This window comes from Pseudoduganella danionis (genome assembly GCF_009720775.1).
Taxonomy (GTDB): Bacteria; Pseudomonadota; Gammaproteobacteria; order Burkholderiales; family Burkholderiaceae_D; genus Rugamonas; species Rugamonas danionis.
The window spans coordinates 113547-171217 of sequence record NZ_WNKW01000001.1 but is presented as its reverse complement, the minus strand read 5'-3'; the positions used below and the strand labels follow the sequence as shown (position 1 = coordinate 171217).

Sequence of the window (57671 nt, the reverse complement as noted above, 5' to 3'; positions counted from 1 at the left end):
CCCTGTGCCTGCGCAAGCCGCCCGTGCGCTACCGGCGCGAGCGCTGGGACTGCCCTGACGGCGACTTCATCGATGTGGATTTTGTCGATGGCCAGCCGGGCCAACCCATGGTGGTGCTGTTCCATGGCCTCGAAGGCAGCTCCGACAGCCATTACGCGCGCGCGCTGATGGCCGCCGTGGCCGAACGGGGCTGGTCCGGCGCCGTGCCGCATTTCCGCGGCTGCTCGGGCGAGCCCAACCGCGCGCCGCGCTTCTACCACTCGGGCGACGCCACGGAAATCAACTGGATCATGCGCCGCCTGCACGCGCGCCATGCCGCCCTGCCGCAGGCCACCGACGCTGCAGCAGCCGGGCCAAGCGCTACAGCGCCCGCGGCAGCGTTCTATGCAGCCGGCGTTTCGCTGGGCGGCAACGCGCTGCTGCGCTGGCTGGGCGAATCGGGCCAGCAGGCCGGCTTCGTTGATGCCGCCTGCGCCGTATCCGCCCCGCTCGATCTGGCGCAGGGCGGCGCGGCCCTGTCCAGCGGTTTCAATATGCTGTACACGCGCATGTTCCTGCAAACCCTGAAGCCCAAGTGCGTAGCCAAACTACAGCAATACCCTGATCTATTCGACCTGCAAGCCCTGCATGCTGCGCGCGATCTGTATGATTTCGACAACGTCGTCACAGCCCCGCTGCATGGCTACCGCAACACGGAAGACTATTGGCACCGCGCCAGCGCCAAGCATGTGCTGGGCGACATACGCGTGCCGACGCTGGTGCTGAACGCCCGCAACGATCCCTTCCTGCCCGGCCGGCACTTGCCGCAGCAGGCGGCTGCCTGCGTGCAGCTCGATTATCCGGCCCATGGCGGCCATGTCGGCTTTGCCACGGGCGGCCTGCCCGGCAGCCTGCACTGGCTGCCGCAACGCCTGCTGCACTTTATGACGCAGGGCGCCGCACCTTTTAATGGAATTTCCTATCATGGATGACATCGTCAAACAGGCACTGGCCAAATGGCCCAATGTGCCGCATTGCTACGGCTGGCTGTTACTCGATGCGCGCGGCCACTGGCGCATGCGCGACGAACGCGCCCAGCACCTGAACCTGCCCGGCGACCGGCTGCAGCACGCGGCCCTGTGCAGCTTCATCGCCCGGAATTACGCCGCCGATGCACGTGGCTGCTGGTATTTCCAGAACGGTCCGCAGCGCGTGTATGTGCAATTGGAGGCCACACCCTACATCGTGCGCACCGATCCCGTGCAGGGCTGGCTGCTGCACACGGGCGTAGCGCTCGGTGCCATCGATGAAGTGCTGCTGACCGAGCAAGGCGCGCTATTGCTGCGCAGTGCCGATGTGCTGGCCCAGCTCGATGACCGCGATGTGGCCAGCGTGCTGGCCGAACTGCAAAGTGGCGGCAACCTCGTCTCCGACGACACTTTAATCGCATGGCTGGAAGGCGCCAACAAGGCCAGCCTGACGCTACAGGGCCATGCCGTGCAGCGAGTCGAGGCGGCGACACTGCCCGCCCGCTTTGGCTATGTCAGCGTACCAGCGCCGGCGCCGACTCAGGACTGAGCAGATCCTTCTTGAACTTGTCGCCCATTTCTTCACGCCGGCGCGCCTGCAGTTCGCGCTCGCGCGCATCGATCACGGCCTGATCGTAAAACGTGGCATCGGGCGCCTTGCGCGCATACGTTAGCTGGTCCAGCGCCGACAGCACGCCGCCCTGCAGCACATACGATTCGGCCAGCGCAATATGCTGCAAAGCCTGCTTGCCCTGCTTGGCATAGGCTTGCGCGAGCAGGTCGTAGGCATTCGGATCATCGCGGTAGAGCTGCACCTGATCGCGCAAATAAGCTGCCGCCCGCTCTAGCTGGCCGGCTGCGATCATCGCTTCGCCGTACTGGTGGGCGATGCCGCGCGACAGCGGGTAAGTCAGATGCGCCGCCTCGGCATCGGCCAGCGCGTGCTGCTGCAAGGCCGCGTTGTCCGGCTGGGCCAGTTTGATTTCGAGCGCTGTGCTTACATAAATGATTTCGCCTTCCGGTGCCGGTGCCACGCCCAGCGTGCCCGGAGGTGGCAGCTTGCGCATGGTGGCGTGCGACTTATCCAGCCATTGCTGGGCCAGCGCATAGTTCTCGCGTTTGAGCGCCACCATCGCCAGCCCGTACTGGGCCGCCGCCACTTGCTGGCGCCCCGGCTGCTGCAACTGCAGCTCGAAGAAGGTCTGGGTTTCGGCCAGCCCTTGCGAGCTCAGGTCCTGCAGCACGCGCGCTCTGGCTCTGACCAGATGAAAGTCCAGGCTGTCGAGCCGCTGTCTATAAGGCTGCTCGCGGATACGCGCCTGAATATCGGCGATCCGCTCCGTGGTCAGCGGGTGGCTTTGCAGATAGGCCGGCACGCGGTCGCTGTAATTGCGCGTCGCAATCTGCATGCGCTGGAAGAAGGCCACCATGCCCGAGGTATCGTAGCCGGCCGCGCCCATGATCTGGAAACCGATGCGGTCCGCCTCGCGCTCGGCATCGCGGCCGAAATTGAGCTGACGCTGGATGGCCAGCCCCTGTCCGGCCGAAAACACGCCTATCGCCGCATCACCGCCCGCCCTGGATGCCAGCACGGCCAGTATCATGGCGGCCAGCGGGATCAGCGCGTCCTGCTTCTGCTGGCCGATCGACCGGGCGATGTGGCGCTGGGCCACGTGGCCGATTTCGTGGCCCAGCACGGAAGCCAGTTCCGACTCCGTCTGCGCCGCCAGCAGCAGCGCCGAATGCACGGCGATAAAACCACCCGGCAGCGCAAACGCGTTGAGCTGGGGATCGCGCACGGCGAAGAAGTAATAGTCAAAGTTGGCTTCGCCACGCGCGCCGGGACGGGCCGCTACCAGCGCATTGCCGAAGTTGTTCAGGTATTCGAGGATGGGCGCATCATCGAGAAAATCGTTGTTACGGCGGATATCGCGCATGATTTCCTCGCCCAGCCGCCGCTCCATCAGCGGCGACAAATCCTGCCGCTCGGTATCGCCGAGCGCGGGCAGGTTGGGGATTTTGGCAGGCGCCAGCACATCCTGCGCCATCGCCAGAGGCATGGTCAGCAACAGCAGGGCAGCGGTCAGGCGCATGCGCATAGAACGGGGTTTTGCATTCACGATGATATGATACTCGCAACCGGGGCGGGCCCGCTGCCCCACCCATGACGAAATCTGCCGAGTACTTGAATGAGCAACAACGTGAGCAACAACGTGAACCCTACCGAGACCGTCGCCACCGGCGAGCACCTGACCCACTTCGACGCCAGCGGCCAGGCCCATATGGTGGACGTCGGCGCCAAGACCACCACCCACCGCATCGCTGTCGCGCGCGGCAGCATCCGCATGAAGCCGGAAACGCTGGCCATCATCACCAGCGGCACGGCCAAGAAAGGCGATGTGCTGGGCATCGCCCGCATCGCCGCCATCATGGCGTCCAAGCGTACCAGCGACCTGATCCCCTTATGCCACCCGCTAGCGCTGACCCGGGTTGCCGTCGATTTCGTCACCGACGAAGCCAACGCCAGCGTGCATTGCACGGCCCAGGTCGAAACCCACGGCCAGACGGGCGTGGAAATGGAAGCGCTGACGGCCGTGCAGATCGGCCTGCTAACGATCTACGATATGTGCAAAGCCGTTGACCGCGGCATGGTGATGAGCGAAATCCGCGTGATGGAAAAACACGGCGGTAAATCAGGCGACTGGAGCGCTACCAGCTAGCTGCAAGACCTACAGCTTGCAAATTGATATATTGTCTGATTGTTACCTTTCGAACACACGTATATAATTCATTCCACAGAGGTAATTTTTCCGCAGGCTGACCGCTGCCGTCAGGCGCATACGTGAAAGAATTTGCATGAGCAGCAACCCTCCATCGAACGAAAGCAAAACCCAGGAGTATGAGTTCGAGCAGATGAACTTGCAGGTGGGCAGCCGTATCCAGTTCATTACGCATCGTACGATCAAACCCGTCCAGCACTTTTCCACCCTGATCGGCTGGGTCAAAGACGAATATATGATCGTCAAGATCCCGTTCGAGAGCGGTGCACCGATTGCCGTCAACGATGGCGACAAGTTGACGATACGCGTGTTTTCCGGCGTGAATGTGTGCTCATTTTCGTGCGTCGTGCAGCGCGTGTTCCCGCGCCCGATGTTTTATGTGCACCTGTCCTTCCCTGTATCGATACAAGGCACCAGTCTGCGCACGGCCATGCGCGTCAAGGTCGACATTCCGGCCCAGGTGACCTCCTCGGCCGGTACCACCTCCGTATTCCTCGTCAACCTCAGCGTTTCCGGCGCGCTGATCGAGTCGCCCAAACCGTTGGCCGACGACGGCGGCGAAGTCGGCCTATCGTTCTACCTGATCGCCCAGCCCGGCAACCGGCAGGTGCGTATCAATCCCAACGCCACCATCCGTAATATCAATGTGGTCAAGCCATCCACTGCCGAGCAGGAAGAGGTCTTCACCTATGGCGTGCAATTCATTGATCTGGATCCTATGCACCACACCATGCTGCAGAACCTGACCTACGAAGCACTGATCGCCGACCGCCAGAAAATCGTTTAAACCCTGTGCGACAAACGAAAAAAAACCGGCCGTAGCCGGTTTTTTTATGCCATCGTGCGCTTAAGGCGTCACGTTGTTTTTGGTCAGTGCAGCTTTCGCAGTTTCGTTGGTGACGGTGGTGGTCACATTCCACGTTACGTTGGCAGCACCGGCAGCGATGGTTGGGGCGAAGGTGGCGGTCAGGCCGTCGATGTCTTTACCCACGCCGGTCGAGAAGGTTTCTTCGATCACGCCATCTTTCACAGTAACCGATTTCACTTCTTTGGTTTCGGTGAAGGTCGGTACGCCTTTTACGCCCGCGTCGCAACCGTTCAGGTCACCGCCTGCTTCCTGTGCGCACAGCGCCACGGCCGATTTGATCGAGTCGATTGCGCCTTGTGCGTTTGCCATCTTGGCTTTGATGGTGTAGTCGCTGTAAGCAGGAATTGCGACTGCTGCCAGGATACCGATAATGGCAACCACGATCATCAGTTCGATCAGGGTGAAGCCGGCTTGTGCTTGTTTTTTCATCATGTGCATGGTTTTCATTTTTGACTCCTGGGTGTGTGTTGAACAAAATTCGTTGTCTACACTTTCCATTGAGCAAGCACCGTGCCAGCCTGTTTTGCCATGTATTTTCGCCATATTCTGACGAATTCTGTCACTTTTTGGCTGCGAGACTGCCCATTTTTGTCAGTCCAGCATAAAAGTGAACGCCATTTTTTGGCACTGACAAATTTTGTCATCCGGAAATAAAAAAAGGGAAGGAGCTTACGCTCCCTCCCCTTCATTCCATTAACGGAAGGCTGTGATTACAGCATGGCTTTCAACAGACGAGCCATTTCCGATGGGTTCTTGGTCACTTTGATACCGCAAGCTTCCATGATTTCCAGTTTAGCTTGTGCGGTGTCAGCGCCACCCGAGATCAGCGCGCCAGCGTGGCCCATGCGCTTGCCCGGAGGAGCGGTAACGCCAGCGATGAAGCCGACCACTGGTTTTTTCATGTTGTCTTTGATCCAGTGAGCCGCGTTGGCTTCGTCTGGACCACCGATTTCACCGATCATGATCACGGCGTCGGTATCTGGATCGTCGTTGAACATCTTCATCACGTCGATGTGCTTCAGGCCGTTGATCGGGTCACCACCGATACCAACTGCCGACGACTGGCCCAGACCCAGTGCGGTCAACTGACCCACTGCTTCATAAGTCAGGGTACCCGAGCGCGATACCACGCCGATACGACCTTTCTTGTGGATGTGGCCAGGCATAATGCCGATCTTGATTTCGTCTGGAGTGATCAGACCTGGGCAGTTAGGGCCCAGCAGCAGGGTTTTCGAACCGGCTTTGACCATGCGGTCTTTCAGAGCCATCATGTCACGGACTGGAATGCCTTCGGTAATGCAGATGGCCAGATCCATTTCAGCTTCGACGGCTTCCCAGATGGCGGCAGCAGCGCCTGCTGGTGGTACGTAGATCACCGACACGTTGGCGCCGGTTTCTTTTTTCGCTTCGGTAACGTTAGCGAAAATAGGAATGCCTTCGAAATCTTCGCCGGCTTTCTTAGGGTTCACGCCTGCGACGAAGCAGTTTTTGCCGTTCGCGTAGTCGCGGCAGCCGCGGGTGTGGAATTGGCCGGTTTTACCGGTGATCCCTTGGGTAACAACTTTGGTGTCTTTATTGATCAGAATGGACATGTTGATTCCTTAATTAAGCTTGACCGGCAGCAGCGGCAACGACGCTCTTAGCTGCATCTTCCATGGTGTCGGCTGCGATGATAGGCAGACCGGAATCGGCCAGCATCTTCTTGCCCAGATCTTCGTTGGTGCCCTTCATGCGCACCACCAGCGGTACTTGCAGCGAAACTGCTTTGGAAGCGGTGATCACGCCTTCGGCGATCACGTCGCAACGCATAATGCCGCCGAAGATATTCACCAGAATAGCTTTCAGGCCTGGATTTTTCAGCATGATCTTGAAGGCTTCGGTTACTTTCTCAGCCGTAGCGCCACCGCCTACGTCCAGGAAGTTGGCTGGTTCGCCGCCGAACAGCTTGATGGTGTCCATGGTTGCCATGGCCAGACCGGCGCCGTTCACCAGGCAGCCGATGTTACCGTCGAGCGAGATGTAAGCCAGATCGAATTTCGAAGCTTCTACTTCCGCTGGATCTTCTTCGTCCAGATCGCGGTAAGCCAGAATTTCTGGCTGACGGAACAGCGAGTTAGCGTCGAAGTTGAACTTGGCGTCCAGAGCGATAACTTTGCCCGAACCGGTCAGGATCAGTGGGTTGATTTCGGCCAGCGATGCGTCGGTTTCCCAGTAGGCTTTGTACAGGCCTTGCAGGTTGGTCACGGCATCCGCGATCGAGCCTTCTGGCACGCCGATTTTAGCGGCGATGCTGGCGGCTTCTGCGTCGGTCAGGCCTACCGATGGATCGATAGCGATCGAGTGGATCAGTTCTGGGTGGCTCTCAGCCACTTCTTCGATGTCCATACCGCCTTCGGACGAAGCCATCAGCACAACGCGCTGCGAAACGCGGTCGGTCACCATCGAAACGTACAGTTCTTTCTTGATGTCGGCGCCTTCTTCGATCAGCAGACGACGTACTTTCTGGCCTTCTGGACCGGTCTGGTGAGTTACCAGCTGCATGCCCATGATCTGGTCAGCGTATTCTTTGACTTGTTCGAGCGACTTGGCAACTTTAACGCCGCCGCCTTTACCACGGCCACCGGCGTGGATCTGTGCCTTTACAACCCAGACTGGGCCGCCCAAGGTTTCAGCAGCTTTGACTGCCTCTTCAACGGTCATGCACGGGATACCACGTGGAACCGTCACTCCGAATTTTCGGAGGATTTCTTTGCCTTGATACTCATGGATTTTCATGCTGGCTTCCCTTCTGATGCTGATGTGTAAAAATCGGTTGATATTACGAAAATACTGCGAAGATACTGCGATATAAGGTGTTTCTATAAGCAGAGATTGCTACGCGCTGCTCGGTGCTGCTTTGGCCACCCAGCGCGGGTAAAACTGCGCCACCGCCGCACCGTCGGTGCGCAGCGCGTGGCATTTATCTAGTTGAAACGGTTGCTGACGGGGCGTGCCATGGTCTTCCGTGGCCGCATCATTGGTCGCCCACACGTCGTTGGCAAAGGCCTGCACGGCCGCGGTCGGCAATATCTGCGCCAGTTCCGTCAGGTGGGTGCAGCCGGAGACGCCGGCCAGACGCTGTTTGAGTTCGTGCCGGAAGCCCTGCATCAGATTCAGCCCCACCAGTTGCTCCTTGTAGGCGGGCGCGATGGTATCGCAATGACCGGGATATGGCACAGCATCGGACGCGGCTTCGGCATCGACGATGTTGAGCTGGCGGTCTACGGTCAGGCGTAAATGGAGGTCATGCAGCGGAGTACCGGCAGCGCGTGGGCCCGAGGCCAGCACGGTGTCGATCTGTTTGATATCGGAGATGTGCGCGTCAAGATCCCATAGACCATCCTCGCGTGCATACGCTTGGACGACAATTGCGCGCGTGTGCCGTAGCGCACGTCGGTTAACTGGGGTTGACAGGGACATAGACCGATGCCGCTTTCGCGACAGAAATTTAGTAAGCAGCCATGTGCTGTTAAGCACGTATCCGCAGCTTCTACGGACACTTACCGCACCTGCGGCGCTGCAAAAACCCTAAAAGTGTAGCACATCGAGGCGGTTTGTTGCGCGCAAACATAAGTTTTTCCGCGCAAAATCTGCTATCTGAGGCTATTTTGACAAGAGATTCACAAAATGTATTTCTGCCATAGAAACATTGCATGACGCAATGCGGCAAAGCTTCACTCGTCGAACTGTTCGCTGCCCTTGAGTGCCGTCTGCACGGCACGCTGGGAAAAGCCCCGCTGCAGCAGAAAGCGCATCTGTTTGTTGCGCTGCTGGGCATCTTCGGCCACGCTGCCGAACTTGCGCTGCCACACTTCCATGCAGCGCGCCGTTTCATCGCTGGCCAGTCCCTGCTTGAGCCGGTCCAGTTCTTCGCCACGGATGCCGTGGCTTTGCAATTCTGCAACAATCCGCCCATTGCCGTAACGGGCCGAGCGGCGGTGGATCAGCGCTTCGGAAAAGCGCTCCTGCGACAGCCAGCGATTATGCTCGAGCAAGTCGAGCAGCGCTTCCACATCGTCGCCTTCCTGTGCATAGCGGGCCAGCTTGCGCCCCAGCTCGAGCCGGCTGTGCTCGCGCTGCGACAACAGCCGCAGCGCGCGGGCTTTGAGACTGAGTTCGACGGTTGCCATGGCTGGCTCGCTATCCGGCGCTACTGATTAGGCAGCGTCAGCGCCTTTATCGACGGATTTCAGCTTGACCACGGTGTCGCCCTTGTCGCTGGCCAGTGGTGGCAGTACCCGCACGCCCAGCGATTCGCGCACCTTGTTCTCGATTTCCCATGCCAGTTCCGGACGTTCCTGCAGGAAGATACGGGCATTGTCCTTGCCCTGACCGACGCGCTCGCCGTTGTAGCTATACCAGGAACCCGACTTTTCGACGATCTTGGCTTCCACACCCAGATCAAGAATCTCGCCTTCGCGCGAAGTACCGGCGCCATACAGAATGTCGAAGTGAGCTTCCTTGAACGGTGGCGCAATCTTGTTCTTGACCACTTTCACCTTGGTTTCGTTACCGATCACTTCGTCGCCCGATTTGATCGAGCCGGTACGGCGGATATCCAGACGCACGGACGCGTAGAACTTCAGCGCATTACCGCCCGTGGTGGTTTCAGGGCTGCCGAACATCACACCGATCTTCATACGGATCTGGTTGATGAAGATCACCAGCGTATTGGTACGGTTAATCGAACCGGTCAGCTTGCGCAGTGCCTGCGACATCAAACGGGCCTGCAGACCCGGCAGCGCATCGCCCATATCGCCTTCGATCTCGGCGCGTGGCGTCAGCGCGGCCACGGAGTCCACCACCACCATGTCGACGGAGCCAGAACGTACCAGCGCATCGCAGATTTCCAGTGCCTGTTCGCCCGTATCCGGCTGCGAAATCAGCAGTTCGCTGAGGTTCACACCGAGTTTTTGGGCGTACACCACGTCCAGCGCGTGTTCCGCATCGATAAACGCGCAGGTACCGCCCAGTTTCTGCATTTCTGCAATGGTTTGCAGCGTCAACGTGGTTTTACCCGAGGATTCAGGACCGTAGATCTCCACCACACGGCCGCGTGGCAAACCGCCCACACCCAGCGCAATGTCCAGACCGAGCGAACCGGTGGAGACGACCTGCACTTCTTCGATCGGCATGCTGGAGTCCATACGCATGACGGAGCCCTTGCCGAATTGCTTTTCGATCTGAGCCAGCGCGGCGGCCAGCGCCTTCGCCTTCTCAGAGGCAGGTACTACAGCTTTTTTGTCGTCCATAATGTTCTCTCTGCGGGGGTGGGTAGTTGGTACAGTCGGTACTGTATAAAAAAACAGTGCTTAATGCAAGCAGGATTTTTAAACAATTTTTGAGTAATCACAAAAACTCGCTACTTACCGCGAAATGCAACACAATACGGGCTCGTACAGCCGGAGTGTTTTATGCGTATTTTACTTGCCGAGGACGACAGCGTTCTGGCAGATGGCCTGACCCGCTCACTACGCCAGTCGGGCTATGCCATCGATTGCGTAGGCAATGGCCAGGAAGCCGACACCGCCCTCGCCACCCAGGAATTCGATCTGCTGATACTGGATCTGGGCCTGCCCAAACTATCCGGTCTGGAAGTGCTGCGCCGCCTGCGCGCGCGCGAATCGCGCCTGCCCGTGCTGATCCTGACGGCGGCTGATTCGATCGAACAGCGCGTCAACGGCCTTGATCTGGGCGCCGACGACTACATGGCCAAGCCGTTTGCGCTGTCCGAGCTGGAAGCGCGCGTGCGCGCCCTCACGCGGCGTGGCGCCGGCGGTGGCGGCACCATCGTCAAGCATGGCCCGCTCAGCTACGATCAGGTGGGCCGCAGCGCCTACATCAACGAGCAGATGCTGGACCTGTCGGCGCGCGAACTGGGCCTGTTGGAAATCCTGCTGGCGCGCAGCGGCCGCCTGGTCTCCAAGGAACAGCTGGTCGATCACCTGTGCGAATGGGGCGAAGAAGTCAGCAATAACGCCATCGAAGTGTATGTGCACCGGCTGCGCAAGAAAATCGAGACAGGCGGCATCCGCATCGCCACCGTGCGCGGGCTAGGCTATTGCCTCGAGAAATACGCGGAACCGGCCAAGTGACAAAAGACTCCGCCGTGCAGCAGGACGCTGCGCTGGACTACCAGCCGCCCGCGGCGGAGGCGGATGAAGGCATACAGCATTCGCTGTTCGGCGAAATTCTGGACTGGATGCTGGCGCCCCTGCTGCTGCTGTGGCCCATGAGTATCGCCATCACCTATCTGGTGGCCAAGTCCATCGCCAACCAGCCCTTCGACCATGCACTGGAAGACAGCGTGACGGTGCTGGCCCAGCAGGTGCGCGCGGTCGACGGTAAAGTGATCAAAGGTTTGCCCGGCTCGGCGCGCGACATTCTGCGGGCCGACGATATCGATAATGTCTATTTCCAGATTCAGGGACCGCACGGCGAGCATATCGACGGCGACCGCGATCTGCCGCCACCTGTGCTGGACGAGGAAGAACTGCCCACCAGCGCCAACGTCCACTTCCGCAACGACAGCATGCACGGCACGCCAGTGCGCATCGCCTACGCCTACGTGCGGCTGGAGCACAAGCCCGGCGTCGAAGCGCCGCTGGCCCTCGTGCAGGTGGCCGAAACGCTGGAAAAACGCGCCCAGCTAGCCAATGAAATCATCAAGGGTGTGATCCTGCCCCAGTTCATCATCCTGCCCATCGTGCTGGCACTGGTGTGGTTTGCGCTGGCCCGCGGCCTGTCGCCACTGGCCCAGCTACAGGAACGCATACGCGCACGCGGCTCCGACGACCTCAGTCCGATCGCGCCGAATCAGGTGCCGGAAGAGATTTCGCCGCTGGTCAATTCGCTCAATGACATGCTGACGCGGCTGTCGTCTTCCATCGAAATGCAGAAGCGCTTCATCGCCGACGCGGCGCACCAGATGAAAACCCCGCTGGCCGGCATGCGCATGCAGTCGGAACTGGCACTGCGCCAGACCGATAGCGCGGAAATCCACCGCTCGCTGGAACAGTTGGCCAAAAGTTCGGAAGCGGCCACCCGCCTGGTCAACCAGTTGCTGGCACTGGCGCGCGCCGAAAACCAGCCGCAGGCCGGCACCAGCATGCAGTTACTGAGCCTGTCCGATCTGGCGCGCAGCACCGTGCAGGACTGGGTTTCGGCCTCATTTGCCGCGCGCATAGACCTCGGCTACGAAGGCCCGGACGAGCCGCTGGAAATCGAAGGCAACCCCACCATGCTGCGCGAGATGCTGTCCAATCTGATCGATAACGCGCTGCGCTATATTCCAGCCGGTGCCAGCGTGACGGTACGCGTGCGCAGCGACGAGCAGCACGCCATCCTCGAAGTGGAAGACACGGGGCCCGGCATTGCACCGGCCGAGCGCCAGCGCGTGTTCGAGCGCTTCTACCGCATTCTCGGCAACAAGGCTGAAGGCAGCGGTCTGGGGCTGGCCATCGTGCGCGAGATCGCCCACCAGCATGGCGTCGAAGTGGAAATCTATAATAATCCGCGCGCCACCCAGCCCAAGCTGCCGGGCGCCCTGTTCCGGCTGGCCTTCCCGCTGCCGCCCGAGCCGCCGATAGAAGAAAGCGAAGCACCGTATTATGGATAAGCCCACGCCCATCACCCGCGCCGAACACTGGCAGCGTACGCGCCGCCTGTCCATGCAACTACTGCTGCTATGGATGGTGACGGGCTTCGGTGCCGCCTTCTTCGCACGCGAGCTGGCCACCCTGAATCTGTTCGGCTGGCCGCTATCGTTCTATCTGGCCGCGCAAGGCTCGTCGCTGGTGTATCTGGGCATACTGGCCTATTACGCCTGGCGCATGCGCCGTCTCGACAAGGCCGCCCGCCTGCCCCGTGCAGCCAGCAAGGAGCCGCGTCCATGAAGGCCGCCCGCACCTTCCGCCAGCGCCTGCGCAGCTACTATCTGATGTTCACAGCCGGCTTTGCCGGTTTTCTGGTCTCGCTGGCCGTGCTGGAACAGGAAGGCATGTCGCGCATCTGGATAGGCTATCTGTTCATGTTTTCCACCATCGTGCTGTACGCCACCATCGGCGTGATCAGCCGCACCTCCAACGTGCTGGAATACTACGTGGCCGGACGGCGCGTGCCTGCCGTCTTCAACGGCATGGCCACGGCGGCCGACTGGATTTCGGCGGCCAGCTTTATCAGTCTGGCCGGCGGCCTGTATCTGCGCGGCTTCGACGGGCTGGCCTACATCATGGGCTGGACCGGGGGCTACTGTCTGGTGGCGTTGCTGATCGCGCCCTATCTGCGCAAGTTCAGCCAGTACACGATTCCCGATTTTCTGGCCGAACGCTATGGCGGCGCCGCCAACCCCGAAGGTGGCGGCAACGTCGTACGGCTGCTGGCCGTGGCGGCCACCATCATCGTTTCCTTCACCTATGTGGTCGCGCAAATCTATGCCGTGGGCCTGATCGCCTCGCGCTTCACGGGAGTGGATTTCTCGGTCGGCATTTTCCTCGGTCTGGCCAGCATTCTGGTGTGCTCCTTCCTTGGCGGCATGCGCGGCATAACCTGGACCCAGGTGGCGCAGTACATCATCATCGTGGTGGCCTTCCTGATTCCGGCCGTCTGGCTGTCGGCCAAACATAGCGACAATCCCATCCCGCAACTGGCCTACGGCAAGCTGCTGCCCAAGCTGAGCGCACGCGAAGCCGTGCTGCAGGCCGACCCGCGCGAAGCCGAAGTGCGCGCCATCTTCCGCCAGCGCGCCGACGACTACGAGCAGCGCCTGCAAGGCCTGCCCGCCTCGTGGGAAGCAGGCCGCCTCGAAGTCCAGCACAAACTGGACAAGGTCAAACACCGCAACGCCTCGCTGCTGGAAATCCGCAGCGCCGAGCGGGCCCTGATCGCCTATCCGAAATCGGCCGAAGAGGCCGAGCGTGTCTGGAGCGAAGCGCGCACCCAGGCGCTGACGCGCTCCGAGCCGATTACGCCGCATGCCACGCCCTATCCGGGCGATCCGGCCAGCTCCGACATCAAGCGCAACAACTTCCTTGCGCTGGTGTTCTGCCTGATGCTGGGCACGGCCGCGCTGCCGCACATCCTGATGCGCTCCTACACCACTCCAAATGTGCACGAAGCGCGCACCTCGGTATTCTGGACCTTGTTCTTCATCCTGCTGATTTACCTGACCATCCCCGCACTGGCGGTGCTGGTCAAATACGATATCTACAGCGCGCTGGTAGGCATCGACTACCATCACCTGCCCAACTGGGTATCCTATTGGGCCAATGTGGACAAGCTCACGCCACTGTTCAGCATCAGCGATATCAACCACGACGGCATCGTCCAGTTGGCCGAAATCACCATCGACGCCGATGTGCTGGTACTGGCCACGCCGGAAATCGCCGGCCTGCCCTATGTGATTTCCGGCCTGGTGGCAGCCGGCGGTCTGGCGGCCGCCCTGTCCACCGCCGATGGTCTGCTGCTGGCCATCTCCAACGCCCTGTCGCACGACGTCTACTACAAGACCGTGGACCGCAGCGCTTCGACCCAGAAGCGCGTGACCATTTCCAAGCTGCTGCTGCTCGGCGTGGCGTTTGTGGCGGCCTACACGGCTTCGCAGAAACCGGGCGACATCCTGTCGCTGGTAGGCGCCGCCTTCTCGCTGGCCGCATCCACGCTGTTTCCGGCGCTGGTGCTGGGCGTGTTCTGGAAACGCTGCACCACCCAGGGCGCCGTGGCCGGCATGCTGACGGGCTTCGGCGTGTGCGTGTACTACATGCTGCATACCAATCCCATCCTGGGCGGCAGCAGCGCGGCCCAGTGGTTCCACATTGCGCCTATCTCGGCCGGCATCTTCGGTGTGCCGGCCGGCATACTCAGCATGATCGTGGTCAGCCTGTGCACGCCCGCGCCCGCGCCGGCCACCATTGCACTGGTCGACTACATCCGCGCACCGGAACAATAGGCAACAAATGCAATATAGCGTTTTTTACAACTAAGTGCTATCGTGACCGGGTTGGCTATTTGGTAATAGCCAGAACTCCACTACACGAAAGCCGACCATGTTATTGCGCCCCTTCTTGCGACTGGCCGTCCTGCTGCTGCCGCTCTGCTGCGCCAGCGCCCATGCCGAAGAGCGTCCTTCGCTCAGCGACTTCTTTTCCAATCCCGAGCTGAGCGCCGCCCAGCTTTCCCCCAGCGGTAAATATCTGGCCGTGAAAATCGGCGCTGCGGGCAAGCGTGAGCGCCTCGCCGTGATGGAACTCGACACCCAGAAAGTCACCGTGGTGGGCAATTTCACGGATGCCGATATCGGCGATTTCCAGTGGGTCAATGACCAGCGTCTGGCCTTCACGGCGGCCGACAATGATCTCGCCCAAGGCAACACCCGCTACGCACCGGGCCTGTATGCCGTCAACCGTGACGGCACGGGCTTCCTGCAATTGGCCATGCGCGCCGGCACGCCTTTCATTACCGACGCTTCCGCCCTGCGCAACCGGCGCGACCTGCTGCCCTGGCACACCTTCCTGCTCAGTCAGCACGGTGCGCGCAATAGCGACTACCTGTATGTTCAGGACCGCCATTACGGCGGGCGCGCCCAGATCGACTATGTCAATCTGCTGCGCATCAATACCGTCACGGGACGGCTGGCCGCAGAGCGCATCGACAGCCCCGAGCACGTGATGCGCTGGCTGCTGGACTTCGACGGCGAGCCAAGGCTGGTGCAGACGCTGGACAAGGACATCAGCGCCATCCACTACCGCGATCCGGCCACCAAGACATGGCGCAAGCTGGCCGAGTTCAATGCCTATAGCGGCAGCAAAGGGGCGTTTACGCCGCTCTCGTTCGGTCCCGACGGCACGCTGTACGTAATCGCCAACCGCGGACTCGATACCACTGGCGTGTACACCTTCGACGTGAACAAGCTGCAGTTGTCGGAAAAAGCTGTGGTGCGGCTGGATGGCTATGACTTCAGCGGCCATTTGCTGATGAACCGCGAAAAGCTGATCGGCGTACGCTATCTGAACGATGCCTACGCCACCGAATGGCTGGATAACGACTACAAAGCCATGCAGGACAAAGTCGACAGCATGCTGCCCAACACCATCAATCTGCTGACGCCGCCGATCCGGCCGGAATCGCCGTGGATACTGGTGAATGCCTATGCCGATATCTGGCCCAACCGTACCATGCTGTATAACCGCGAGACCCACAAACTGGAATCTGTGGGCGCCAGCCATCCGGCCATACAGCCACAGCAGATGGCGCGCACCACGCTGGTTCATTACAAGGCGCGCGATGGCCTGAATATTCCCGCCTGGCTGACCGTCCCTACCGGTAGCGGCAAGAACCTGCCCATGGTGGTGCTGGTACATGGCGGCCCCTATGTGCGCGGCACCAGCTGGCGCTGGGATGCCGAAGTACAGTTCCTCGCCTCGCGCGGCTATGCCGTGCTGCAGCCGGAATACCGCGGCAGCACGGGCTATGGCTACACGCTATTCCGCGCCGGCTGGAAGCAATGGGGCCTGAAAATGCAGGACGATATCGCTGACGGCGCACGCTGGGCCATCGCGCGCGGCACGGCCGACCCGCAGCGCATCTGCATCGCCGGCGCCAGCTACGGCGGCTATGCCACCCTGATGGGGCTGGTGAACGATCCCGATCTGTACCGCTGCGGCATCGAGTGGGCCGGCGTGACCGACATCAATCTGATGCGCACCGGTCACTGGGCCTATGTGTCGGACATGTCGGAAAACTGGAAGCAGTACGGCATCCCGCAACTGGTGGGCGATCCGGAAAAAGATGCCGAGCAGCTCAAAGCCACCTCGCCCATCCTGCAGGCAGCGCGCATCAAACAGCCACTGTTGCTCGCACATGGCGGCTCCGACCTGCGCGTGCCGCTGGTGCATGGCACGCGCTTCTATCAAGCCGTCAAGCAGAATAATCCCGAGGTGGAATGGGTGGAATATCCGGACGAAGGTCACGGCTGGGCACTGCCGGCCACGCGCTACGATTTCTGGAGCCGGGTCGAAAAATTCCTCGATAAACATATCGGCAAGCACTGAAGTTCGCGCTATAGTCTGAGGACAGCTGGTTCAACGGATACGGAGGAGCAGGCATGTCTTCAGGCAAAATTCTGGTCGCACAGGGAGGCGGGCCTACCGCCGTGATCAATCAGTCGCTGGCTGGCGTGGTGCTGGAAGCGCGCCGCTTCCGCGATGTCAGTCTGGTGTATGGCGCACTGCACGGCGTGCGCGGCATCATCAACGAAGATCTGGTCGATCTCACGCGCGAAACCAGCCACAATCTCGAACTGGTGGCTGCCACGCCTTCCTCGGCACTGGGCTCCACGCGCGACAAGCCCGACGTGCCCTACTGCGCCGAAATCTTCAAGGTGCTGCAAGCCCACCAGATCGAACAGTTCTACTACATCGGCGGCAATGACTCGTCCGATACGGTACGCATCGTCAGCGAACAGGCGCAGGCAGCAGGCTACCCGCTGCGCTGCATCCACATCCCCAAGACTATCGACAACGATCTGGTTGGCAGTGACCACACGCCGGGCTTCCCTTCGGCCGCGCGCTTTGTGGCGCAGGCATTCGCCGGTGCCAATCTGGATAACGCTTCGCTGCCCGGTGTGTATGTGGGCGTGGTGATGGGCCGCCACGCAGGATTTCTGACCGCCGCCTCGGCGCTCGGCAAGAAGTTTGCCGACGATGGCCCGCACCTGATCTATCTGCCCGAACGCGTGTTCTCGCTCGAGCAGTTCCTGCACGACGTCAAAGCCTGCTACGAACGCTATGGCCGCTGCGTGATCGCCGTCTCGGAAGGCATACACGACGCCTCCGGTACACCGATCGCCAGCCTGCTGGCAAAAGATATCGAGCGCGATGCCCATGGCAATGTGCAGCTATCGGGCACGGGTGCGCTGGCCGATCTGCTGTGCGACGAGATCAAGGCCAAGCTGGGCATCAAGCGCGTGCGCGGCGACACCTTCGGCTATCTGCAGCGCTCCTTCATCGGCTGCGTGTCCGATGTGGACCAGCGCGAAGCACGCGAAGTCGGCGAAAAAGCCGTGCAGTTTGCCATGTGGGGCCAGCGCAATGGCTCGGTCGCCATCAAGCGCACGGGCTTCTACTCGGTCGATTACGAACTGCTGCCGCTCGATGCCGTAGCTGGCAAGACGCGCACCATGGAGGACGAGTTCATCAGCGCCAGCGGCACCGACGTAACGGATGCCTTCCGGCTGTATCTGCGCCCGCTACTAGGCTCCGGCATGCCAGACGCATTCCGCCTGCGCCCCGCCCCCGTCGCCAAACTTCGGGGTCAGATCTGACATTCGGACACCTGACGCACACTTTTGATCAACCTCAAAACGCTATACACGGAGGTTTAGCGGTCAACTGAAGCTATGCGCCGGAAAATAGAATTTCCGATCCAACTTGCCGAGATCACGTATTGAGCATGCTCAAAAATATGTCACCGATGTCCAAATGACAGACCTGACCCCGAAGTATGACCCCGAAGTAAAAAAGCGCAGCACCCTGACGGGGCTGCGCTTTTTAATTCAATGCTTAAAACTTACACTACGATAGTCTGGTGCTCGTCGCCCACGCGGGCGCGGATGCGGCCGATGGTGTAGACGGTTTCGCCAGCCGCTTCCAGCTGGGCCTTGGCAGCGGCAGCGTTTTCCTGCGATACGATGACGGTCATGCCGATGCCGCAGTTGAATACGCGGTGCATTTCAGCGTCGGCCACGCCGCCATGCTGCTGCAGCCAGGTGAACAGCGGAGGCATGGTCCACGATTTCGCATCCAGTTCGGCCACCAGACCGTCCTGCAGCACGCGCGGGATGTTTTCTACCAGACCGCCGCCGGTGATGTGCACCATGCCTTTGACTTCCATCGAGGCCATCAGCGCCAGCAGCGGCTTCACGTAGATGCGGGTAGGCTGCATCAGCACGTCGGCCAGTTTGCGGCCGTGGAAGTCGCCTTCCAGATCAGGCTTGGCCACTTCGATGATCTTGCGCACCAGCGAATAACCGTTCGAGTGCACGCCCGACGAGGCCAGACCCAGTACCACGTCGCCCGGTACGATCTTGGTGCCGTCGATGATCTGCGATTTTTCGACCGCGCCCACGGCGAAACCGGCCAGGTCGTATTCACCGGCAGGGTACATCGAAGGCATTTCAGCCGTTTCGCCGCCGATCAGCGCGCAGCCAGCCTGTTCGCAACCCTGGGCGATGCCCTTGATCACGTCGGTGGCGGTAGCCACATCCAGTTTGCCGCAGGCGAAATAGTCGAGGAAGAACAGCGGCTCGGCGCCCTGTACCAGAATGTCGTTCACGCTCATGGCCACCAGATCGATGCCCACGGTGTCGTGGCGATTCAGTTCGAACGCCAGTTTGAGTTTGGTGCCCACGCCGTCGGTACCGGAAACCAGCACTGGCTCCTTGTACTTTTTGCTAATTTCGAACATGGCGCCGAAACCACCCAAGCCGCCCATCACGCCTTCGCGCAGGGTGCGCTTGGCAAATGGCTTGATCGCTTCGACTAAAGCGTCACCTGCATCGATATCGACGCCGGCATCACGGTAAGACAGGGAAACATTAGAAGTTTGGCTCATGGTGTATTTCGCAGCGGAGGCGGTAAAATAGAAGGCGGCGACCTGTTTCGTAGCAAAATGGCACGAAAATGCGCAAAAAAGCAGCGCGACAAGCCGGTAAGACCGCTATTTTAGCAAAATGCCTAGCGCCACAGCCGTTTTTAACTATCTAAATCACACTCCATGCCATTTCCCCTCACGCTAGAGCAAAAGCAAACAGCATTCTGGCTCGCGGTCTGGGCGGCATTTTTCTTCCTGCTGGTGACACTGGGCCCCATCCTCACGCCCTTCCTCGCCGCCGCGATTTTCGCCTATGCGCTCAATCCCGGCGTCGATGCGCTGCACCGCGTCCGTCTGCACCGCTGGCAGGTGCCGCGCGCACTGGCCGTGGTGCTGGTGATGCTGCTGTTTTTCTCCGCCATCACCACGCTGGTGCTGATCGTGGTGCCCGTACTGCAAAAGGAAATCCCCCTGATGCAGGCGCAGATCCCCGCGTTTCTGGCCAAGATCAATGACTTGCTGGGCCCACGCCTGCAGGAAATGGGCGTGAAAATCCGCCTCGACAGCATAGGTATCAAGAAGCTGGTGTCACAGCAGATGGCCACCAGCGGCGACGAAATCTGGACCACCATACTCAATTCCGCCCGCACCGGCGGCACGGCCGTACTGGGCTGGCTGGCCACGCTGGTGCTGATTCCCGTGGTGCTGTTTTACCTGCTGCTGGACTGGCACGCCATGCTGGCCCGTATCGCCGCCTGCGTGCCGCGCCGCTGGATAGGCGCAACCGTGGCCATGGCCGAAGAAGTCGACGCGCTGCTGGCCCAGTATCTGCGCGGCCAGCTGCTGGTGATGCTGGTGCTGGCCGTGTACTACTCGGCTGCGCTGGGCATCGCCGGTTTCGAAGTAGCGCTGCCGGTGGGGATCATTACCGGCCTGCTGGTGTTCATTCCCTATCTGGGCTTTGGTCTGGGGCTGATACTGGCGCTGATTTCGGCCGTGCTGCAGTTTAACGACCTGAGTGGCATGGTGGCCGTGGCCATCATCTACGGTGCAGGTCAGGTGATCGAAGGTTTCTTCCTCACGCCACGCCTCGTCGGCGAGCGTATCGGCCTCAATCCGCTGGCCGTGATCTTCGCGCTGATGGCCTTCGGCCAGTTGTTCGGCTTCGTCGGCGTGCTGCTGGCATTGCCCGCTTCCGCCATCCTGATGGTGGCCTTTAAACACCTGCGCAGCCACTACCTGCGCAGCAGCTTCTATAATGCGTGACGTGGAACAGAAAAACGTTATGCAAATGATCACATTCAGGCGGGTGCCATGAAGCAGCTGGTGCTCGATTTAGGCGCAGACCCGGCGCACAGCCTCAGCTCCTTCGAGGTAGGACAGAACGCCGAAGCGGTGGCGCTGCTGGCGCAGTTCGCCGACCGCAGCGCGCGCGAGCATTTCGCCTACCTGTGGGGCAACGAGGGCGTGGGCAAAAGCCACCTGCTCAAGGCGCTGGCCAGCGCCGGCAGCGAGGCGGACCAGCTGCGCGCGCGCTATATCTCGCCGTTCTCGATCGAATCGGAATTCGTCTACTCGCCCGAAGTCGACCTGTATCTGCTGGACGACTGCGAAAAGCTCTCGCCGCTGGCGCAGATCGACGCCTTCGCCCTGTTCAACGAAATCCGCGCCAATTCTGCCTACATGGTGTGCAGCGGCGCAGTAGCACCGGCCGTGCTGCCCGTGCGTGAAGACCTGCGCACCCGCATGGGCTGGGGCCTGATCTATCAGGTACACGGACTGACCGACGACGAAAAAGCCGCCGCCCTGAGTGCCGCTGCCAGCGCCCGTGGCTTGACCCTGTCGCCGGGCGTGATACCCTACTTGCTGTCGCACTTCCAGCGCGACATGCGGTCACTTTCGACCATGCTCGATTCGCTGGACCAGTATTCCCTACAAACCCAACGCCCGATCACTCTGCCCTTGCTGCGCGAGTGGTTGCAAGCGGAAGCCCAAGCATGATGAATCTCGCTTTATTTGACCTCGACCATACCCTGCTGCCCATCGACTCCGACTACGAGTGGGGCCAGTTCCTCGTGCGCATAGGCGCTGTCGATGCGGCCGAATTCGCGCGCCGTAACGACGCCTTCTTCGCCCAGTATCAGGCCGGCACACTCGATCCTGTCGAATATCTGGAATTCTCGCTCGGCACGCTGGCCAGCTTCCCGCGCGAGCGGCTGGCGGCCATGCAGGAGCAGTACATGAACGAAGTGATCCTGCCGGCGATCCGTCCGAGCGCGCTGGCGCTGCTGCAGAAACACCGCGAAGCGGGCGATCTACTGGCCATCGTCACGGCCACTAACCAGTTTGTCACCACCCCTATCGCCAAGGCGCTGGGCGTAGACCACCTGATTGCCGCCGTGCCGGAAACCGATGCCGAAGGCAATCTGACCGGCAAACTGCTCGGCACCCCCACCCAGGGCGCGGGCAAAGTCACCCACACCAAAGCATGGCTGGCCAAGATGGGCAAGCAGCTGGAGGACTTCGGCACGGTGCACTTCTACAGCGATTCGCATAACGACCTGCCACTGATGTCCATCGTCAGCCATCCGGTCGCCACCAATCCGAACGCCAAACTCAAACAGCACGCCGCCGAACATGGCTGGCCACATATCGACCTATTCAATGATTAAGAAACTGATCCGCAAAATCCTCGGCACCAAGAGCAAAGCCGAACGCGATACCAGCGCCCCCGTGGTGCTGGGGCCGGACGCCCATGGTATCGATCCGCGTCTGCTGTCGAACAACGCCGTGCGCGTTACCAGCACGCTGCAGGAAGCCGGCTTCGAAGCCTTTGTGGTGGGCGGCGCCGTGCGCGACCTGCTGCTGGGCGTGAAGCCGAAAGACTTCGACATCGCCACCAACGCCACGCCGGAGCAGGTGCGCAAGCTGTTCCGCCGCGCCTTCATCATCGGCAAGCGCTTCCAGATCGTGCACGTGATGTTCGGTCAGGATTTGCTGGAAGTGACCACCTTCCGCGGCACCAGTTCGGACAATGCACCGAAAGACGAACATGGCCGCGTGCTGCGCGATAACACCTTCGGCAGCCAGGCCGAAGATGCAGCACGGCGCGATTTCACCATCAACGCCATGTACTACAACCCGGCCAACCAGCAGGTGCTCGATTACCACGGCGGTATCGCCGACATCCGCGCCAAAATGCTGCGCATCATCGGCCAGCCGGAAACCCGCTACCGCGAAGACCCCGTGCGCATGCTGCGCGTAGTGCGCTTTGCCGCCAAACTCAAATTCGACATCGAGCCGCATACGGGCGCACCGATCAAGGTGATGGCACCGCTGATCAACAACGTGCCGGCCGCGCGCATCTTCGACGAGATGCTCAAGCTGCTGATGAGCGGTCATGCACTGGCCTGCCTGCAGCAACTGCGCACCCAAGGCCTGCACCACGGCCTGCTGCCGCTGCTGGACGTAGTGCTGGAGCAGCCGCTGGGCGCCAAGTTCGTCACGCTGGCACTGGATTCCACCGATGCCCGCATCCACGCCGGCAAGACGGCATCGCCGGGCTTCCTGTTCGCATCGCTGCTGTGGCATCAGGTACTGGAAAAATGGGAAGCCTACCGCGCCTCGGGCGAGCAGACCATTCCTGCGCTGCATCTGGCGGCCGACGATGTGCTGGAATCGCAGACGGAAAAACTGGCACTGCAGCGCAAGATCGGTTCCGACATGCGCGACATCTGGGCCATGCAGCCACGCTTCGAGCGTCGCGTCGGCAAAGCCCCGTACAAGCTGCTGGAACACCTGCGCTTCCGCGCCGGCTACGACTTCCTGCTGCTGCGCTGCGCCTCGGGCGAAATCGATGCCGAGATCGGCGAGTGGTGGACCGCCTTTTACGAGGGCGACGAGGCCGAGCGCGAACAACTGATCACGGCGGCCAGCCAGCCGGCTGGCAGCGGCGGCGCCAAACGCAAGCGCGGCCCCCGTCGCGGCGGCCGTAACCGCTCCGGCAAAGGTGGCGGCGAAGGCGCTGAAGGCGGCAGCAATGCTGGCGGTGACGGCAGCCACGGCGAGCACGATTAAGCTGCTGCCGCATCATGAGTATCCATAACATGGCTGAACAGGGCGGCCTGCCCTTCGCCATTGCCTACATCGGCATAGGCGCCAATTTGGGCGACGCGCGCGCGCAGGTGGAAGACGCCTTGCGCCGCCTGCAAGCGCTCCCCGGCTGCACGCTGATGGCGGCATCCTCGCTATACCGCACGGCACCGATAGACGCCGGTGGCGACGACTACATCAACGCCGTGGCCCGTATCAGCACCACGCTGGGCGCGGCCGAGCTGCTGGCAGCTCTGCACGGCATCGAACAGGCCCATGGCCGCGAGCGCCCCTACCGCAACGCGCCGCGCACGCTGGACCTCGATCTGCTGCTGTACGCCGATGCCCGTATCGATACGCCCACGCTGACCGTGCCACACCCGCGCATCACCGAGCGGGCCTTTGTACTGGTGCCGCTGCTGGAACTGGCACCAGCCATCCATATTCCCGGCCTGGGCGCAGCACAGCATTACGCTGCCGCCGTGGCCGATCAGCGCATAGACCAGATCACCTGATCTCTTGACTTTACAGCGCGCGATAGCAGTTAGGACTACACTATCGCGGTCAGCACATCTTTAAAGGATTACCATGTCTGCTTACCTGCAAGGAAACGAAATGGCTGCGAGCCAGAAGCCTGCCGCCAGCGCGACGCCTGCACCGGCCAAGACTGCGGCCGTCAAAGCCATCACCGGTCCGACGCTGGCACAACTGCGCGTCAACGGCGAAAAGATCACCATGCTGACCTGCTATGACGCCAGCTTTGCCGCCCTGATGGACCGCTGCGGCGTGGAAGTGCTGCTGATCGGCGATTCGCTGGGCATGGTCTGCAATGGCCACAGCTCCACCCTGCCGGTCACGGTCGAAGAAGTGGCCTACCACACGGCCGCCGTTGCGCGCGGCAGCAAGTCCGCTCTGGTGCTGGCCGATATGCCGTTCGGTAGCTACGCCACCCCACAGGCGGCATTCGACAATGCCGTGAAACTGATGCGCGCGGGCGCCCACATGGTCAAACTGGAAGGCGGCGCATGGCTGGCCGAAACGGTACGCTTCCTCACCGAGCGTTCTGTTCCTGTCTGCGCCCACCTCGGCCTGACGCCACAATCGGTGCACCAGCTAGGTGGCTACAAGGTACAGGGCAAAACGCTGGAAAGCGCCGACCTGCTAAAAGCCGACGCACTGGCGCTGCAGGCAGCCGGCGCCACGCTGCTGGTACTGGAAGCCATTCCTTCCGCGCTGGGCAAGGAAACCACCGACCTGCTGGCCATTCCAACCATCGGCATCGGTGCCGGTCCGGATTGCTCCGGTCAGGTGCTGGTGATGCACGATCTGCTGGGCGTGTTCCCGGGCCGCAAAGCGCGCTTCGTGAAAAACTTCATGGACGGCCAGACCAGCATCGATGCGGCGATCAGCGCCTATGTCAGCGCCGTCAAAGACGGCAGCTTCCCAGCACTGGAACACTGTTTCTAAGTCGCTCTAAAGCACGCTAAAGCCAGCTAGACGCATCTACTCCGCTCTAGCTGGTCACTCACTATTCAGAACGCAGCGCTAGCTACAGCAACGCCTGCACACACTCCCCGAACGCCGCCACCAGCCGCTGCACATCGTCGCCCGTCGTCGACGGACACACCAGCAGCATGTTGTGGAACGGCGTAATCAGCAGCCCGCGGTTCAGCAGATACAGGTGAATGATGTGTTCCAGTTCACTATCGAGTATGGCCTGTGCCTGCGTGCCATTCACTGGTGGCACAGGACAGAACTGGAACTCCGTGCGCGCGCCCACCTGCGTCACACACCACGGCAGACCATGGCGCGCAATCACGCCGCGCAGACCATCGGCTAACTGTGCAGCCAGCGCAAACATATAGTCATAGGCCGCAGGTGTCATCACCTGTTCCAGATTGGCGCGCATGGCGGCCATGGCAAACATGTTCGCGCTCAGGGTCGTGCCCACGCCGGAATGCCCTGCCGGTGCAGTACGTTTGGCCTGCTCCACCCGTGCCGCCAGTGCCGCCGTCATGCCGTACACGGCGCACGGTATGCCGCCACCTACCGGCTTGCCCACCACCAGCGCATCGGCAGCGATGCCATGCGCCTGTGCGTAGCCACCGGGCCCGCTGCTGATGGTATGGGTTTCATCGATCACCAGCAGGCTGCCATGACGACGGATGATTTCCTGCGCCGCTTCCCAGTAGCCGGGCTGCGGCAGCACCATGCCAATATTCGTCATCACGGGTTCGGCCAGCACGCAGGCCACATCCCCTTGCGCCAGCGCGGCTTCCAGCGCCGCCAGATCGTTAAACTCCACCACCAGCGTCTGCTCGGTCAGCGTATAGACCTGCCCCAGCAGACTGTCACGCTGGGTGGGCACGCCATCCACCAGATCGACAAACACATCGTCCACCGTGCCGTGGTAGCAGCCGTTAAACACCAGTATCTTGCTGCGTCCTGTGGCCGCACGCAGCCAGCGCAACACGAAGCGGTTAGCATCCGAGGCCGACAAGGCAAACTGCCAGTACGGCAGGCCGAAGCGGCGTGCCAGTTCGGCTGCCACAGGCGCCGCATCTTCCGACGGCAGCATGGCCGTATAGCCGCGTGCCGACTGACGCGCGATCGCCTGCGCTACAGCAGGCGGCGCATGGCCGAACATGGCGCCAGTATCGCCGAGACAGAAATCGGTGTACTCATGGCCGTCTGCATCGCGGAAGCGCGCACCATTAGCTTCGGCCACAGTCAGCGCGAACGGCGTTGACCAGTCGTTCATCCAGTGCATGGGCACACCGAACAGCATGTGCTGTCCGGCCTGCTGTGCCAGCCCTGCCGAGATAGGATTGCGCACCATATAGCTGGCGCGTTCGCTGGCGGCCAGCGCCTGCGCGCGCTGCCAGTTCAGACCTGTGCGAGGTGTATGCATGGCGCTCTCCTCACACCAGCAGCATCAGGTGTTCGCGTTCCCACGAACTGATCACGCGGCTGTAAGTCGCAAACTCGAGTTCCTTGACCTCGCAGAAGGCCTGTACAAACAGCTCGCCCAGTATTTCGCTGAGCGGCTTGCACTCGCGCAGACGCATGATGGCGTCTTCGAGATTACGTGGTAACTGGTCGTGCACATGCTCGGCGCTGCCGTAGGTAGGATCGGACGGCTGCAAGCCTTCCAGCATGCCCAGATAGCCACAAGCCAGCGTAGCCGCCATGGCCAGATACGGATTCACGTCCACCCCGGGCACACGGTTTTCCACACGCCGGTTGCGCGGATTCGAGTTCGGCACACGGATACCGCAGGTGCGGTTGTCATAGCCCCAATGCACATTGGTCGGCGCCGACATGAAGCGCGACAGGCGGCGGTAGGAATTCACATGGGGGGCCAGCAACAGCGTGGCTGCCGAGGTATAACGCTCCAGCCCCGCGATATAGTTGAAGAACAGCGGACTGGCTTCGCCCGTCTCCGTCGTGAAGATGTTGTTGCCATCCTTATCCAGCACGCTCTGGTGAATGTGCATGGCGCTGCCCGGTTCTGTCTCCATGGGCTTGGCCATGAAGGTGGCGAAGATGCCATGACGTAGTGCTGTCTCGCGTACGGCGCGCTTGAACAGGAACACGCGGTCAGCCAGTTCCAGCGCCTCGCCGTGGGTGAAGTTGATTTCCATCTGGCCTGCACCAGCTTCGTGGATCAGCGTTTCCACGCCCAGATCATGCTGTTTGCAGAAGGTCGACAGTTCGAGGAAGAAGGGGTCGAAGTCATTCACCGCATCGATAGAATACGACTGGCGGCCGGATTCGGGCTTGCCGCTGCGGCCCAGAGGTGGTGCCAGCGGTTCATGCGGGTTGCTGCTGCGCGCGACCAGATAGAACTCCATCTCGGGCGCCACCACGGGCTGCCAGCCGCGCGCCGCATACAGTGCCAGCACACGGCGCAGCACAGCACGTGGTGACAGGCCGACGGGCGAGCCATCGAAATTCTGGCAGTCGTGAATCACCAGCGCCACATTCTCGGCCGCCCACGGCACCTGCCGCAGTGTGGCCAGATCCGGCTTGCAGATCATGTCGGGATCAGTCGCCCCTACATACGGCAGGTTGTTGGGCTGTTCGCCGTTCACCGTATTCAGCAACACGCTCTTGGGCAAACGCATTTCGCCTTCGCTCAGGAACAAGTCCTTGGGGAGTATTTTTCCGCGTGCGATGCCGGTCATGTCAGCTATCACACACTCTACTTCGTGAATATTACGTTCACGCAGAAAATCCATCATGACCTGCTCCATTTTACGTCTCCCGTCGTTACATCAATTGGTTACATCAAATCTTTAATCCTGTGATACAGCATGCCTAGTACGAGGGCCGGAGTGCGCAGCGCTGCGCCGCCGGGGAAGTTGTGGTGGCGCAGACGCGCCAGTAAATCGAAGCGGCTGGCCTGCCCTGCTATCGCCTGCGCAGCAAGCTGGCCAGCCATGCCTGTCAGCGCCAGTCCGTGGCCGGAGAAGCCCTGCAGGTAGTAGATATTCGGATCGAGCCGGCCGAAGTCGGGCCCGCGATTCATGGTGATGTCGACAAAGCCGCCCCACGCATACGGCACCGCCAGATCGGACAGTTGCGGGAACACGGACAGCATGCGCTGGCGCATGGAGCCGGCCAGATTCAGCGGCGTGGCACCGCTATAACTCACGCGCCCCCCGAACAGCATGCGGTGGTCGGCCGTCGGGCGGAAGTAGTCGAGCACGAAATTGGTATCGCAGACGGCAGCACGATGGCGTATCAGTTCTGCCGCCCGTTCCGGTGCCATCTGTTCGGTCGCGATGATGTAGGTCCCCACCGGCATGATGCGCGGCGCCAGTTCAGGCGCTACCGCGTTGCCATACTCGTTCAGGTACACATTGCCGGCCATGACCACGAAGTCGCAGGTCACGCTACCCTGCTCCGTATGCACCACGGGGCGGTTGGCACGGTGCACCTTGTGCACGGGCGTATTCTCATAAATCTGCACCCCGGCTGCGCGCGCCGCCGCTGCTATTCCCAGCGTATATTTGAGTGGATGCAGATGGCCGGACTGCGGGTCATACACGCCCGAGTGGAAACGGTCGCTGGCAATCCAGTTGCCCACATCGGCCGGCGCAATCGGCTGCACGGCATAGCCATAGCGCTGCATTAGCTGCTCGCTATAGCCGGCCAGTTCGCGCGCCTTGCGCGCATTCACGGCCAGACTCATATAACCGGGCACAAAGTCGCAATCGATCTGGTGGTCGGCGATCCGCTGGCGTACCAGCGCCAGTGCATCCACTGTCACCTGCCACGCCTCGCGCGCTGCCGCTGCATCAAGTTGCGACTCGATCGCGTCATCGCTGGCATAGCCCGCGATCAACTGCCCGCCGTTACGGCCCGAGGCACCCCAGCCTACAGTCTTGGCTTCCAGCAGCGCCACCGTGAAGCCGCGCTGACGCAGTTCCAGCGCAGCGGAAAGTCCGGCCAGACCAGCCCCCACCACGCAGACATCGGCGCGAATTGCGCCTTTTAGCGAAGCTTCAGGCGTGGGTCGGGAGACGCTAGCCTCGTAATAAGAGTTCTGCGTCAGGTGCACTTCTCTTTTCAGGAGCATGTCAGTATCGATCCAGATATCGGGCGGTTTCCCACGCACTCACGTGCTGGCAGTATTCCAGCCATTCCGCCTGCTTGAGCGAGGTAAATTCCTTGACCAGACTGGTGCCCAGCGCATCGGCCAGCACCGTATCAGCCTTGAGCGCAGCGACGGCTGCACCCAGATTCTGAGGCAGCATCTGCAACCCCAGTTCGGCACGCTGCGCGGCCGACATTTCGTACACATCTTGATTAACCGGCGCACTCGCAGCCAGATGGTTCTCGATCCCGTCGAGTCCTGCAGCAATCACACCGGCCAGCGCCAGATAGGGATTGGCCGAGCTATCAGGCAGCCGCCATTCAATACGCTGGTACACCACCCGCGCCACCACCGTGCGGTTGTTTTCGCCATAGCCGATAAACGCTGGTGCCCAGCTAGTGCCGGACAGCGACTCGCCGCACATCAAACGCTTGTAGGAGTTCACCGTCGGCGCACACAGCGCCGTCAGCGCTGGCGCATGGCGCAGCAGCCCTGCCATGAACTGATAGGCCAGCGACGACAGACCCAGCCCATGGTCGCCCTGCTCCGTTTCACCTGCGCCGAGCGCGAACAGCGGTTTGCCGCTCGCATCGGCCAGCGACAGGTGAAAATGCAGACCACTACCGGGACGGTCGGCAAACGGCTTGGGCATCATGGAGAACAGCATGCCCTGTTCCTCGGCCAGATGATGCGCGGCCATCTTGAACAGCATGAAGTTATCGGCCGCCTTGAGCGCATCGGCGTAACGGTAGTTGACCTCGAACTGGCCGGTGGCATCCTCGTGATCGATCTGGAATACACCGAGCCCGCACTGATCCAGCCCAGTACTGAGCTGATCGAGGAAATCGCGCTTGCGCATCAGACTCTTGCTATCGTACGAAGGCTTTTCCAGCGTATCGCCAGCTTCGGCATCGTAGCCCTTGGCGCCTTTCTCCAGCAGGAAGAATTCCGGTTCCAGACCAGCATTCAGCGTCCAGCCATATTGCGCCAACCGCGCTACCTGCTTGCGCAGCACCTGCCGCGGGCAGGCATCGAAAGCTTCGCCTGCCACATAGCCATCGAGCGCCACCCGTGCATAGCCGGGCATCCACGGCATAGGCTGCAGCGTGGCCAGATCGGCACGGCCATAGTATTCGGAACGGGCGCCGTTGCGCGGCAGCCCCGTGCCCCAGATCGACGGCCCCGAAAAGCCCGCACCGGGCGCCACGATATCGGGCAGATAGGCCAGCGGTATCAGCTTGCCTTTGGCTGCGCCATGGATATCGGTGAACTGGGCGAAGACATACTTGATGCCTTGCGCGGCCAGCTCACGCTGCTGCTCGGTGACGGAACGGGTAGTCGAAGTGGTGCGATTCATGGGAACTCTCAGCCGATCTGTATCCAGGTGGTTTTCAGCTCGGTATATTTATCAAAGGCGTGCAGTGACTTGTCGCGGCCATTGCCCGACTGCTTGTAGCCACCAAACGGCACGGTGATATCGTCACCGTCGTACTGATTGACGTGCACCGTACCGGCACGCAGCGCACGCGCCGTCTGGATGGCTTTCGACAGATCAGCCGTCCACACGGCAGCCTGCAAGCCGTAGGAGGTGGCATTCGCCTGTTTGATGGCGTCCTGCAGGTCGGTAAAGCTCAGCACCGACAATACAGGGCCGAAGATTTCTTCCCGCGCGATTTTCATCTCGCTGTTCACGCCGTCGAACAGCGTAGGCTCGACGAAGTAGCCGCCGCTGGCCGTGCGCGATTGCTGACCACCCGACAGCAGGCGGGCACCATCAGCCTTGCCCGCTTCGATATAACTGAGCACTGTCTTCATCTGGGTTGCATCGACGATCGCGCCCATCACGGTGGCTTCGTCGAGCGGATCGCCAGGCTGGTAGCTCGGCATCATCGCCAGCGCCTTTTCGATGAACTGGTCCTTGATGGAGGCTTCCACGAACAGGCGCGAAGGCGCATTGCAGCTTTCGCCCTGATTGAAATAGATCGAGCCGATGGCTGCTGCCACGGCCGCATCCAGATCGGGGCAATCAGCACAGACGATGTTGGCCGATTTACCGCCCAGCTCCGTCCACGCCCGCTTCAGATTGGACTGGCCAGCCATCTGCATGATCTGCTTGCCCACACGGGTGGACCCCGTAAAGCCTATGCAGTCCACATCCATATGCTGCGCCAGCGCTGCGCCGGCTTCATGACCATAGCCGGGCAGCACATTGAATACACCAGCCGGTATGCCGGCTTCCAGTGCGATATCGGCCAGACGCAGGGCCGTCAGCGGCGATTTTTCCGACGGCTTAAGCACCACGCTATTACCCGCTGCCAGTGCCGGCGCAATCTTCCACGCCGCCATGATCATCGGGTAGTTCCATGGCACGATGGCAGCCACCACACCCACCGGCTCGCGCGTAATCAGCGCCAGACTGCTATCGGCCGTCGGCGCGATTTCGTCATATACCTTGTCGATCGCTTCGCCATACCAGCGCAGGCAGTTGGCCGTCGCGCCCACGTCCACGCTCTGGCTGTACTTGATAGGCTTGCCCATGTCCAGCGTTTCCAGCAGCGCCAGTTCGGCACCGTGCTGCTGCACCAGATCGGCAAACTTGATCAGCACGCGCTTGCGCTGCGCAGGCGACTTGCCCGCCCAGCGCCGGTCTTCGAATGCAGCGCGCGCCACGGCGACGGCGACATCAACATCGGCAGCATCGCAGCGTGCCACCATACCCAGCTTGCGTCCATCTATCGGAGACAGATTTTCGAACTGCTGTCCGGCCACAGCCCATACCCGCTGGCCGCCAATTACGGCGCGGCCATCGATTTCCAGTTGTGCTGCACGCTCATGCCACGATGTTGCTGTCATCTTCGCCTCCACTACTCTCTTTTTTAGAAACTGACCACCGTCGAAACACCCAGCACGTGGTTGTCTTTGCGGTAGCTTTCATCAAACGTCTTGAACACATTGCCGGACGAACGGTCGTAGCGGTATTCACCCTTCACGTTCACGCCAGGCATCAGCGCATAGTTCACACCCAGCGACAGAGCGTAACGGCGCGTACCCTGCGTAGGATCGGAGACCACCCAGCTGCTGCCATCGAACATCATGCTGGAACCGAAGCCGTTGCGGCCATCCGGGCAGTTGGCATCGGCACCGGTGATGTCTTTGCAGACACCGCCGAAGGTCGAACCGAATACGCCGCCGCCATTACCGCGGTTGTTGATGTAGTCGAAGCGGGCGATGGTTTCAAAGCGTGGCGTGATCTTGTACGACGCCAGACCGGACAGGCCGAACCAGTGGGTGCCGTTGCCGCTATAGGCGTTGTAGTCGGTAGCCTTCTGGCGGCCATACGACAACTGGCCCTGCACGTTCCAGTCGCCACGGGTGAAGTAACCATCCACTTCCATCAGGTCGAGGCGGCCGAACTGGTCATGGTCGTCAAAGCCGGCGTGGATGCCGGAGAAGCCGAAACCATTGAACTCGCCCTTGGCGTAGTCGACGCGGTAGAACAGGCCCGGCGTTTCACGCTTGCCCGTATCGATGCGCGAGCGGTTCAGGTTACCCACCAATACCTTGGTATCCCATTGGCCGTTGACGAACTCCATACCGGCACCCGTGTAGAAGTTCGCTGCCGAGAAGTCGAACAGCAGGTTGTGGGTAATCAGCTTGTTCTGGTTCGATGGAATCAGCTCGTAGCCGGTCCAGTCAGCCCACTGACCAGCGATCAAGCGGGTGTTCAGGTCACCCAGCGGCACCACCAGCGTAGCTTCATGCACCAGATTGCCGAAGTTGTAGCCTGCGCCCGCGCTCTTACTAGGCATCATGGTCAGTTTGACCTTGGTGCCGCCTTCCAGTTCCTTCTCGAAGTTCAGCATGCCGCTGCCGAAGAAGGTATTGTCGTAGCCGAAGGTCTCGGTCGAGCCGTTGACCGCGCTGTTATTGTTCAGGAAAACGAAGCTCGAGGTCTTCGCATTGCGGTTATACATATAGGTCGGATCGACATAACCGGAAATCTTCACGCCCTTGAAGCCATTGGCTTCGGTGGCGTCTTCCATGGCCTCGGTCTTGATGCGGATGCGATTGAACTCGGCCGGATCAACGCCGTTATCGGCCGCCTGCGCTACCTTGGCGCTGACCTCGGCAGCCTGAGTGCTGGCCTGTGCTGCCTGGGTACTGGCCTGCACCGCCTGCGTGCTGGCCTGCTGGGCCTGTGCACCGGTCTTCTCGATCAGGGCTTCCAGCCGCTTGACCTGATTCTTCAGTGCTTCGAGTTCGGCCTTCAGCTCCTTATTGGTCTGCGCACCAGCAATCGCTGGGTAAGCAACGGCCAGGGCCAGTACGACTTTCTTCAGTATGTGCATAGCTACTCCTTATGATTGTTGTAAGCGTTACTCGTTATCTGCTTTGAAGGCAGCGGAAATCTGTTTCTGCCGCAGGCGCTCGGCACGCGCCATATACAAACTCGAAGCAACCACACCGATGGAAACTACCAATATCGTTAATGCTGCGACTGCGTTCACGCGCGGATCGAGGCCCAGACGGGCGCGCGAGAAAATCACGATGGGCATGGTGGACGAGCCGGGACCGGACAGGAAGGCCGACAGCACCACATCGTCAAGCGACAGCGTGAAAGTCAGCAGCCACGCCGAACCGAGTGCCTGCGTGATATTCGGCAGCGTGACCAGGAAGAACACCTGATGGGGCTTGCAGCCCAGATCCATGGCCGCTTCTTCCAGCGACTTGCTCATCTCCTGCAGACGCGATTGCACCACCACAGCCGCATAGGCCATACCCAGCAGCGTATGCCCCAACCAGATGGTGGTAAGGCCACGCTCGGGGAAGCCGAACAGTTTTTGTACCGACACCAGCATCAGCAGCAGCGACAGGCCGATAATCACTTCCGGCATCACCAGCGGTGCGCTGACCATGCCCGAGAACAGTGTGCGGCCGTAGAAGCGCTGGTAGCGGTTCAGCACAAATGCAGCGAACGTACCCAGTACCACGGAAGCGCAGGCCGTCAGCACGGCGATGCGGATCGACAGCCAGAAGCCGCTGATGATTTCCGTATCGTTCAGCAGTTCCGTGTACCAGCGCGTCGAGAAGCCGCTCCAGATCATGTCCTGCCGTGAGCTGTTAAACGAGAATACGACCAGTACGATGATAGGCAGGTAGAGGAACAGATAGCCCATCGACAGCCAGCCGCGCCCGAACCAGCGCTGTAACCAGTTTCCACTCATTAGCGGGCCTCCTGTTCGGCTTTGTATTTGTTAAAGATCGCCATCGGCACGAGGATCAGCAATATCACCACCACCGTCACCGACGAGGCCATCGGCCAGTCGTTATTGGTGAAGAATTCATCCCACAGCACGTGGCCTATCATCAGTGTTTCCGGACCACCCAGCAGTTCCGGTATCACGTACTCGCCCACGGCCGGAATGAACACCAGCATGGAACCGGCGATGATGCCGGACTTCGACAGCGGCACGGTGATGCGCCAGAACGTCTGCACGGGTGTGGCACCGAGATCGGCGGCCGCTTCGAGGAAGCGGATATCCATCTTCACCAGATTGGCGTACAGCGGCAGTATCATGAACGGCAGGTAGGCATACACCATGCCGATGATCAGCGAGAACTGGGTGTTCATCAGGTGCAGCGGTTCACCGATCACGCCCAGGCTCATCAGGATGTGATTGAGGATGCCGTTGTTGGCCAGGATGCCCTTCCATGCGTAGATACGCAGCAGGAAGGAGGTCCAGAACGGCAGCATCACCATCATCATCAGCACAGGGCGCAGGGTGGTGCGCGAACGCGCCATGAAGTAGGCGAACGGGTAGCCGATGATCAGGCACAGCACTGTGGTGATGGCGGCGAATTTGAGCGAACTCAGATAGGTCATCACATACAGGTCATCCTGTGCGATGAACAGGTAGTTGGAGATCTTGACCTTGAGCGTGATCACCCCGTCGACGATAGTCATCAGGGTGCCGAACGGATTGCCGCCATCCGATTCCGTGAAGCTGATGCGCATCACGATCAGGAACGGCACGAGGAAGGCAAAGGTCAGCCACAGGAATGGCACGGCGATAACCACCCGCCGTCCCGTAATCCAGCGCAGACTCAAAGCATGGGTGAGAGCTTTCTTCATGGCGTCACTCAGCTAGTCAGTGCCACGATGTCGGAACCATCCCACCATGCGTGCACGCGCATATCGCGTTCCAGCGTAGTGGTCTGGTGGCGCGCTGCATTGGTACGCGAGACGCGCAGATCCATACCGCTATCGAGCCGCACGTGGTAGCGGGTTTCGTTGCCGAAGTAGGCCAGCGCCGTGATCACGCCGGAAGCCTGGTTGTAGCCCTGCTCGGCCAGACTGGCGCGCTGCTGGTCGGTCGGCGCATCGAGCTGGATGCAGATTTTCTCGGGACGCACGGCAATGGCCACTTCCATGCCCATGGTGCCGGTAATGCCGTGGTTGATGTAATGCTTGCCTTCGGGCGATTCGACGATCACGTGGTCCGGGCAATCCACCACCACGCGGCCTTCGAACATATTCACGCTGCCGATGAAATCGGCCACGAAGCGGCAGTTCGGAGTTTCGTAGATTTCGTCGGGCGCCCCCACCTGCAGGATACGCCCTTCGCTCATGATGGCGATGCGGGTGGCCATGCTCATGGCTTCATCCTGATCGTGCGTCACCATGACGCAGGTCACGCCCACTTCTTCGATGATGCTGACCAGTTCCATCTGGGTCTGCTCGCGCAGTTTTTTATCGAGTGCGCCGAGCGGTTCATCCAGCAGCAGCAACTGCGGACGCTTGGCCAGACTGCGTGCCAGCGCCACGCGCTGCTGCTGGCCGCCGGATAGCTGGTGCGGTTTGCGCCGGCCATATTTGGCCAGTTGCACCAGATCGAGCATCTTCTTCACACGCTCGGCCACCTGATCTTCCGGCATGCCGTCGCGGCGCAGGCCGAAGGCCACGTTGTCCCACACCGTCAGGTGCGGGAACAGCGCATACGACTGGAACATCATGTTGATCGGGCGCTGATACGGCGGCACGCTGACGATGTTCTGCCCGCCCAGCAGAATCTGGCCCGAAGTCGGGGTTTCGAAGCCGGCCAGCATGCGCAGCAGCGTCGATTTACCGCAGCCGGAGCTACCGAGCAGGGCAAAGATTTCGCCTTTGTTGATGTTGACCGAGATGTCATCCACAGCGCGTACGCCGTCGAACGACTTCACCAGATTCCGGATCGCCAGAAACGGCTGGTCGGCGTCTCGTACCGACGTAGCAATAGAAGCTTTATTCATGATAGAGCAGTCAAAAAATCAAACGGACATGCGGCGGCCGCACCCGGACCATGCCGGGTGCCCGTTAGGTCAATCAAAGGCCGGTTTTGAACTTGGTATAAACGCGCGTCATCACGCGGCGGGTATCGGAGCTGTAAGGCTCTGGCACTGTCATGCGCTTCTTGTCTTCGTCGGACAGATAGATGGTCTTGTTCTCGGCCAGCTCCTTCTTCACGAACTTGAGCGCTGCTGCATTCGGATTGGCGTAGAACACCTTGTTGGTCAGACTGGCGTGCACCTCAGGACGGGTGATGTAGTTGATCCACAGGTGGGCATTGTTCGGATGTGGCGCATCGGTCGGGATGGCCATGGTATCGAACAGCAGGGTGGCGGTGGTCTTGGGAACCAGCGCGACGATGTTGTTGCCGTTCTTGGCGTCGATGGCGCGCTGACGGGCGATGTTGATGTCACCGGACCAGCCCAGCGACAGGCACAGCGAACCGTTGGCCAGGTCGTTGATGTAGCCGGAGGACGAGAACAGGGTAATGTAGGGACGGATCGATTGCAGCAGACGGCCGGCATCCTGATAGTCGGAAGCGTTCTTCGAGAAGGCAGGCTTGTTAATGTACTGCAGGGCTGGCGGCAGAATTTCGGAAGGCGAATCGAGCACGGAGACGCCGCAGGATTTCAGTTTCGAGACATATTTCGGATCGAAGATCAGGTCCCAGGCATTTTCCGGCATAGGCATGCCGCCCAGTGCTGCCTTGACCTTGTCCACGTTGATGCCCAGCGTGGTAAAGCCCCACAGCCAGACTACCAGATGCTTGTTGCCCGGATCGAGCTTGCCGATCAGTGCCTGCAATTGCGGGTCCATATTGGCCAGATTCGGCAGCTTGCTCTTATCCAGTTCGCGCAGCAGGCCACCATCGATCTGCAGACGCGCCCAGTTGGACGAAGGGACCACGATGTCGTAACCGGTTTTACCTGCCGCCAGTTTGGCGTGCAGTACTTCGTTACTGTCGAACAGGTCGTAACGGACCTTGATGCCGGTTTCCTTTTCAAAGTTCTTGATGGTGTCTTCAGCGATGTAGTCCGACCAGTTGTAGATGTTCAGAACTTTTTCTTCCTGCTGGGCAGCAGCAGGAAGCGCGACTGCTGCGGTCAGTGCTGCTGCAGAAATCAGGCTGGCTAGCCCGCGGGACATTCGATGCTTTAGTGCTGGATTCGGTGTCATTATTATTTTCCTCTTTCGATCTGTTGAGAATACGCTTAGAAAAAAACCGTGCTACTAAACTTCGTATCTACCTTCAGCAAAAACTATACCCAGCCGCGCTGTTTGACATCGGCATACGTCAGATCCAGACAATGACGGATCAGCGCAATCATTTCATCTATCTGCGCCGTTGTCATGACCAGTGGCGGCGCAATGATCATACGGTCGCCCACGGCACGCATGATCATGCCGTTGTTGAACATATAGCCGCGACATACCATGCCTACTGCCAGTGATTCGTCGAACGCTTCATGATCGTGCACCACGGCGGCCTTTTTGCGCACCAGATTGAGGCCGGCCACAAAACCGCAGCTGTTGGCATAGCCTACCAGAGGATGATCAGCCAGTTCGGCAAAACGCTTGTTCAGGTAAGGCCCCGTCTCATTTGCGACACGCTGCACCAGCTTTTCATCTTCGATGATGCGGATGTTTTCCAGCGCCGCAGCACAGGCCACCGGATGGCCCGAATAGGTAAAGCCGTGATTGAATTCGCCGCCCTGTTCGATGAGCACTTTGGCCACGCGATCACCGACCAGCACACCACCTAGTGGCACATAGCCCGAGGTCACGCCTTTGGCGAAGGTGATCAGGTCCGGCTTGATGCCGAACAGGTCCGATGCGAACCAGGTACCAAGCCGGCCGAAGCCGCAAATCACTTCATCGGCGATCAGCAAGATGCCATATTTGTCGCAGATGCGCTGGATTTCTGGCCAGTAGGTCTTGGGCGGAATGATCACCCCACCCGCGCCCTGCACTGGCTCGCCGATGAAGGCCGCGACTTTCTCCACGCCGACTTCAAGGATTTTCTTTTCCAGCCACGATGCGGCTTCGATGCCGAATTCGTCTTCCGTCATGCCGCGGCCCGATTCCAGATAGTTGGGCTGGCCGATGTGAACGATGCCCGGAATCGGCAGGCCGCCCTGCGCATGCATGCCTTCCATGCCGCCCAGAGAAGCACCGGCCATGGTGCTGCCGTGGTAGGCATTGTGGCGGCTGATGATGGTGTGCTTATCCTTGTGGCCCAGCACATCCCAGTAGCGGCGCACCATACGCACATTGGTGTCGTTGCCTTCCGAACCGGAGCCGGTAAAGAACACATGGTTGAAACCGGCCGGCGCAATCTCTGCCAGCTTGGTCGCCAGTTTCACAGCCGGCACATTGGTTGTGTTGAAGAAGCTGTTATAGAAAGGCAGCGTCTCCATCTGCTGGTACACCGCGTTGGAAATGCTGGTGCGGCCATAGCCCACGTTCACGCACCACAGGCCCGACATACCATCAACGATCTTCTTGCCTTCCGAGTCCCACAGATAGATGCCGTCGCCGCGCACCATCACCCGCGCGCCCTTTTCGCCGAGCGCTTTATGGTCGGTGAACGGGTGCATATAGTGCGCCGTATCGAGCTGCTGGATTGCTGCCGTGTCCACCACTTCCTGAGCCGCGACACTTTTGACAGACGCGACGAATGCGGCGCTAGGCGCCAGAGGATTGTTAGCCATGTTGTTTCCTTACTCGGTAAAGGATGAAATCAGACGTGCAGCAACAAGTGTTCGCGTTCCCATGGACTGATCACCGTCATGAATTCCTGGTGTTCCAGATCCTTGATCGCCGCATACACATCGATGAAACGTTCTCCCAGCACGGTGCGCAGCTTGTCTTCGTTACGCAGCAATTGCAGCGCTTCCGGCAGACCCTGCGGCAGTTCCACTTTCAGATCGTAAGCGCTGTTGACCGTCATCGGCGTAGGTTCCAGTTGCTCGGTCATACCGAGGTAACCGCAGGCCAGCGTAACGGCAAGTGCCAGATACGGGTTGGCGTCGGCGCCGATAATCCGGTTCTCTACGCGACGGTCCTGCACACCCGATTCCGGCACGCGGAAACCGACCGTACGGTTATCCATGCCCCACTGAATATTGATCGGTGCAGCCGTGTGGCGCACCAGACGGCGATAGGAATTCACATATGGTGCAACAATCGCCATGGCCGAAGGCATGTAACGCTGCAGACCGGCGATGTAGTGCTTGAAGATCGGTGCGGCAGAACCATCTTCTGCGCTGAAGATGTTTTTACCCGTCTTCACATCGACCACGCTCTGGTGCACGTGCATGGCGGAACCGGGTTCGCCGGCCATAGGCTTGGCCATGAAGGTGGCGTACATATCGTGCTTGAGCGCCGCTTCGCGCAGGGTACGCTTGAAGAAGAATACCTTGTCGGCCAGACCCAGCGGATCGCCATGCAGGAAGTTGATTTCCATCTGGCCGGCGCCGATTTCGTGAATCAGCGTATCGACGTCCAGATTCATCATGTCGCAGTAGTCGTAGATGTCTTCGAACAGCGGATCGAATTCGTTCACCGCGTCGATGCTATACACCTGACGGCTGGTTTCGGCACGGCCGCTACGGCCGACCGGCGGGCGCAGTGGCAGATCGGGATCGCTGTTTTTCGCCGTCAGATAGAACTCCAGTTCCGGCGCTACCACAGGCTTCCAGCCGCGGTCTTCATACAGTTTCAATACGCGGCGCAGCACCGAGCGCGGAGCGAAGTCCACCAGACGGCCATCGGCGAAATAGCAGTCGTGGATCACCTGTGCGGTCGGGTCGGTGGCCCATGGCACCATGGTGATGGTGGTCGGGTCGGCACGCAGTATCATGTCGCGGTCGGTGGTGGAGATAGCGCGGTCATAAGCGTCATCTTCGGTCGGGTAGTTGCCCGTTACCGTCATGCCCAGCACGGCTTCAGGAATACGCATGCCGCGCTCGGTGGTGAATTTACCGCGCGGGAGGATTTTGCCACGTGCCACACCAGTCAGGTCGGGCACCAGGCATTCGATTTCGGTAACGTGTTTTTCATTCAGCCACAAGTCCATGTCGTTGTAGGTGAAATTCTCGCGGATTGCCATAACTCTCTCTCGTATTGTCTTGATCATCGGCAGGGCGGGCCGGGCGCTGGCCCCTTCTCCTGCTACGGGTACTGCGGAACTACCGTGCTACCGGACGGGGAACCTAAGGTACTCCGCCTCGCCCTGCTTTAAAGATGCGGCAAGCCTCGCCAAAGGCGTGGAACAACTTCATCGAATCGGGGTTTTCCTGCAGACGCCACTCGGGGTGCCACTGCACGGCCAGCGTAAAGCCGGCGGCATCGGCCACGCGGTAGGCTTCCACCAGACCGTCATCGGCGCGCGCTTCCACTGCGAGGCCGGGCGCGAGCTGCTTGATGCCCTGACCGTGCAGCGAGTTGACCATGATTTCGCTGACGCCACCGAGCATCTGCGTCAAATGTCCGGCAGGTTCCAGCAGCACGCGATGGGCCAGCGCATATTGCTGCTCGAGTGGCTGGCCTTTCTGCTCGCGGTGGTCGGCCATGCCGTCCACCTGATGCACGGCCTGATGCAGCGTGCCACCCATCGCTACATTGACTTCCTGGAAGCCGCGGCAGATGGCCAGCAGCGGTATGCCGCGCTGTATCGCTGCGCGGATCAGCGGCAGCGTAGTGGCATCGCGTGCCGCATCCTGCGGCAGCGATTCATCAAGCACGCTTTCGCCATACAGGCTGGCGTGCACATTGGAAGGAGAACCGGTGAGCATGATGCCGTCTGCCAGATCGAGCAGGGCATCGAAATCGGTTTGCTCGCCGAGCGCCGGTACGATCAGCGGCGTTGCGCCGGCACCATTGGCAACGGCGGCCACGTATTTCAGTTGCGCCGTGTGATACGGGTGGGCGCCGATCTGATTAACGCAGGCGGGTAACAGAACGATTGGGCTACGCATATGAACTTTCATTACGCATTTTTGGTACCACTCTGTGACTGCTTGGTGACGCCAGCGCAGAAATTGCACAAAGCAGGTCAGAAAACCGTGTAATCAAGTCAATCTTGCTCCGATTTGGCTTGAATTTCAATTAATCATATGCGGAATTTGGTATCATTGTCAGGGCCACTTATGGCTTTTGACTAGAACCACTTCATAAAATGCTCTCCACTTCCGATCTGCTCGCCCATACGCTGGCCGAAACCGACTTCCATCCGCGCCTGCCGCAGCAGCGCCGTCTGTACGAGGCGGCCAAGGCGGCCATCCACAAGCAGCAGCTAGGCGCAGGCAGCAAACTGCCGTCCAGCCGTGATCTGGCGCGGGATCTGGGGATTTCGCGCAACACCGTCATCGCCGCTTTCGAACAGCTAGCGGCGGAGGGCTATGTGCATAGCGAGCTGGGAAGTGGCACCTATGTGAGCGATCTGCAGGCGCACAGCGCCAGCATGCGCGGTGTTGGTTCGGCGCCACACACGCCCCGTGCTGCAGCGCCACGTAGCACAGCCGCCAGCGTGCCACTGTCGCGCCGCGGTCAGGCGCTGACCAGTTTCGCCGCCGGTCCCCGCTTCGAAATTCAACCTTTTGCACCGGGCGATGCAGACTTTTCCTCGTTCCCGTTCAAACTGTGGCAGCGCCTGCAGAACCGCGTGTGGCGCGAAGCCCGCGCCGACCTGCTCGACTATGGTCAGTCCGGCGGCTATCTGCCGCTGCGGCAGGCCATCACGGAATATCTGCGCATTTCGCGCTCCGTCAAAGTGCAGGTGGAACAGGTGATGATTACCAGTGGCACCCAGCAGTCGCTCGATCTGTGCGCCCAGTTGCTGGCCGATGTCGGCGATACCGCGTGGGTGGAAGACCCGTGCTACTGGGGCGCGCGGCGCGTGTTCGAAGCGCGCGAACTGAAGCTGCATCCGATTACCGTCGATAGCGATGGCATGGCGCTGGAAGAAGCCGATCTGGCCACCACGCCCAAACTGATCTACGTAACGCCGTCGCACCAGTATCCGACGGGCGCCGTAATGAGCCTGAAGCGCCGGCGCGAACTGCTCGAGGTGGCCGTGCGCAAGCAAGCGTGGATACTGGAAGACGATTACGATAGCGAGTTTCGCTACACAGGCCGGCCGCTGGCCGCGCTGCAGGGGCTCGACAACGATGACCGCGTGCTCTACATGGGCACCTTCTCCAAAGTGCTCTACCCCGGCATCAAGATCGGTTATCTGGTGGTACCACCGGCGCTGATCAATGGCTTCAAGAGCGCGCTGTATGATCTGCAGCGGCCCGGCCAGCTAATGGTGCAGGCGGCGCTGGCCGATTTCATCGCGCTGGGCCACTTCACTACCCACATCCGTAAAATCCGCCAGACCTATGGCGCGCGGCGCGAACTGCTGCGCCGTACGCTGGTGCACCAGCTCGGTGCGCAGCTGGCGCAGACCGTCACCATCTCGAGCGAAGAATCAGGCCTGCATCTGGTAGTCGAGCTGCCGGACCGCGTGGACGACGTGGCGCTGGAAAAACTGGCGGCCGAATCAGGCATACAGGTGAAAGCCCTGTCCACCTATTATCTGGCGCCGCCCGTGCGGCGCGGCCTGCTGGTGGGCTATGCCTACTGCACGCCCGAGAAAATCGCTTACTACGGCCGCCTGCTGGCAGCCGTGATTCAATCAGGAGTACGTTAATGAAAACCATGCCCTGGCGTGACTTCATCGCCCTCGTCGCCAGTATCGGCGTGGTAGGGCTGGGTCTGGGCGCCACCATCCCGCTGACCGCACTGACACTGGATAACCGCGGCGTCGGCACCGACATCATCGGCATCATCACGGCAGCGAGTGCCTTCGGCATCCTCGCCGCCGCCCCGTTTGTATCGCGCTGGACGGCCAGCCACGGCCCGCGCGGCAGCATGATTGCCGCCATCATCGCCGGCGGCCTGTCCACCGCACTGATGGAGTTCACCGATTCGCTGATCTGCTGGGGCCTGCTGCGCTTCATCTTCGGCGCGGCCATGGGCGTGCTGTTCACCATAGGCGAAGCGTGGGTCAACCGGCTCGCGCCCGTCAATTCGCGCGGCCGCGTGGTGGCCATGTACACCACCAGCTTCACGCTGTTCCAGCTGATCGGCCCTGCGCTCGTAGCACAGATGGAAGGCCGCGTCAGCATGCCGTTTGCCGTGTGCGGCGCACTATTCCTGCTGGCCTTGCCGGGCATGGTGCTGATCTCAGGCGGCGCGCATGAAGATGATGACGAACCCCATGTATCGTGGCAGCGCGTGCTGCCGCGCATGCTGATGATCGTCGCCGGTGCCGCCTTCTTTGCGCTGTTCGATACGCTGGCCCTGAGCCTGCTGCCGCTGTATGCAATCCGCCACGGTATCGCCACCGAACTGGCGCTGCTGTCGGCCACTGTGGTGCTGGTGGGCGATACGGCGCTGCAGTTCGTGTTCGGCTGGCTGGCCGACCACGTGGGGCGGCGCAAAGTCCATACGGGCTGCGGAATCGCCGTCTGCGTGCTGCTGCCCATTCTGCCGTTTGCTGCGGGCACACCATGGCTGTGGTGGACCGTGCTGCTGATGCTGGGCGCCACGGCTGGCGCCATCTACATGCTGTCGCTGGTGGCTTGCGGCGCCCGTTTCAATGGCCAGTCGCTGGTCGCGGCCAGCGCCGTGGTCAACGCCAGCTGGGGCATCACCAGCAGCGGCGGTCCGCTGCTGACGGGGGTGCTGATGCAGACGGTGGGAATCAACGCGCTGCCCGCCGTGCTGTGGTGTGGCGCGGCGATTTTCGTCGGCACGGCGTGGTGGGAATACCGTCAGGGCTATATTGAACGGCAAGAACGCAAAGTGGCACCATCAACTTCTTAATTGTGGCCCTATTCATGGTTCCGTTTAGGCGTGTAGTATGAAATTAGCCTTTTGATCAACCCGTCCTATCCGGAATCACCATGAATAATGCAGACCTGCAGAAACGTAAAGATGCGGCCACGCCACGCGGCGTGGGAGTGATGTGCCAGTTCTACGCCGAGCGCGCGCTGAATGCCGAGCTATGGGACGTGGAAGGCCGACGCTATATCGACTTCGCTGCCGGTATCGCCGTACTGAACACGGGCCACCGCCACCCCAAGCTGATGGCCGCCATCGAACAGCAACTGGGCAAGTTCACCCACACCTGCTATCAGGTAGTGCCGTATGCGCAATATGTGGAACTGGCCGAGCGCATCAACCAGCTCACGCCGGGCAAGCATGCCAAGAAGACCGCGTTCTTCTCGAGCGGCGCCGAAGCCGTGGAAAACGCCATCAAGATCGCCCGTGCCGCTACGGGCCGTAGCGCCGTCATCGCCTTTGCCGGCGGCTTCCATGGCCGCACCATGATGGGCATGGCGCTGACGGGTAAAGTAGCACCATACAAGATCGGTTTCGGCCCCTTCCCTGCCGAGATCTACCACGCGCCGTATCCGGTGGAACTGCATGGCGTCAGCGTGGACGATGCCATCAATGCCGTCCACACCCTGTTCAAGGCCGATGTGGACCCGCAGCGCGTGGCCGCCATCATTCTCGAACCCGTGCAGGGCGAAGGCGGGTTCTATGCTGCGCCCCCAGCCTTCATGAAGGCGCTGCGCGCGCTGTGCGACCAGCACGGCATCCTGCTGATCGCTGACGAAATCCAGACCGGCTTTGCGCGCACGGGCAAGCTGTTCGCCATGGAGCACTACGATGTGGTGCCAGATCTGATGACGATCGCGAAAAGTCTGGCGGGCGGCATGCCGCTGTCGGCCGTCTGCGGCCGCGCCGAAATCATGGATGCGCCGAATCCGGGCGGCCTAGGTGGCACCTACGCGGGCAACCCGCTGGCGATTGCGTCGGCACTGGCAGTGATCGACGTGATCGAAGAAGAGCAGTTGTGCCAGCGCGCCAACGTGCTGGGCGACCGTCTGAAGGAAACCCTGCAGGGCCTGCGCAGCGCGGTGCCACAGATTTCGGATGTACGCGGCCCCGGCGCCATGATCGCGATGGAGTTTGCCGATCCTGCCACGGGCGAACCGGATGCCGTCTTTACCAAAAAGGTACAGACACTGGCGCTGCAAAAAGGTCTGGTACTGCTGACCTGCGGCGTGTACAGCAATGTGGTGCGCTTCCTGTTCCCGCTTACCATCGAGGACCATGTGATGGATGAAGCGCTGGCCATCCTCAGCGCCGCACTCAAGGAGGCCACAGCATGATCGCGCTGAAAGACCCTAGCCTATTGCGCCACCAGTGCTACATCAATGGCGCATGGGTGGATGCACCCGATGGCGCCACGCTGGCTGTACACAATCCGGCCAACGGCGCAGCACTGGGCACTGTGCCCTACATGGGTGCAGCCGATACGGCGGCCGCCATCAGCGCCGCCAATGCCGCATGGCCGGCATGGCGCAAGAAGACTGCCAAGGAACGCTCCGCGCTGCTACGCAAGTGGAACGATCTGATGCTGGAAAACGCCGACGATCTGGCCCTAATCATGACGGTGGAACAGGGCAAGCCGCTGGCCGAAGCCAAAGGTGAAATCGGCTACGCTGCTTCCTTTATCGAATGGTTTGCCGAAGAAGGCAAACGGGTCGCGGGTGAAACCCTGCAATCGCCATGGCCGGATCGCCGTCTCGTGGTGACCAAGGAGCCTATCGGCGTATGCGCCGCCATCACACCATGGAACTTCCCGTCCGCCATGATCACGCGCAAAGTGGGGCCGGCACTGGCCGCAGGCTGCCCTATCGTCGTCAAACCGGCCGAACTGACGCCGTATTCGGCACTGGCGCTGGCCGTGCTGGCCGAGCGCGCCGGCATACCTGCCGGTGTGTTCAACGTCATCACGGGTGATGCGCGCGCCATCGGTGGCGAAATGACTTCCAACCCCGTGGTGCGCAAACTGAGCTTCACGGGTTCCACCGCCGTGGGCCGCTTGCTGATGCAGCAGTGCGCGCCCACCATCAAAAAACTGTCTCTGGAACTGGGCGGCAATGCGCCCTTCATCGTATTCGACGATGCCGACCTCGATGCCGCCGTGGAAGGCGCCATTGCGTCCAAATACCGCAACGCGGGCCAGACCTGTGTGTGCGCCAACCGCCTGTATGTGCAGGATGGCGTGTACGAAGCCTTTGCGGCGAAACTGGTGGCGGCCGTGGCCAAACTTAAAGTGGGCAACGGTGCGGAAGCGGGCGTCACACAAGGCCCGCTGATCGAAGAGAAAGCTGTCGTCAAGGTCGAGCAGCATATCGCCGATGCCGTCGCCAAAGGTGGCAAGGTGCTGACCGGCGGCGCGCGCCACGCACTCGGACATGGCTTCTTCCAGCCTACCATCATCGCTGACGTGAACAGTGATATGCTGGTCGCCACCGAGGAAACCTTCGGCCCGCTGGCGCCGCTGTTCCGCTTCCACAAGGATGAGGAAGTACTGGCCATGGCCAACAATACCGAATTCGGTCTGGCCGCCTACTTCTACTCGCGCGACATCGGCCGTATCTGGCGCGTGGCTGAAGGGCTGGAATCGGGCATGGTGGGCGTCAACACGGGCTTGATCTCCAACGAGATCGCACCGTTTGGCGGCGTCAAACAGTCCGGTCTGGGGCGCGAAGGTTCCACCTACGGTATGGACGATTATCTGGTCATCAAATACATCTGCATGGGAGGCATTTAAATAATGTCGAATCACGAATTTGCTTTCCGCTCGAGCGGTACTTATCTCAACGTCGAGCGGGGCGAACGCGATACGCCTTACTGCATCGCCGGTCTGGCTTTTGACGGCGCGGTGACCAACCGTCCCGGCGCGCGTCTGGGGCCACAGGCCATCCGTCTGGCCTCGCAGATGCTGTGCGATGCGACCCATCCGCATTTCGACACCACGCCTATCGGCCAGCTTTCCGATGCGGGCGATCTGCTGCTGCCGAATACGGGCATAGGTCCGATGCGCGAAGCACTGATGCCGCAGGCACTGGCGCTGCTGCAGAAGTACCACATGGTCTGGCTGGGCGGCGACCACTCCGTGACGCTGCCACTGCTGCGCGCACTCAACAAGATTCATGGCGGCCCAGTCGCCGTGGTGCACTTCGACGCGCACTGCGATACGTGGACCAACCACTTCGGCGAGCCTTCCGGCCACGGTACATGGGTGTATGAAGCGATGGAAGAAGGTCTGCTGATTCCGCAGGCTTCCATCCAGTTAGGCATTCGTTCGTCCGGCGAGCGTGCGGCACGCGAATATGTGAACACGGTCGGTGGCCGCGTCTTCACGGCGCGCGAACTGCGTGGTCTGGAAAGCCCTGCGCAACTGGCGCCCGTACTGGCCGAGATCCGCGCCCGCATGGCCGCTGCTGGCCATCCACCCGTCTACATGACACTCGATATCGACTGCCTCGACCCGGCCTTCGCTCCGGGCACGGGCACGCCGGAACCGGGCGGCATGACCTCGGCGCAGGTGTTGTCGATTATCGAGGAACTAGCAGAACTGAACTGGTGCGGGATGGATTGCGTGGAAGTGGCGCCGCCTTACGACCATGCGGAACTCACTTCCAACGCTGCGTCCACGTTCGTGTGGACTTATCTGTGCGCGCGCATCGCGCAGCAGAGCAAGGCAGCAAAATAATGAAGTTCAGGCCGCGATGGCCTGAACTTATTGAGCTTGAATCAGCCTTTGGCCGCAGCCGCGACCTGCTTCTGACGCAGGCGCTCGCTGCGCGCCATATACAGGCTCGATGCAATCACCCCGATAGATACGACCAGGATGGTCAGCGCCGCCACGGCGTTCACACGCGGATCAAGGCCCAGACGGGCACGCGAGAAGATCACAATCGGCATCGTCGAAGAACCGGGGCCGGACAGGAAGGCCGACAGCACCACATCGTCCAGCGACAGGGTGAAAGTCAGTAGCCACGCCGAACCGAGCGCCTGCGTGATATTCGGCAGCGTGACGAGGAAGAACACCTGATGGGGCTTGCAGCCCAGGTCCATGGCCGCTTCTTCCAGCGATTTGCTCATCTCCTGCAAGCGCGACTGCACCACCACCGAGGCATACGCCATCCCCAACAGCGTGTGACCGAGCCAGATGGTGGTCAGGCCACGTTCGGGGAAGCCGAACACCTTCTGCACCGACACCAGCATCAGCAGCAGCGACAGGCCGATAATCACTTCCGGCATCACCAGCGGCGCACTGACCATGCCCGAGAACAGCGTACGGCCATAGAAGCGCTGATAGCGGTTCAATACAAACGCCGCAAACGTACCCAGAATGACCGAAGCGCAAGCCGTCAGCACGGCGATGCGAATCGACAGCCAGAAGCCGCTGATAATTTCCGTATCGTTTAGCAGTTCCAGATACCAGCGCGTAGAGAAACCGCTCCAGATCATGTCCTGCCGCGAGCTGTTAAACGAGAACACGATCAGCACGACAATAGGCAGATACAGGAACAGATAGCCCATCGAAAGCCAGCCGCGCCCGAACCAGCGCTGTAACCAGCGCATTAAGCCAAATGAGTTCATCGGCGCGCCTCCTGTTCGGCTTTGTATTTATTGAAGATCGCCATAGGCACCAATATCAGCAGTATCACCACGACGGTAACGGACGACGCCATCGGCCAGTCGTTATTGGTGAAGAATTCATCCCACAGCACATGGCCTATCATCAGCGTTTCCGGACCACCCAGCAGTTCTGGAATGACGTACTCGCCCACGGCCGGGATGAACACCAGCATGGAACCGGCGATGATGCCGGACTTGGACAGCGGCACAGTGATGCGCCAGAACGTCTGCACAGGCGTGGCACCGAGATCGGCCGCCGCTTCGAGGAAGCGCCCGTCCATCTTCACCAGATTGGCATACAGCGGCAGGATCATGAACGGCAGATAGGCATACACCATACCGATGATCAGCGAGAACTGGGTGTTCATCAGATGCAGCGGTTCCGTGATCACGCCCATGCTCATCAGGATGTGATTGAGAATGCCGTTATTCGCAAGGATGCCCTTCCACGCATAGATACGCAGCAGGAAGGAAGTCCAGAATGGCAGCATCACCATCATCATCAGCACAGGGCGCACGGTGCTGCGTGAACGTGCCATGAAGTAGGCGAACGGATAACCGATGATCAGGCACAGCACCGTGGTGATGGCGGCGAACTTGAGCGAACTCAGATACGTCAGCACATACAGGTCATCCTGTGCGATGAACAGGTAGTTGGCAATCTTGATCTTCAGCGTGATCACGCCGTCCACCAGCGTCATCAGCGTGCCGAACGGATTGCCACCGGCATCGGCCTCCGTGAAGCTGATGCGCATCACGATCAGGAACGGTATCAGGAAGGCGAAGGTCAGCCACAGGAAAGGCACGGCGATCACCGCCGTACGTCCCGTGAGCCAGCGCAGCGTCACTAGCTGTTTGAGAAAATTCATGACTGCACTCCGCCTTAGCTGGTCAGCACGACAACGTCGGCGCCATCCCACCACGCATACACGCGCTGATCACGTTCCAGCACCGAATCGTCATGGCGTGCCGCATTGGTGCGCGACACCTTGAGCACTTTGCCGCTGTCGAGGCGCACGTGGTAATGGGTTTCGTTGCCGAAGTAGGCCAGCGCCGTAATCACGCCCTGCACGCAGTTGTAGCCATGTTCGACGGCCTGTGCACGCTGCTCCTGCGTTGGAGCCTGCTGCTGCAGGCAGATTTTCTCCGGACGCACGGCCACGGAAACGGGCATACCCAGTGTGCCGGTAATGCCGTGGGTGATGTAGTGCTGGCCTTCCGGCGTCTCGATGATGACGTGATCCGGTTCATCGGCGCTGACGCTGCCTTCGAACATATTCACGCTGCCGATAAAGTCGGCCACGAAGCGGCAGTTAGGCGTTTCGTAAATTTCGCCGGGCGCGCCCACCTGCAGGATGCGGCCTTCGCTCATCACAGCGATGCGGGTGGCCATGCTCATGGCTTCATCCTGATCGTGCGTCACCATCACGCAGGTCACGCCCACTTCTTCGATAATGCCCACCAGTTCCATCTGAGTCTGTTCGCGCAGCTTCTTGTCGAGTGCACCGAGCGGCTCGTCCAGCAGCAGCAACTGCGGACGCTTGGCCAGGCTACGTGCCAGCGCCACGCGCTGCTGCTGGCCACCGGACAGTTGATGCGGTTTGCGTTTGGCATAGGCGGACAGCTGCACCAGTTTCAGCATCTGCTCCACGCGCGTGGCGATTTCGTCTTTCGGCAAGCCGTCGCGGCGCAGGCCAAACGCGATGTTGTCCCACACGGACAGGTGGGGGAACAGCGCATATGACTGGAACATCATGTTGATGGGACGCTGGTAAGGCGGCACAGCGATGATGTCCTGACCGGCCAGCTGTATCTTGCCCGAGGTGGGCGTTTCGAAGCCGGCCAGCATGCGCAGCAGCGTCGATTTGCCGCAACCGGAGCTGCCCAGCAGAGCAAAAATCTCGCCCTTGTTGATTTCGACCGATACATCGTTCACGGCGCGCACGCCGTCAAAATCCTTGACGAGATCGCGGATCAGCAGAAATGGTTGGCCCGTACCGGCAGCAGCTCGCTCTTTGCTCATGTTATTTAAGTTGAAATAATATGATTAATATAAAAAGGCGGCCATCCGCAAGCCGCCCCCAATTTTAGAACCCGTGATTATATAGCCACTCTGCGGCCCCTACGTAGTCAGTGGGCCGGGGCGCAACAGTATCAGACATGCAACAGCAGGTGCTCGCGCTCCCATGGGCTGATGACGGTCATGAATTCCTGATGCTCGACCTCTTTGATGGCGGTATAGACATCCACGAAACGGTCGCCCAGCACTTCGCGCAATCTGTCCTCGCGGCGCAGCATGGTGAGCGCCTGCGACAGGCTTTGCGGCAGCTCGAACAGGTTGGGATAGGCACTGCTGGTGGTGGCCGGCGTGGGTTCCAGCTGGTCGACCATGCCCAGATAGCCGCAGGCCAGCGTCACGGCCATGGCCAGGTAAGGGTTGGCGTCGGCACCGATGATGCGGTTTTCCACCCGCCGCTGCGCCACGCCGGAAATCGGAATGCGGAAGCCCACCGTGCGGTTATCCATGCCCCACTGGATATTGATGGGCGTGGACGTGTGGCGCACGATGCGGCGGTAGGAATTCACGTACGGCGCGAGGATGGCCATGCCGGCCGGCGTGTAGCGCTGCAGACCGGCGATGTAGTGGCGGAACTGGGCCGATGGTGCCCCATCATCCATGCTGAAGATATTCAGCCCGCTGGCCGCATCGCTCACGCTCTGGTGCACATGCATGGCCGATCCCGGTTCGTTGGCCATGGGTTTGGCCATGAATGTGGCGTACATGCCATGCTTGAGCGCCGCTTCGCGCAAGGTGCGCTTGAAGTAGAACACATTGTCGGCCAGTGCCAGCGGATCGCCATGCTGGAAGTTCAGTCCCATCTGGCCTGCGCCCGTTTCGTGGATCAGCGTATCCACATCGAGATTCATGAGCGCGCAGTAATCGTAGATATCCTCGAACAATGGGTCGAATTCATTGACGGCATCGATGCTGTACACCTGCCGGCTAGTCTCGGCACGGCCGCTGCGGCCTACCGGCGCCTTCAGCGGCAGATCAGGGTCGACGCTTTTCTCGGTCAGATAGAACTCCAGTTCCGGCCCTACCACGGGGCGCCAGCCACGCTCGGCATACAGCTTGAGCACGCGGCGCAGCACGGAACGGGGCGCAAAATCCACCAGCGTGCCATCGGCAAAATAGCAGTCGTGGATTACCTGTGCGGTCGGGTCTATCGCCCACGGCACGCGGGTAATGCTGCCGGGATCGGCCCGCAATATCATGTCGCGGTCGGTGGAAGAGATGGCGCGGTCATAAGCCACATCGTCGGTAGGGTAATTACCCGTCACCGTCATGCCCAGCACCGCTTCAGGGATGCGCATGCCGCGCTCCTTGCTGAACTTGGCGCGCGGCAGTATCTTCCCGCGCGCCACGCCTGTCAGGTCAGGCACCAGACATTCAATTTCAGTGACCCGGTGTTCATTGAGCCACTGCTCCATATCAGCATCAGTAAAGTTCTCACGGATAGACATGCTTACGCTCTCTATGTGGATACGCGCGATATCGCAGTCTTAATTTACCATATCTATAACTTTTCTTCCGCCGCCTCTACCCGTGTCTGCACCAGTATCTTCTTGATCTCGGGGACGCAGGAACCGCAGTTGCCACCGGCTTTCAGGCAGGCTGTCACTTCCTGTACCGTTTTCAGATCCTTCTCGACGATGGACTGGCAAATGGTGTTGCGGCCCACACCGAAACACGAGCACACGGTAGGGCCGGCATCGGCACCCTTCTCCACCGGCATGCCGACCAGCAGGCCCACGCGGTCTATCTCGCTCAGCACGTCCTTGCAGAACAGGCTGGCCAGCCAGGCGCGCGAAGGCATGTCCTGCCGTGGCGAGAGGAAGATGCACTGTTCGATGCGGTCATCAACGATGTGCACGGCGCGATATACGCCCGCCGTACGGTCTTCGTATTCGAGCCAGTCGGCATCCGCATCGTGCACACCCAGTAGGGTACGCGCCCAGCCGCTGTAATCCTTGATGACGTTGCGCCCTGCCAGTTCATAGCGGTTGAAGCTGCGGCCCTGTATGCGGGTCCAGTGCGCCACGCTGTCGAGCGCCTTGCTGCTGCGGCTCAGAATGAAGCCGTGCCAGTTGACGCGGAACTGTTCGATACGCACGGGCGTATGCTTGAATTCCGGCTCGCCCGAAACAGGATCAACTTCAGGATTGACCAGCGCGCCCACGCGCGCATCGGAAGCCGTCTGGTTATTCCAGTGGATGGGGATGAACACGCTACCACGGGGGATGCCGCCGCCATGCTGCACCCGCGCTACCATGGCGCCCCATTCGGAGCTGATGCGGGCCAGTTCGCCTTCGCGCACGCCATGCAGCAGCGCGTCCTGCGGGTGGATATCGACAAACGATTCGGCCGTATGGTCGGCCAGCGTCGGCGCTTTGCCCGTGCGCGTCATGGTGTGCCATTGATCGCGCACGCGACCCGTGTTGAGCACCAGCGGAAAGTCTTCGCTCACGGCGTTGACTGGCGCACGGGTAGCCGTCGGCACAAAGCGCGCCTTGCCATCGGCAGTAGCAAACTGACGGTCGGCAAACAGGCGCTCCTCAACCTCCAGCCGGCCGCTAGCCAGCCGCCGCACCGGCCACTGGGTCGGTTCCAGATCATCGTATTCGCGCGCATTCAGGCCGGCCAGACCGGAAATATCGAACATGCGCGGCACATCGGCCGGCGTATTACGGAAGCCGCTCAGGCGCGCGTGCTCGGCAAACACCCCGTGGGCACTGCGGAAATCGAAGCCGCTGTAGCCCATGCGCTGGGCGAACAGGGACAGGATTTTCCAGTCCGCCAGCGCTTCGCCCGGCGCCGGCAGGAAGGCCCGCTGGCGCGAAATACGGCGCTCGGAATTGGTTACCGTGCCATCTTTCTCACCCCAGCCCAGTGCAGGCAGCAGCACATCGGCGTATTCGTTGGTATCGGTGTGCTGCATGATGTCGCTGGCCACCACCAGTTCGCAGTGCAACAGCGCGCGCCGCACCTGATCGGCATCCGGCATGCTGACCACGGGATTGGTGCCTATCACCCACACCGCCTTGATGCTGCCATCTTCGATGGCCTTGAACAGGTCTACCGCTTTCAGGCCGCCGCTATCGGCCATCACAGGCGCATCCCAGAAGGTCTGCACCACATCGCGGTGCTCGGGATTTTCCAGATCCATGTGGGCGGCCAACATATTCGCCAGTCCGCCGACTTCGCGCCCCCCCATGGCATTCGGCTGGCCCGTGATGGAGAACGGCCCCATGCCGGGCTGGCCTATGCGCCCGCCTATCAGGTGGCAGTTGATGATGGCGTTGACTTTGTCGGTGCCAGCCGAAGACTGGTTCACGCCCATGGAATAGGCGGTGATGGTTTTGGCTGTCGCGGCATACAGTTCGTAGAACTCCAGCAGCAGCGCCGGATCGATGCGGCAGATGCGCGCCACGGCAGCCATATCAGCACAATCGATATTGGCCGTTTCCAGTGCCGCTGTCAGGCCATTGGTGTGCTGTTCCACAAAAGCCGGGTCCATTGCGCCTATGCGGGCCAGATAGCTGAGCAGACCATTGAACAGCCAGACGTCCGTACCGGCTTTCACAGGCAGATGCAGATCGGCCAGTTCGCAAGTGGCGGTGCGGCGTGGATCGATCACCACCAGCTTCATTTCCGGCCGCTGTTCCTTGGCCTTGAGGATGCGCTGGAACAGGATGGGATGGCACCATGCCGTATTCGAGCCGACCAGTACCACCAGATCGGCCAGTTCCAGATCGTCGTAGCACAGTGGCACCAGATCTTCTCCGAAAGCGCGCTTGTAGCCCGCCACGGCCGACGACATGCACAGACGCGAATTGGTATCGATATTCGCGCCGCCCACATAACCCTTCATGAGCTTGTTGGCAACGTAATAGTCTTCCGTCAGCAACTGGCCCGACACGTACAGTGCCACCGCCTGCGGGCCGTGTTCGGCGATGATGCTGCGCCACTGGCCAGCCACCTGATCGAGCGCCGCATCCCACGAGACGCGGCGCAGACCATCTTCACCACGCACCTGCGGATACAGCAGCCGCCCTTCCAGTCCCAGCGTCTCGCCCAGTGCCGAGCCTTTTACGCACAGGCGGCCGCGATTGGCCGGATGCAGCGTATCGCCGCTGATGGTGGCCGTGCCATCGCCTTTCGGTGTGGCCTGCACGCCGCAGCCAACGCCGCAATAGGCACAGGTGGTTCGGATCGCCAGATGGTCGGAAGAGAGGTTCACTTTATGCTCGCAAAATTGGTTCAGGCAGCGCGGGCGCTCAGCGCCTCGCCAAACAGCAGGGTAGGACGAATGGCAGCGATGTCGGCGCCACTCTGGATCAGCTTGAAGTACCACGGGCCGTCCTTGACGTCGCCATACAGCACGGCACCTGTCAGGCGACCACCTTTGAGTACAAGGCGCTTGTACACGCCACGGCGCGCATCGCGCAGCACCAGATCTTCGCTGCCTTCGCCGCCGATGAAATCACCGACAGAATACAGTTCCACGCCCGTCACCTTCAAGCGGGTGGGTGAAGTCTGCTGCACGTAACGCCGCACACCGGCACCGGCCAGATGGGCGCCGCACACGCGGGCCTGATCCCAGATCGGCGCGACCAGCCCGAAAGTGGCACTGCGGTGCTGCACGCATTCGCCGACGGCGTACACGCGCGGATCGTAAGTCTGCAGCGTGTCATCCACCACGATGGCGCGGTCGCAATGCAGGCCGGCCGCCTTGGCCAGCTCGATATTCGGCCGCACGCCGGCTGTCATCACCACCAGATCGGCAGGAATCACGCTGCCATCCTTGAAGCGCACGCCCGTCACGCGATCCGGCCCGACGATTTCCTCGGTCTGGGCGTTCATCAGGAACTTCAAGCCCTTGCCTTCCAGCGCTTTCTGCAGCAACTGGGCAGCAGGCTTGTCGAGCTGCTGGTTCATCAGCGCATCCGACACATGCACCACCGTGACGGACATGCCCTGACGCTGCAGGCCATTGGCCGCTTCCAGACCCAGCAGGCCGCCACCGATGATGACGGCGTGGCGGTGATTGCGTGCCATGGCCAGCATGCTTTCCACATCCTGTATGTCACGGAAGGCCAGCACGCCTTTGAGCTGGTGGCCCGGCACGGGAATGATGAAAGGCTTGGAGCCGGTGGCAATCAGCAGGCGGTCGTAGCGCACCATCAGGCCGGAACGGGCGCGCACCACGCGGTTGCGCCGGTCGATATGCTCGACCGGATCACCGGCATGCAGCGTGATCCCGTTCTGCACATACCATTCGCGGCTGTTGATCATGATGTCGTCCATCTGCTTTTCGCCAGCCAGCACGGGCGACAGCATGATGCGGTTGTAATTACCGTGCGGCTCGGCGCCGAACACGGTAATGTCGTACATCTCGGGCGCCAGCTTGAGCAGTTCCTCGACAGTGCGCATCCCTGCCATGCCGTTCCCTATCACCACCAGCGCGGGCTTGTTCATAGCCCCACCCACACTTTGCCGTCTTCGATACGGGCCGGATAGGTGTTGACCGAATGCTCGGGCGCTTCCAGGCATTCGCCCGTCTGCAGATCGAAATGCTGCTTGTAGATGGGCGAAGCCACCACGATGCGCTCGCCCACGCTGCCCACCAGTCCGCGCGACAGCACGGCGGCCTGCGAGTTGGGGTCGTAGTTATCGATGGCGAACACACGCGCTTCGCCGGCCTGCACATGGAATACGGCGATCTGGCGCTGGTTCAGCAAGGCGCACACGCCCGTATTCGGTACGATGTCGCCCAGCTGGCAGACGCTAATCCAGTTATCCGTTTGAATATCGCGATGCATAACGTTCTCCTCAGGCTGCGTTGACTGCAATCGGAATCACGCGTTTGCGCTCTTCCACCGTGGCGGGCCGGATCTGGCCGCGCTCTTCCATGAACAGGACGTTGGCATCGCCCTGATCGCTGTTGACGAAGTGGCGGAAACGCTTGCGGGTTTCCGGATTCTCCACTGCTTCCTTCCATTCGCAGGCGTAGGTGTCGACCACGTGCTGCATGTCCGCTTCCAGCTCGGCGCCTATGCCCAGCTTGTCGTTGACCACTACCTGCTTCAGATAATCGAGACCGCCTTCGAGGTTTTCGCGCCATACGCTGGTGCGTTGCAGACGGTCCGCCGTGCGGGCATAGAACATCAGGAAGCGGTCGATATAGCGCACCAGCGTGGCCTTATCGAGTTCCGTCGCCAGCAGTTCCGCGTGGCGTGGCTTCATGCCGCCGTTACCGCAGACGTAGAGGTTCCAGCCTTTTTCGGTAGCGATCACGCCCACATCCTTGCCCTGCGCTTCGGCGCACTCGCGGGTGCAGCCCGACACGCCGAACTTGATCTTGTGCGGCGTACGCAGCCCTTTGTAGCGGTTCTCCAGTTCGATGGCCAGACCGATGGAATCATCCACACCGTAGCGGCACCAGGTCGAACCGACACAGGATTTCACCGTACGCAGCGATTTGCCGTAGGCGTGGCCTGATTCGAAACCGGCTGCGATCAGTTCTTCCCAGATCAGCGGCAGTTGTTCAAGACGAGCGCCGAACAGGTCGACCCGCGCACCGCCCGTGATCTTGGTGTAAAGCTGGTACTTCTTGGCCACCATGCCCACCGCGATCAGGCCATCGGCCGTGACTTCACCGCCCGGCATACGGGGCACTACGGAATATGTGCCATCCTTCTGGATATTGCCGAGGAAGTAGTCATTGGTATCCTGCAGACTCGCGTGTTCCTT

General features: G+C 60.7%; 50 protein-coding genes (2 of these 50 cut by a window edge). 21 read left to right on the top strand and 29 right to left on the bottom strand.

Translation table 11 applies throughout. The features are described 5' to 3' along the window. On the top strand, positions 1-971 hold the 3' portion of the coding sequence (locus tag GM655_RS00795) for a YheT family hydrolase (RefSeq protein ID WP_371866669.1). 58 nt of this gene lie to the left of the window's left edge; the window shows 971 of its 1029 coding nt (coding positions 59-1029); the start codon falls outside the window, past its left edge; its stop codon occupies positions 969-971. Next, positions 964-1557 (top strand): DUF2946 family protein, encoded by a 594-nt coding sequence (locus GM655_RS00790; RefSeq protein WP_155434045.1) that lies wholly within the window; start codon positions 964-966, stop codon positions 1555-1557. The genes GM655_RS00795 and GM655_RS00790 overlap by 8 nt, the downstream gene beginning before the upstream one ends. Here GM655_RS00790 and GM655_RS00785 read toward each other — a convergent pair. Beyond that, entirely contained in the window at positions 1523-3100 is a 1578-nt protein-coding gene (locus tag GM655_RS00785) for a M48 family metalloprotease (protein WP_155434044.1), read from the bottom strand. The genes GM655_RS00790 and GM655_RS00785 overlap by 35 nt on opposite strands. A 96-nt stretch (positions 3101-3196) precedes the next feature. On the opposite strand from GM655_RS00785, the gene moaC reads away from it, so the two are divergent. Continuing rightward, positions 3197-3727 (top strand): cyclic pyranopterin monophosphate synthase MoaC, encoded by a 531-nt coding sequence (gene moaC, locus GM655_RS00780; protein ID WP_155432751.1) that lies wholly within the window; start codon positions 3197-3199, stop codon positions 3725-3727. Positions 3728-3863: 136 nt separating this feature from the next. Further along, positions 3864-4574 (top strand): flagellar brake protein, encoded by a 711-nt coding sequence (locus GM655_RS00775; protein ID WP_155432750.1) that lies wholly within the window; start codon positions 3864-3866, stop codon positions 4572-4574. 60 nt (positions 4575-4634) lie between these two features. Here GM655_RS00775 and GM655_RS00770 read toward each other — a convergent pair whose 3' ends face one another. From GM655_RS00770 to recA, 6 genes are all read right to left on the bottom strand, one after another. Further along, entirely contained in the window at positions 4635-5102 is a 468-nt protein-coding gene (locus tag GM655_RS00770) for a pilin (protein WP_155432749.1), read from the bottom strand. A 263-nt stretch (positions 5103-5365) separates the two neighbouring features. After that, on the bottom strand, positions 5366-6247 hold the full coding sequence (sucD, locus tag GM655_RS00765) for a succinate--CoA ligase subunit alpha (protein ID WP_155432748.1): 882 nt from the start codon (positions 6245-6247) through the stop codon (positions 5366-5368). A 13-nt stretch (positions 6248-6260) separates the two neighbouring features. Continuing rightward, the gene (sucC, locus tag GM655_RS00760) at positions 6261-7430 is read right to left on the bottom strand and encodes an ADP-forming succinate--CoA ligase subunit beta (protein ID WP_155432747.1); all 1170 of its coding nucleotides are present in this window, start codon (positions 7428-7430) and stop codon (positions 6261-6263) included. Between the two features lie 99 nt (positions 7431-7529). Beyond that, positions 7530-8114, bottom strand: a complete 585-nt coding sequence (locus GM655_RS00755) for a DUF2889 domain-containing protein (RefSeq protein ID WP_155432746.1) — start codon at positions 8112-8114, stop codon at positions 7530-7532. A 254-nt stretch (positions 8115-8368) separates the two neighbouring features. Further along, a complete protein-coding gene (gene recX, locus GM655_RS00750) occupies positions 8369-8824 on the bottom strand; it encodes a recombination regulator RecX (protein ID WP_155432745.1) in 456 nt (151 codons plus the stop codon). Between the two features lie 27 nt (positions 8825-8851). Further along, positions 8852-9946 (bottom strand): recombinase RecA, encoded by a 1095-nt coding sequence (recA, locus tag GM655_RS00745; RefSeq protein ID WP_155432744.1) that lies wholly within the window; start codon positions 9944-9946, stop codon positions 8852-8854. 162 nt (positions 9947-10108) lie between these two features. Between recA and GM655_RS00740 the strand changes: the two genes are divergently transcribed. From GM655_RS00740 to GM655_RS00715, 6 genes are all read left to right on the top strand, one after another. Next, entirely contained in the window at positions 10109-10789 is a 681-nt protein-coding gene (locus tag GM655_RS00740) for a response regulator (protein WP_155432743.1), read from the top strand. Then, complete coding sequence (locus GM655_RS00735; protein ID WP_371866668.1) at positions 10786-12312, top strand: sensor histidine kinase; 1527 nt, start codon at positions 10786-10788, stop codon at positions 12310-12312. The genes GM655_RS00740 and GM655_RS00735 overlap by 4 nt, the downstream gene beginning before the upstream one ends. Further along, a complete protein-coding gene (locus tag GM655_RS00730) occupies positions 12305-12589 on the top strand; it encodes a DUF4212 domain-containing protein (RefSeq protein ID WP_155432742.1) in 285 nt (94 codons plus the stop codon). The genes GM655_RS00735 and GM655_RS00730 overlap by 8 nt, the downstream gene beginning before the upstream one ends. Beyond that, a complete protein-coding gene (locus GM655_RS00725; RefSeq protein ID WP_155432741.1) occupies positions 12586-14640 on the top strand; it encodes a sodium:solute symporter family protein in 2055 nt (684 codons plus the stop codon). The genes GM655_RS00730 and GM655_RS00725 overlap by 4 nt, the downstream gene beginning before the upstream one ends. Positions 14641-14737: 97 nt before the next feature. Then, complete coding sequence (locus GM655_RS00720) at positions 14738-16741, top strand: alpha/beta hydrolase family protein (protein ID WP_155432740.1); 2004 nt, start codon at positions 14738-14740, stop codon at positions 16739-16741. Positions 16742-16794: 53 nt separating this feature from the next. Further along, the gene (locus tag GM655_RS00715) at positions 16795-18012 is read left to right on the top strand and encodes a 6-phosphofructokinase (protein WP_155432739.1); all 1218 of its coding nucleotides are present in this window, start codon (positions 16795-16797) and stop codon (positions 18010-18012) included. 245 nt (positions 18013-18257) lie between these two features. Here GM655_RS00715 and purM read toward each other — a convergent pair whose 3' ends face one another. Continuing rightward, complete coding sequence (gene purM / locus GM655_RS00710; protein ID WP_155432738.1) at positions 18258-19301, bottom strand: phosphoribosylformylglycinamidine cyclo-ligase; 1044 nt, start codon at positions 19299-19301, stop codon at positions 18258-18260. 162 nt (positions 19302-19463) lie between these two features. On the opposite strand from purM, the gene GM655_RS00705 reads away from it, so the two are divergent. The 6 genes from GM655_RS00705 to panB all read left to right on the top strand — a co-directional run bounded on the left by GM655_RS00705 (position 19464) and on the right by panB (position 24839). Beyond that, the gene (locus GM655_RS00705; RefSeq protein ID WP_155432737.1) at positions 19464-20546 is read left to right on the top strand and encodes an AI-2E family transporter; all 1083 of its coding nucleotides are present in this window, start codon (positions 19464-19466) and stop codon (positions 20544-20546) included. Positions 20547-20594: 48 nt separating this feature from the next. Continuing rightward, positions 20595-21281 (top strand): DnaA regulatory inactivator Hda, encoded by a 687-nt coding sequence (gene hda / locus GM655_RS00700; RefSeq protein ID WP_155432736.1) that lies wholly within the window; start codon positions 20595-20597, stop codon positions 21279-21281. After that, positions 21281-21952, top strand: a complete 672-nt coding sequence (locus GM655_RS00695; protein WP_155434042.1) for a histidinol-phosphatase — start codon at positions 21281-21283, stop codon at positions 21950-21952. Before hda ends, GM655_RS00695 begins: the two co-directional genes overlap by 1 nt. Beyond that, positions 21945-23357, top strand: a complete 1413-nt coding sequence (gene pcnB, locus GM655_RS00690; protein WP_155432735.1) for a polynucleotide adenylyltransferase PcnB — start codon at positions 21945-21947, stop codon at positions 23355-23357. The genes GM655_RS00695 and pcnB overlap by 8 nt, the downstream gene beginning before the upstream one ends. Before the next feature lie 14 nt (positions 23358-23371). Next, the gene (gene folK / locus GM655_RS00685; protein WP_155432734.1) at positions 23372-23887 is read left to right on the top strand and encodes a 2-amino-4-hydroxy-6-hydroxymethyldihydropteridine diphosphokinase; all 516 of its coding nucleotides are present in this window, start codon (positions 23372-23374) and stop codon (positions 23885-23887) included. Positions 23888-23987: 100 nt separating this feature from the next. Further along, positions 23988-24839, top strand: coding sequence for a 3-methyl-2-oxobutanoate hydroxymethyltransferase (panB, locus tag GM655_RS00680; protein ID WP_155432733.1), 852 nt, complete (start codon positions 23988-23990; stop codon positions 24837-24839). Between the two features lie 82 nt (positions 24840-24921). Here panB and GM655_RS00675 read toward each other — a convergent pair whose 3' ends face one another. The 13 genes from GM655_RS00675 to GM655_RS00615 all read right to left on the bottom strand — a co-directional run bounded on the left by GM655_RS00675 (position 24922) and on the right by GM655_RS00615 (position 41280). Further along, positions 24922-26283 carry an aspartate aminotransferase family protein gene (locus GM655_RS00675; protein ID WP_155432732.1) on the bottom strand — a complete coding sequence of 454 codons (1362 nt, stop codon included), beginning with the start codon at positions 26281-26283 and terminating at the stop codon, positions 24922-24924. Positions 26284-26293: 10 nt separating this feature from the next. Beyond that, positions 26294-27628, bottom strand: a complete 1335-nt coding sequence (locus GM655_RS00670) for a glutamine synthetase family protein (protein WP_155432731.1) — start codon at positions 27626-27628, stop codon at positions 26294-26296. A 29-nt stretch (positions 27629-27657) separates the two neighbouring features. Continuing rightward, positions 27658-28956, bottom strand: a complete 1299-nt coding sequence (locus GM655_RS00665; protein ID WP_155432730.1) for an NAD(P)/FAD-dependent oxidoreductase — start codon at positions 28954-28956, stop codon at positions 27658-27660. Between the two features lies 1 nt (position 28957). After that, positions 28958-30331 carry a type III glutamate--ammonia ligase gene (glnT, locus tag GM655_RS00660; RefSeq protein WP_155432729.1) on the bottom strand — a complete coding sequence of 458 codons (1374 nt, stop codon included), beginning with the start codon at positions 30329-30331 and terminating at the stop codon, positions 28958-28960. A gap of 8 nt (positions 30332-30339) precedes the next feature. Beyond that, positions 30340-31827, bottom strand: a complete 1488-nt coding sequence (locus tag GM655_RS00655) for an aldehyde dehydrogenase (protein ID WP_155432728.1) — start codon at positions 31825-31827, stop codon at positions 30340-30342. A 23-nt stretch (positions 31828-31850) separates the two neighbouring features. Beyond that, complete coding sequence (locus GM655_RS00650; RefSeq protein WP_155432727.1) at positions 31851-33323, bottom strand: DUF3138 family protein; 1473 nt, start codon at positions 33321-33323, stop codon at positions 31851-31853. Positions 33324-33350: 27 nt separating this feature from the next. Further along, positions 33351-34199 (bottom strand): ABC transporter permease, encoded by an 849-nt coding sequence (locus tag GM655_RS00645; RefSeq protein WP_155432726.1) that lies wholly within the window; start codon positions 34197-34199, stop codon positions 33351-33353. Further along, positions 34199-35107, bottom strand: a complete 909-nt coding sequence (locus tag GM655_RS00640) for an ABC transporter permease subunit (protein WP_155432725.1) — start codon at positions 35105-35107, stop codon at positions 34199-34201. The genes GM655_RS00645 and GM655_RS00640 overlap by 1 nt, the downstream gene beginning before the upstream one ends. Before the next feature lie 8 nt (positions 35108-35115). Beyond that, the gene (locus GM655_RS00635; protein WP_155432724.1) at positions 35116-36264 is read right to left on the bottom strand and encodes an ABC transporter ATP-binding protein; all 1149 of its coding nucleotides are present in this window, start codon (positions 36262-36264) and stop codon (positions 35116-35118) included. Positions 36265-36337: 73 nt separating this feature from the next. Further along, positions 36338-37447, bottom strand: coding sequence for a polyamine ABC transporter substrate-binding protein (locus tag GM655_RS00630; RefSeq protein WP_155432723.1), 1110 nt, complete (start codon positions 37445-37447; stop codon positions 36338-36340). Between the two features lie 113 nt (positions 37448-37560). Further along, positions 37561-39012 carry an aspartate aminotransferase family protein gene (locus GM655_RS00625; RefSeq protein WP_155432722.1) on the bottom strand — a complete coding sequence of 484 codons (1452 nt, stop codon included), beginning with the start codon at positions 39010-39012 and terminating at the stop codon, positions 37561-37563. A 29-nt stretch (positions 39013-39041) separates the two neighbouring features. Continuing rightward, positions 39042-40412 (bottom strand): glutamine synthetase family protein, encoded by a 1371-nt coding sequence (locus GM655_RS00620; protein WP_155432721.1) that lies wholly within the window; start codon positions 40410-40412, stop codon positions 39042-39044. A gap of 103 nt (positions 40413-40515) precedes the next feature. Beyond that, positions 40516-41280 (bottom strand): gamma-glutamyl-gamma-aminobutyrate hydrolase family protein, encoded by a 765-nt coding sequence (locus GM655_RS00615; protein ID WP_155432720.1) that lies wholly within the window; start codon positions 41278-41280, stop codon positions 40516-40518. A gap of 200 nt (positions 41281-41480) precedes the next feature. Between GM655_RS00615 and pdxR the strand changes: the two genes are divergently transcribed. From pdxR to speB, 5 genes are all read left to right on the top strand, one after another. Next, positions 41481-42995: a MocR-like pyridoxine biosynthesis transcription factor PdxR gene (pdxR, locus tag GM655_RS00610; protein WP_155432719.1), complete on the top strand. Its 1515-nt coding sequence runs from the start codon at positions 41481-41483 to the stop codon at positions 42993-42995. Next, positions 42995-44173, top strand: a complete 1179-nt coding sequence (locus GM655_RS00605; protein WP_155432718.1) for an MFS transporter — start codon at positions 42995-42997, stop codon at positions 44171-44173. The genes pdxR and GM655_RS00605 overlap by 1 nt, the downstream gene beginning before the upstream one ends. Positions 44174-44253: 80 nt before the next feature. After that, on the top strand, positions 44254-45528 hold the full coding sequence (locus tag GM655_RS00600) for a 4-aminobutyrate--2-oxoglutarate transaminase (RefSeq protein ID WP_155432717.1): 1275 nt from the start codon (positions 44254-44256) through the stop codon (positions 45526-45528). Beyond that, on the top strand, positions 45525-46979 hold the full coding sequence (gabD, locus tag GM655_RS00595) for an NADP-dependent succinate-semialdehyde dehydrogenase (protein WP_155432716.1): 1455 nt from the start codon (positions 45525-45527) through the stop codon (positions 46977-46979). The genes GM655_RS00600 and gabD overlap by 4 nt, the downstream gene beginning before the upstream one ends. Positions 46980-46982: 3 nt before the next feature. Beyond that, a complete protein-coding gene (gene speB / locus GM655_RS00590) occupies positions 46983-47924 on the top strand; it encodes an agmatinase (protein WP_155432715.1) in 942 nt (313 codons plus the stop codon). Between the two features lie 41 nt (positions 47925-47965). Here the strand turns inward: speB and GM655_RS00585 are convergent, their stop codons facing one another. From GM655_RS00585 to nirB, 8 genes are all read right to left on the bottom strand, one after another. Beyond that, a complete protein-coding gene (locus tag GM655_RS00585) occupies positions 47966-48817 on the bottom strand; it encodes an ABC transporter permease (protein WP_229632322.1) in 852 nt (283 codons plus the stop codon). Continuing rightward, positions 48814-49725, bottom strand: a complete 912-nt coding sequence (locus tag GM655_RS00580; protein WP_155432714.1) for an ABC transporter permease subunit — start codon at positions 49723-49725, stop codon at positions 48814-48816. The genes GM655_RS00585 and GM655_RS00580 overlap by 4 nt, the downstream gene beginning before the upstream one ends. 14 nt (positions 49726-49739) lie before the next feature. Further along, positions 49740-50879 (bottom strand): ABC transporter ATP-binding protein, encoded by a 1140-nt coding sequence (locus GM655_RS00575; protein WP_155432713.1) that lies wholly within the window; start codon positions 50877-50879, stop codon positions 49740-49742. Between the two features lie 131 nt (positions 50880-51010). Continuing rightward, entirely contained in the window at positions 51011-52381 is a 1371-nt protein-coding gene (locus GM655_RS00570) for a glutamine synthetase family protein (protein WP_155432712.1), read from the bottom strand. Positions 52382-52434: 53 nt separating this feature from the next. Continuing rightward, a complete protein-coding gene (locus GM655_RS00565) occupies positions 52435-55158 on the bottom strand; it encodes a molybdopterin-dependent oxidoreductase (RefSeq protein WP_371866667.1) in 2724 nt (907 codons plus the stop codon). Positions 55159-55178: 20 nt separating this feature from the next. Next, complete coding sequence (locus GM655_RS00560; protein ID WP_155432711.1) at positions 55179-56396, bottom strand: NAD(P)/FAD-dependent oxidoreductase; 1218 nt, start codon at positions 56394-56396, stop codon at positions 55179-55181. Beyond that, the gene (gene nirD / locus GM655_RS00555) at positions 56393-56740 is read right to left on the bottom strand and encodes a nitrite reductase small subunit NirD (protein ID WP_155432710.1); all 348 of its coding nucleotides are present in this window, start codon (positions 56738-56740) and stop codon (positions 56393-56395) included. Before nirD ends, GM655_RS00560 begins: the two co-directional genes overlap by 4 nt. A 10-nt stretch (positions 56741-56750) precedes the next feature. Beyond that, on the bottom strand, positions 56751-57671 hold the 3' portion of the coding sequence (gene nirB, locus GM655_RS00550; protein WP_155432709.1) for a nitrite reductase large subunit NirB. Its footprint extends 1611 nt past the window's final position; 921 of the gene's 2532 nt are visible here — the last part of the coding sequence; the start codon falls outside the window, past its right edge — the gene reads right to left on this strand; the stop codon is at positions 56751-56753.

Excerpts from the sequence above, each read along its gene's own strand:
- speB (WP_155432715.1), top strand. The coding sequence starts at position 46,983 with ATGTCGAATCACGAATTTGCTTTCCGCTCGAGCGGTACTTATCTCAAC.
- GM655_RS00605 (WP_155432718.1), top strand. The coding sequence starts at position 42,995 with ATGAAAACCATGCCCTGGCGTGACTTCATCGCCCTCGTCGCCAGTATC.
- GM655_RS00755 (WP_155432746.1), bottom strand. The coding sequence starts at position 8,114 with ATGTCCCTGTCAACCCCAGTTAACCGACGTGCGCTACGGCACACGCGC.
- GM655_RS00675 (WP_155432732.1), bottom strand. The coding sequence starts at position 26,283 with ATGCATACACCTCGCACAGGTCTGAACTGGCAGCGCGCGCAGGCGCTG.
- pdxR (WP_155432719.1), top strand. The coding sequence starts at position 41,481 with ATGCTCTCCACTTCCGATCTGCTCGCCCATACGCTGGCCGAAACCGAC.
- GM655_RS00575 (WP_155432713.1), bottom strand. The coding sequence starts at position 50,879 with ATGAGCAAAGAGCGAGCTGCTGCCGGTACGGGCCAACCATTTCTGCTG.
- GM655_RS00670 (WP_155432731.1), bottom strand. The coding sequence starts at position 27,628 with ATGGAGCAGGTCATGATGGATTTTCTGCGTGAACGTAATATTCACGAA.
- GM655_RS00585 (WP_229632322.1), bottom strand. The coding sequence starts at position 48,817 with ATGAACTCATTTGGCTTAATGCGCTGGTTACAGCGCTGGTTCGGGCGC.
- hda (WP_155432736.1), top strand. The coding sequence starts at position 20,595 with ATGAAGCAGCTGGTGCTCGATTTAGGCGCAGACCCGGCGCACAGCCTC.
- GM655_RS00655 (WP_155432728.1), bottom strand. The coding sequence starts at position 31,827 with ATGACAGCAACATCGTGGCATGAGCGTGCAGCACAACTGGAAATCGAT.
- sucD (WP_155432748.1), bottom strand. The coding sequence starts at position 6,247 with ATGTCCATTCTGATCAATAAAGACACCAAAGTTGTTACCCAAGGGATC.
- GM655_RS00620 (WP_155432721.1), bottom strand. The coding sequence starts at position 40,412 with ATGGCAATCCGCGAGAATTTCACCTACAACGACATGGACTTGTGGCTG.
- folK (WP_155432734.1), top strand. The coding sequence starts at position 23,372 with ATGAGTATCCATAACATGGCTGAACAGGGCGGCCTGCCCTTCGCCATT.
- GM655_RS00740 (WP_155432743.1), top strand. The coding sequence starts at position 10,109 with ATGCGTATTTTACTTGCCGAGGACGACAGCGTTCTGGCAGATGGCCTG.
- GM655_RS00600 (WP_155432717.1), top strand. The coding sequence starts at position 44,254 with ATGAATAATGCAGACCTGCAGAAACGTAAAGATGCGGCCACGCCACGC.
- GM655_RS00715 (WP_155432739.1), top strand. The coding sequence starts at position 16,795 with ATGTCTTCAGGCAAAATTCTGGTCGCACAGGGAGGCGGGCCTACCGCC.
- GM655_RS00645 (WP_155432726.1), bottom strand. The coding sequence starts at position 34,199 with ATGAGTGGAAACTGGTTACAGCGCTGGTTCGGGCGCGGCTGGCTGTCG.
- GM655_RS00730 (WP_155432742.1), top strand. The coding sequence starts at position 12,305 with ATGGATAAGCCCACGCCCATCACCCGCGCCGAACACTGGCAGCGTACG.
- nirD (WP_155432710.1), bottom strand. The coding sequence starts at position 56,740 with ATGCATCGCGATATTCAAACGGATAACTGGATTAGCGTCTGCCAGCTG.
- GM655_RS00775 (WP_155432750.1), top strand. The coding sequence starts at position 3,864 with ATGAGCAGCAACCCTCCATCGAACGAAAGCAAAACCCAGGAGTATGAG.
- GM655_RS00665 (WP_155432730.1), bottom strand. The coding sequence starts at position 28,956 with ATGCTCCTGAAAAGAGAAGTGCACCTGACGCAGAACTCTTATTACGAG.
- GM655_RS00790 (WP_155434045.1), top strand. The coding sequence starts at position 964 with ATGGATGACATCGTCAAACAGGCACTGGCCAAATGGCCCAATGTGCCG.
- GM655_RS00770 (WP_155432749.1), bottom strand. The coding sequence starts at position 5,102 with ATGAAAACCATGCACATGATGAAAAAACAAGCACAAGCCGGCTTCACC.
- GM655_RS00625 (WP_155432722.1), bottom strand. The coding sequence starts at position 39,012 with ATGGCTAACAATCCTCTGGCGCCTAGCGCCGCATTCGTCGCGTCTGTC.
- GM655_RS00705 (WP_155432737.1), top strand. The coding sequence starts at position 19,464 with ATGCCATTTCCCCTCACGCTAGAGCAAAAGCAAACAGCATTCTGGCTC.
- purM (WP_155432738.1), bottom strand. The coding sequence starts at position 19,301 with ATGAGCCAAACTTCTAATGTTTCCCTGTCTTACCGTGATGCCGGCGTC.
- GM655_RS00640 (WP_155432725.1), bottom strand. The coding sequence starts at position 35,107 with ATGAAGAAAGCTCTCACCCATGCTTTGAGTCTGCGCTGGATTACGGGA.
- GM655_RS00785 (WP_155434044.1), bottom strand. The coding sequence starts at position 3,100 with ATGCGCCTGACCGCTGCCCTGCTGTTGCTGACCATGCCTCTGGCGATG.
- GM655_RS00580 (WP_155432714.1), bottom strand. The coding sequence starts at position 49,725 with ATGAATTTTCTCAAACAGCTAGTGACGCTGCGCTGGCTCACGGGACGT.
- GM655_RS00615 (WP_155432720.1), bottom strand. The coding sequence starts at position 41,280 with ATGCGTAGCCCAATCGTTCTGTTACCCGCCTGCGTTAATCAGATCGGC.
- recA (WP_155432744.1), bottom strand. The coding sequence starts at position 9,946 with ATGGACGACAAAAAAGCTGTAGTACCTGCCTCTGAGAAGGCGAAGGCG.
- glnT (WP_155432729.1), bottom strand. The coding sequence starts at position 30,331 with ATGAATCGCACCACTTCGACTACCCGTTCCGTCACCGAGCAGCAGCGT.
- pcnB (WP_155432735.1), top strand. The coding sequence starts at position 21,945 with ATGATTAAGAAACTGATCCGCAAAATCCTCGGCACCAAGAGCAAAGCC.
- sucC (WP_155432747.1), bottom strand. The coding sequence starts at position 7,430 with ATGAAAATCCATGAGTATCAAGGCAAAGAAATCCTCCGAAAATTCGGA.
- GM655_RS00720 (WP_155432740.1), top strand. The coding sequence starts at position 14,738 with ATGTTATTGCGCCCCTTCTTGCGACTGGCCGTCCTGCTGCTGCCGCTC.
- recX (WP_155432745.1), bottom strand. The coding sequence starts at position 8,824 with ATGGCAACCGTCGAACTCAGTCTCAAAGCCCGCGCGCTGCGGCTGTTG.
- GM655_RS00560 (WP_155432711.1), bottom strand. The coding sequence starts at position 56,396 with ATGAACAAGCCCGCGCTGGTGGTGATAGGGAACGGCATGGCAGGGATG.
- panB (WP_155432733.1), top strand. The coding sequence starts at position 23,988 with ATGGCTGCGAGCCAGAAGCCTGCCGCCAGCGCGACGCCTGCACCGGCC.
- gabD (WP_155432716.1), top strand. The coding sequence starts at position 45,525 with ATGATCGCGCTGAAAGACCCTAGCCTATTGCGCCACCAGTGCTACATC.
- GM655_RS00570 (WP_155432712.1), bottom strand. The coding sequence starts at position 52,381 with ATGTCTATCCGTGAGAACTTTACTGATGCTGATATGGAGCAGTGGCTC.
- GM655_RS00650 (WP_155432727.1), bottom strand. The coding sequence starts at position 33,323 with ATGCACATACTGAAGAAAGTCGTACTGGCCCTGGCCGTTGCTTACCCA.
- GM655_RS00630 (WP_155432723.1), bottom strand. The coding sequence starts at position 37,447 with ATGTCCCGCGGGCTAGCCAGCCTGATTTCTGCAGCAGCACTGACCGCA.
- GM655_RS00725 (WP_155432741.1), top strand. The coding sequence starts at position 12,586 with ATGAAGGCCGCCCGCACCTTCCGCCAGCGCCTGCGCAGCTACTATCTG.
- GM655_RS00635 (WP_155432724.1), bottom strand. The coding sequence starts at position 36,264 with ATGAATAAAGCTTCTATTGCTACGTCGGTACGAGACGCCGACCAGCCG.
- moaC (WP_155432751.1), top strand. The coding sequence starts at position 3,197 with ATGAGCAACAACGTGAGCAACAACGTGAACCCTACCGAGACCGTCGCC.
- GM655_RS00695 (WP_155434042.1), top strand. The coding sequence starts at position 21,281 with ATGAATCTCGCTTTATTTGACCTCGACCATACCCTGCTGCCCATCGAC.